The following is a 44545-nucleotide window of genomic DNA, read 5'->3' on the forward strand; positions in this document are numbered from 1 at the left end:
GGCCCGGCGGCGCGACCGGCGCGGGCCCCCGCCCGTCGCCCGCGCCCCCCACCCCCGCCCGGGCCCCCCCCGGCCCCCCCGGGCGGCCGGAGCCGCCGGCGCTCCACAGCGGAATCGACACGACCCGGTCGACGTTGGCGGGGATGTCCCAGCGGCGACGCTCGCGGCCGTCGACGGTGAGCGCCACCGCCTCCCAGCGGTACTCGGGCAGGCCGCGCACGAGCTGGTCGCACCACACGCTGACCCCGCCGAGCGCGAACGGGTAGGTGCCCTCCGACACCAGTGCCACCTTCACGACCGCGGACTCGCCGGGACGGTCACCGCGCCGCCGGCCGGCAGCGTGAGCTGTGTCGAGACCTCGGTGCCGTAGGTGGTCGAGCCGGTGCCCGAAGCCCCGCTGACCGTCAGCGCGCCGGCCAGCGGCGACGTGACCGTGACCGTGCGGGCCGCCGGGTCGTACACCGCGTCGACGTTGCCCCGGACCTCGGCGAAGTGCGAGGTGCGCAGCGTCGCGTAGGCGCTCAGCGCCGTCCAGTCCGGGTTGAGCAGCGGCACCGAGTAGTAGCCGCTGTACTTCGACATGACCTGGTCCAGCCAGTCGGTCAGCAGCGTCTTGCCGGAGCCGTAGTCGCGCAGGTTCGCGATGTGGAACGTATGCGTGTACAGCGATCCGGTGGCGAGGTGGCCCAGCGCGATCTGCGTCTCGGCGTCGAGCATCTGGGCGTAGGTGAGGTTGGCCGGCCAGTACGGGAACTTCCCGGCCGGTCCGTAGTACGAGTTGTAGAACGCGGTCTGCTCGGCCGGGGTCGTGGTGTGGTAGGCGATGTTCGTCGGCCAGTCGGGCACGATCGTGATCGTGGGTGAGAGCGGGTGGACCTTGCCGCAGTTGAAGCAGTCGGGCACGTGGCTGTGGAAGGACATGTTGCCGTGCACGTACTTCACGCCGAGGTCGCGGGCGGCGTTGAGGAACTGCTGGTTGGACGCCGCGAGCCCGTAGTCGGTCGGCGGGTCGACGTCGTTGTCCGGGTCGGGGTTGTAGACGCCGAGCCCCGAGTACTCGCCGGTCTTGAGCACCGAGTTCGGTTGCGACAGCCCGAGCCGGGTGGCGACGGTCCGGTTGGCGGAGATCTCGTTCGCGCTGGTGGCGTAGTCGGTGGTGTTCAGCTCCGGGTGCGTCAGCGTGTGGTTGATCCACCGGAACTTCGTGGACAGGCAGCGGCTGGTCGCGGTGAGCGTGGTGATGCCGCCGTTCGGGCTGCAGGTCGTGCCCGCGTTCAGGTCCGCGTCGCCGCCGTTGTAGGCCAGGTTGAGCGTGAAGCCGGACGCGAGCGGGTACGTGGTGCGCAGCGCCGTCTGCCGCAGCGAGGCGTTGTACGCGTCGTGGCCCGACATCTGGTAGCCCGGGTCGGACTCGATGTGCCCGTCGGGGAAGTAGTGGTCGGCGCTGTTGAACCAGTCGTCGACGTCGACGCTGAGGTAGTGCCGCTGCTCGCCGAGGAACAGGCCCCGGCTCGCCCACCGGAACATCCCGTACACCAGCAGGTTGGCCTGCATGAGGTACTGGTTGGACGTGAAGGTCAGCGCCAACCGCTCGCGGCCGTCGGTGGATGTGCTGCGCACGCCGAGCACGTCGCTGCCGTTGACGAGGACCGGGTCGGCGGCGCAGCCGGCGGCGACGCGGGTGCGGTACACGTAGGACTGCACGATCGGCACCCTGGCCGTCGACTTGAGGTCGTCGAAGACGCCGGTGCCGGCCGTCGTCAGCGACGCCGGCAGCGCGGTGTCGCCGACGCCGGACTCGCTGGACGCGGACAGGCAGTAGTTCTCCGGGAAGGTGCCGTAGCTGGTGTAGAGGCTGGCCTGGCGGACGGCGTAGTCCCGCTCGTAGGCCCACAGCGCGTTCCACTCGTTGCCGTCGAGGCCGCTGACGTACGTGCCGCCGCCGCTGTCGTAGAGCAGCATGCTGTTGGTGAGCAGGATGGCGTTGTACTTTCCGGCCCCGTCGGGCCGGACCAGCGACGCGGCGGTCAGCGGCTGGGTCTTGCTGAGCAGGACGTCGTACGCGGCGCCGGTGCGCTCCAGCGTCGACTTCCAGGTGTCGACGCCCCAGTCGGCGCTGTCGACGCCGATGACGAGGGCGCGGAGGCCGACCTTGGGGCTCGCCGCGGGCGCGGCGAGCGTGCTCGGGCCGGCCCCCTGCGCGGTGGCGGCGCCCGGCTTGCCCGGGCGCACGGTCATGGTGCGATTCAGGGGTACCGAGCCGCTGATCCTCGGCAGTGGTGCGCCGGGCCTGGTGATCCGTTGCTCCCCTTGCGGACCGGGCCGACCGAGGACGAGGGTGCCCTTGTGCCCGTGGGCCGGCTGGCGTTTCGGCTGCTCGGCCGAGGCCCGTTGCGCCCCGCCCAGGACGAGCAGGGCGCACACGGCGGCTGTGGACATCCGCAGCAGCAGGCGTCTGGTCGGTGTTCGTGCGGTGATCATGGAAACTCCGGTCGGTTCGGAATCCGGCGCGCTTCACGGAAGCGACGGCGCGGCGCAAAAGGGCGCACAAAGCAACCGCAGGGCAGGCGCGGACGCATACCGGCGGGATAGGACTTTGTGGACGAACCGATGTTACGAGACCGTCAGCGTGCCGGGCTCGTTCCTTTCGCATACATCCGGGTGAGTGGCCGGGTGAAACGGCGGGGCGCCGCTCCCGCGGTGGACCATGATTGACCATAGTGGACAGTCAGCGCCGCGCCCGTGCGACGCGGAGCGCGGATCGGCCCGATGCTCAGAACGGGCCGGCGGGCAGGATCGCCGAGCCGACGGAGGCGTCGCCGAGGCCGCAGAGCATGCGCCGCCGCCCGTCGGGCAGTCGCTCGAGCGAGCCGGGGAAGACCACGTCGGCGACGGCCGGGAACTTGGCCGGCCCGGGCGGGAAGTCCGCTCGCGTCGCGAGCACCTCCGGCGCGCCGGTGGCCGGCCGCGCCGGGTCGATGGTCCACCACGCCGCCGCGTACCGCTGCGTCGAGCCCTCTTCGCCGATCGCGACGTGCCCTAGCACGCCGACCGTGCCGCCCAGGTCGAACAGCTCGTTGACGCCGAGCTTCGTGTCCGGCGCGACCTGGTCGGCGAAGATGTGCGCTCCCTCGACGAGCTCACGGGTGACGGTCTCGAACGACTCGGTCACCGCGACGCTGATCCGCCCGATCCCGGCCCGGCCGCCCTGGGGCCGGCCACACACGACCACGTCGCCGTCGCGCTGCAGCAGCCGGATGTCCTTCATCCCGGGTACCGCCAGAAACGGAGCCCGCGGGTCCAGCCCCCGCACGTCCGGCGCGGCGAAGAACCGGGTGACCGGCACCGGCGGCGTGACGGCGTGGTCCAGCGTCACCACGCCGAACACGAGCCGGCGACGACCGTGCGCGTCGCGCATCCAGGCCGCGAAGGGATCCTCGGCGGCGTCGAACACGGGCGTGTCCGGGGCGGGCACCCAACGGTCGCCGGCCCGCATGAAGAACCGGACCTGCGGGTCCCACGACGCCCGGTCCCGCCAGTAGCTGTCCGGCGACTCGACACGGACGGCCAGCAGAGCGCCGCCGGGCTCCTCGATCAGGCAGGGGTTGTACGCCAGCAGCCCGTCCGTGCCGGCGAGCCGCTCGTGGCGCCCGTCGGGGCGGCCGATCCGCCGGCCGTGCGCGGAGATCAGGTCCTGATAGCTCGGTGCCGTCACCGCCACAGTCTGTCAAGAACCGCCCCCGTCCCGGCGCGTTCGGCGCAGGAAGTCCGGGCTGATTTTCCGGCAGACACGGGTTGGGACGCTCAGCGGGCGGGGGCCGGCGGCCGGTAGGAGGCGCCGTGCGGATCGGCGCAGTGGGCGTCATCGCGGCCGGTGCCGTCGGCGGTGGACGGGATCGGCTCGGCGCCGGCGTGGTCGACCTGGAGGGTGCTGTGCGTGATGTGGTACTCCCGGCGCAGCAGCGCCTCGATCGCGACCCGGACGGCATGGCAGTCGCGGCCCTCGCCGACCAGCACGTGGGCGGACATCGCCGGCTGGCCGGAGGTGATCTCCCAGACGTGCAGGTCGTGCACCTCCACGACGTCGGGCAGCCCGGCCAGCCGCGAGCCCAGCGCGGGCGGGTCGATCCCGGCCGGGGCCGCCTCCAGGAAGATCCGTCCGGAGGCGCGGACGAGCCCGACCCCGGCCTTGACCATGAGCGCGACGACCACCAGGGTCGCGATCGGGTCGGCGCGGGTGAACCCGGTCGTCACCATGACCACGCCGGCGACCGCGGTCGCGATGAACGCGAACAGGTCGTTGAGGACGTGCTGGAACGCGCCCTCCACGTTGAGGCTGGACCGGTTGGCCCGGGACATCGCCCACGCCGCGACGAGGTTGACCGCGATCCCGGCCAGCGAGGTGACCAGCACCAGTCCGCCGGCCACGGCCGGAGGGTGGATGAGCCGCCGCACTGCCTCGATGCCGAGCCACGCGGCGAGGATGAGCAACGTGAGCCCGTTGGCCTGGGCGGAGAGGATCTCGGCACGCCTCAGCCCGAAGGTGAAGCCGCCCTTGGGCGGCCGCGCCGAGAGGCGCATCGCCACCAGGGCCAGCACGATCGCCCCGGCGTCGGTGAGCATGTGCGCGGCGTCCGAGAGCAGGGCCAGGGAGCGGGCCATCAGTCCGACGACGACCTCGCCGGCCATGAACACCGTGATGAGCGCGAGGGCCAGGCTCAGCCAGCGCCGGTCCGCGTCCGCCGTGACGCCGTGGCCGTGCCCCGCATGGCCGTCGTGGTCGTGCGTCTCGTGCATGCCGGCCGATCCCTCCCACCGTCCTCCGACTCATGCGCAGTTGCGCATATGTCAGAGGATACCGCCACCCGGCACCGGCAGGGCAAGCCCTCGGCCGGCGGCAGGTGGAGGTCCGCGTCAGTGTGCGACGGCGACCGCCGCCTCGACGGCCTCCGCCGGCAGGCGCCGCGGCCGGACCACCAGCCACAGCGCCAGCCCCGCGGCGGCCATGCCGCCGAAGACCACGATCGCCATCGCGACCGCGCCCACGCCGAGCACGCCGACCAGCGGCGCGGCGACCGCGCCCAGCCCGAACTGGACTGCCCCGAGCAGGGCGGCGGCCGTGCCGGCTGCCTCGCCGTGCCGGGACAGGGCGAGGGCCGGGGCATTGGGCATGGCGAGGCCGACCGCGGCGAGCACCGTCCAGAGCGGCACCAGCACGCCGGCCAGGCCGCCCGCCCCGGTCGCCGCGAGCAGCAGCAGTACCCCGCCCGCCGCGACCCCGGCCAGCAGCGCGCCGGAGAGGATCCGCTGCGGCGTCCACCGGCGCAGCAGCCACACGTTGAGCTGGGTGGCGCCGATCAGCCCGACCGCGCCGGCCGCGAAGACCAGGGCGAACTGCTGCTCGCTCATGCCGTAACCGTCCTGGAAGACGAAGCTCGAACCGCTCACGTACGCGATGAGCGCGACCATCGCCAGACCGGCGACGACGATCAGCCCCACGTAGACCCGGTCGGTGAACAGTCGTGCGTAGTCCCGCACGGTGCCGGCCGCGCCGCCGCTACGGCGCCGATGCTGCGGCAGCGTCTCGGGCAGCGCCAGCGCGGTCGCCGCCATGATCGCCAGGCCGGCGAGGGCGAGCACCACGAACACGCCGCGCCACTGCGTCAGGCGCAGCACCAGCCCGCCGATGGTCGGGGCGAGGATCGGCGCCACCCCGACCACGAGCATCAGCCGGGAGAACAGCCGGGCCGCGGCGAGCCCGCTGAACAGGTCCCGCACGACGGCCATCGCCACCACCGAGGCGGCCGCCGCGCCGAGGCCCTGCAGCATCCGCAGCGTGCCGAGCACGGCCAGGTTGGGGGCGAACACGCAGAGCACCGACGCCACCACGTGCACGCCGATGCCGGCCAGCAGCGGCAGCCGGCGTCCCAGCGCGTCCGAGAGCGGCCCGACCACCAGCTGCCCGAGCGCGAGGCCGGCAAGGGTGCCGGTCAGGGTGAGCTGGACGGCCGCGGCCGAGGCGTGCAGATCACTGGTGATCGTCGGCAGCGATGGCAAATACATGTCGATGGTGAGCGGCCCCAGCGCGGTGAGGAAGCCGAGCAGGAGCACGAGCCGGAACCGGCGCCCGGCGGGCAGCAGATCGCCGGGGTCCACCAGATCTCCGGGGATGCTGTCGTCGGACGGGGGCGTCTTTACGGTCTCGGCCACGACCATGAACAAGCCCTCGCGGCATCGGCTTCTTCCACCGTCCCCCGATTGGTAATCTTGCTCACTCTTCCGGCACTTTCGCGGGTGCCGAGGGCGATCAGCCTGATATGGCGGAGTCGTAGGCGACGCGTGCGTCGTCGATGTCGCCGATGTGCCGCTGGGCCCACGCTGTTACCGCTGCCATTACCGGGATCAGGCTCTCGCCGAGCTGCGTGAGCCGGTACTCGACGCGCGGCGGCACTGACGCGGTCGCTGACCTGGACACCAGGCCGTCGCGTTGCAGACCGCGCAGCGTTTGGGTGAGCATCTTCTGGCTGGCGCCCGCGACCGCACGCGCCAGTTCGCCGTGCCGGCGCGGTCCGTGCGCGAGTTCTTTGAGGATCAGGCTGACCCAGCGCTCACCCATTCGGTCCAGGACGCGGTGCGTCGGGCATGCGGCCATCGACGTCAGATACGCCGAGCGTGCGCCGGCTTGACGTTCATTCGTGCTGCTGGTTGCCATCCGATCCTCCCGGCACTTCAAGGTGCGTACTGCCGTCGAGACGGCTGCCAGCTTAGCGTCGGGGCATGAGTGTGATCGGAATTCTCGGCGCCGGCAACGTTGCCCGTGCGCTGGCCCCGGCGCTGTCCGCCGCCGGCCACGAGGTCGTCGTCGGTGGCCGCGATCGTCTGGAGTCCGCGGCCGCCTCGGCGGAGATCGTCGTCAACGCGTTGCCGGGTGCGGTGTCGGTGGAGGTACTCGAGAGGTTGCGCACGGCTTTGGCCGGCAAGGTGGTCGTAGACGTCGCCAACGCCGTAGAGCAGGGGCCGGGCGGCTTCGCGTCCCGCCTGCTCTACCGGAACCTCGCGGAAGAACTGCAACACACGCTCCCCGATGCCTTCGTGGTCAAGGCGCTGAACACCGTGGGGCCGGCGTCGCTGATGGCTGACCCGGCAAGCCTGGCCGTACCGCCGTCGACCTTCCTGTGCGGCGACGACGCGGATGCCAAGAAGACGGTGGCCGGGCTGCTCACAGACCTGGGCTGGGCACCGCAGCGGATCATCGACCTGGGCGGCGTGGCGAACGCCTGGTGGCCGGAGTCCTTCGTGCTCATGGTCCGACCGCTGATCGCTGCCCTGGGACCGGTCCCGCTCGCGCTGGCGATCGCGCATTGAGGCGTCGCGAGAAGACGTCCGGCCGTTCGTGCGGGCCGGGCGCACCGGTGATCGATTCCCTGGCCCGGACTGCGTAGCCTGATGCGGTGCTCCATGTCGCCGTGCCCGACGAGGGCCTCGTCACCCAGCTCGCCGACACCGGCGCCCGGCTCAGCGTCTGGACGATCGGGCAGCCGCCGCCGGCCACCCCGTTCGACCTGCTCGTGCTGCCCTACATGATGCCGGCCGACGAGCTGCGCCGGCTGCCCGCCGGTGTCGCAGCGGTGGTGCAGAGCCAGACCCTCGGCTACGACGGGGTGGCCGACCGGCTGCCACCCGGCTTCGTGTACTGCAACGCACCCGACGTCCACGAGGCGTCGACCGCCGAGCTGGCGCTCGGGTTGATCATCGCAGTCCGCCGCGGCTTTCCGGGATTCGGCGGCGCGCAGCTGGAGCACCGCTGGGCGCACCGCCGCCAGCCCGGCCTCGCCGGCTCGCGCGTGCTGCTGCTCGGCGTCGGCGGCGTCGGCGAGCAGCTTCGGATCCGGCTGGAGCCCTTCGAGGTCGACCTGGTCCGCGTGGCCCGGACCGCACGGCGGGACGCGCACGGCCAGGTCCACGCGATCGCCGAGCTGCCCGGGCTGCTGCCCACCGCCGACGTGGTCGTGGTGGCGGTACCGCTGACGGCCGAGACCCGCGGGCTGGTCTCGGACGGCTTCCTCGCCGCGATGCAGGACGGCGCGCTGCTCGTCAACGTCGCCCGGGGGCCGGTCGCCGACACCTCGGCGCTGGTCGCTCACGCGGCGCGGGGCCGCCTGCACATGGCGCTCGACGTCACCGACCCCGAGCCGCTGCCGCCGGACCACCCGCTGTGGTCCGCACCCAACGTGCTCATCACACCGCACGTCGGCGGGCACACCGACGCCATGGCGCCGCGCATGCGCCGCGTCATCCGCACCCAGATCGAGCGCCTCTCGGCCGGTCTGCGCCCGGCAAACATCGTGGTCGAGACCTGACACGCGGGCGGCCGCCGCTCAGCGTGCGCCGTCCCGGCTACCGAGCCCGGGCCGGTACCGCCCGGTGCTTGGCGATGTAGGCGTCGAAGTCCCAGGCCGGGCGGTCTGCGGTGCCGTCGAGGAACTCCCGGGCCGCCTTTCGCCCGTTCTGGAACAGCATGTTCTGGCTCGCCGCGTCGAGCTCGAAGTCGGTGGCCCGGACGTGGCCGGTGTCGACGAAGATGGTGCGGTCCACCGCGTCCTGGCTCTCGATGTGCATGCGGTCGTAGAACCCGGTCAGCGTCTTGAGCATGGCGATGCTCATGCTCGCGATCCCGGTGATCGGGTTGACGATGCCCTGCGCGGCGTCCTGGCGGGCGGACAGCTTGATCCCCAGCGTCGGCCAGCGGGGTCGATGGCCGGGCTCGGCGTCGAAGACGTCGATGGGGTAGTTCGACAGCATGCCGCCGTCGACGAGCCACGAGTCCTGCCCGTCGGTGGTTTGCCAGTGCTCCGGTGTGTAGAAGAAGGGGATCGACATGGAGGCGCGGACCGAGTCGACGATGAACTCGTCGTCCCGGGCCCGTTCCCGGCGGTAGTGCTCGAGGTCCCAGGGCAGCCGGCGCAGGCAGCCCTGGCTGATGTCGGAGGCCATGACCACGAGCCGATACCGGCGTTGCGGTGGGAGCGGCCGATCGGGGTCGGAGTACGGCAGGTCGCCGAACGTGCGCACGCCGGCGGCGTTGAGCTGCTCCGCCAGCCACGCACGCAGGTAGTTGCCGTGGAAGATCCCCTGGTCGAACACCAGGCCGAACGCCTTGCCGACCGCGAACCGCTCGGCCCAGTCGGCGTCCTGGAAGGCGCGGTAGTCCACCTTCCGCATGATCTGGGTCAGCCTCGTCGCGGGGATGTTCGCGGCGACGAGCGAGCCGACGACCGCGCCCGCCGAGGTGCCCGCCACACGTTTGAACTCGTATCCGCGCTCCTCGAGCACGCTGATCGCCCCGACCAGGGCGATGCCCTTCACGCCGCCACCCTCGAGCACGAGATCCGCATAAGGCATCGCGAACTCCTCTCTCCGGTCCAGACCGTTGCGTACCCGCCAACGACGTCCGGAAACGCCGGCGGCTCGAAGGCCCGCTACCGATCACACGGCAGGCTCCGTCCTTCAGGGCGGAGGTGAAGCCGTGTTCGTGGTCCCGCTGTCAGGCGGGCCGGTTCTGGTCTGCCGCGACAGCGGCGTGACAGGCCGGGATCTCCTGCCTTCAGGCGGGAGAGGACGTCAAAGGTCGTAGAGCAGCCGGCCCGTCAGCGGATCCTGGCCGTAGCGGTCGCACAGTTCCGCGAGCACGTCCTCGTGCGAGACGGCGACGTTCATGACCGTGTCGTTGCCGGCGTAGTAGACGACGATCGTGCCGTCGGCGCGGCGCACCAGGCCGCAGGAGAAGACGACGTTCGGCACGTGCACGTAGTCGGTGCCGCCGACGCGGCAGTCGTCCCGCGACGGGAACAGCACCGGGATGCTGGACATGCGCACCCGGCGGGGATCGTCGAGGTCGTGCAGCGCCACGCCGAGCACGTACGGGTTGCCGTCCATCGTCGTGCGCACGCCGTGGAAGACGTTGAGCCAGCCGTGCCGGGTGCGCACCGGCGGCGCGCCCGGCCCGATCTTGTCGGAGAAGGCGCTCGGGCCCGCGCCGGTCCGCATGATCGGCTCGTCGGCGATCTCCCACGGCCCGGTGCGGTAGTCCTCCGCGTAGCCGATGCGGATCTGGGTGTACGTGCCGCCCGTGTCGCCGGGGGCGACGTCGTTGGGCCGGAACAGGCCGGCGTACCGCCCGCCGATCCGCTCCGGGAACAGCACCACGTTGCGCATGTCGCGGTCGAGGATCGGCCCGTGCCTGGTGAACGCGGTGAAGTCGTCGGTCAGCGCGAGCGACACGCGCACCCGGTTGCGGATCCCGGCGTGGTAGGCGCTGTAGGTGACGGCGAACGTGTCCCCGACGGGGTTGATCCGGGCGTCCTCGACGCCGCCGGACTCGACCTCCGCGATGTCCCGCCAGTCCAGGCCGTCGGCGTAGAGGTCACCCTTGGTGGCGGGGGACAGCACCGGTCGCGGACGGACCGCCCAGCCGGAGACGCCGTCCTCGCTCGTGGCCAGGCCGAGGACGCTGATGCCGCAGCGCAGGTGCGAGCGGAACAGCAGCACGGTCCGGTCCGCCAGCACCGCCGCGCCGGCGTTGTGCACCGTCGTCACCTGCAGGTGCGGCTCCCGCCACACCTCGTTGACCCGGTGCGCGGTCAGGATCGGGTTGGCCGGATGCCGCAGGACCGGCGTGTTGAGCGACACCATGCCCGCCGTACCGTCGCCGAACTCCACCTCGCGTGTCAACACAGCGTTTACGGTCGCATCTCGGCCGCGGCCCGCGCGGCGTTATCGGGAACTGACGAAGGTTCCGGCGGCCGGATGGGTAGCTGAGAGGTGTACGGGACGACGCATATGAGGTTCAGGAGGTGCGTCATGTCCGAAGTATCCGACTACAGGGAGATTTCCGAACACCCGGACGTCGCCGAGATGCGTCAGCGGCTCGAACGGGTGACCGCCAGCGGCCAAGCGATCATGATCGACGGACTCGTCCTGCTGGCCGGCGCGTGGCTCGCCATTTCCCCGTGGGTCGTGCATTTCAACGCCACGGCGCCGAGCGTCACGGTCAACAACCTGATCCTGGGGATCATGATCGGTGTGATCGCGCTCGGCCTGACCTGGGCGCCGGCGCGGATGTACCGGCTGAGCTGGGCGATGGTGGCCGTTGGCATCTGGGTCGTCATCGTGCCGTTCGTGACCCGGGAGGTGCATGCCGGCCTCGTCTGGACCAACTCGGTCACCGGCGCCATAACCATCCTGCTCGGCCTCGCCGCCGTTGGGATGCTGTTGTCGAGCGGCCGGGTGGGCAACAGGACGGCGATGACGCATCAGCGGTGAGCGCGACGAAACTCCTTGGCGCCTGCTTGAGGGGGTGGGCGCCACCGATGTACGCGGCTCTGATCTTCTGAGAGGCTGACCCGCCGACAGCAATCACGGGGTGTGCGCTCCCGTCGACGGTACCCACGAACCGCCGAGAACACAGACCCGCCGAAATCACAGCATGCCGTCCGGGCCGGACGGTGGTCCTCGAGCCGAAGGCCGCGATCGGCGTCGCCACGGTCTGCGGGCACACGGTCCACGGCCAGGGAAGTGGCCTCCGCCCGGACGCGCGCGCCGTCCCGGCGGCGCGGTGTGCCGGGTGGTGCCGGGCGGCCGGGTGGGAGGCGGGTGCGGAGCCGGTGCGGGTGCCCGGCGCGGCTGCTGGTGCGCCGGCCGGCGCGGCGGCGTGGCGGTGCCGTCCGGGCCGTCCAGCGCGGCGCGCAGCCGGTCGAGCGCGGTGCGCAGCAGCCGGGACACCTGTGTGGCCGAGCGGCCGACCTGTTCGCCGATCTCCTCGTACGTGCGGTTGCCGTAGAAGCGCAGGACGACGACCCGCAGCTCCCGCCGGGGCAGGCGGCGCAGCTGCGCGCGGAGGGCTTCGCGATCGTCGACCGCTGCCGTCTCGTCGGTGTCGTCGGTCAGGGTGTCGGCGAGCGTGGGTCCGTCGTCCGGGCCGGCGGGTCCGTCGAGTGACAGCATGTGCTGCTCGTGCAGCGCGCGCAGGCTGCTCGTCACGTCGGATTCGCTGCATCGCACCGCGCCGGCCGTCTCGGCGGCGGTGGGATCGCGGCGCAGGCGCTGGGTCAACCCCTCGCGGGCGTCGGCCACCCGGGCGAGGACCTCGCCGTGGCGCCGGGGTGTGCGCATCGCCCAGCGGTTGTCCCGGATGTAGCGCTTCAGCGCACCCGTGAGGGTGGAGGTGGCGTACGCGGAGAACGGCACGCCGCGCCCGGGGTCGAACCGTCCGGCGGCCTCGACGAGGGTGAGCGCCGCGACCTGGCGGATGTCCTGGGCGCGCGGATCGCGACCATACCGCGCGGCGGCCTTCTCGGCGAGCCCCAGGTGCCGCTCGACGAGGCGATTGCGCAGGGCCGTGCGCCGTGTGGCGTCCGCAAGCCGCATCGCGGCGAACGCGGCACCGCACCCGGGGTCGCCGCACCGGCACCCAGGCCCGGTCGTGACCGTGCCTGCTTGCCGTTCGCGGACCGACGGGTTCACGATCCGTGATCCTTCCTACCGCCCTACCGGCCTGGCACCCGACAATTCGACCCTACCCCTTGTTGCACTGTGCAACCGTTGCACAGCTCCTCCCGGCGCTCACCCGCGGAAACGGTCCGCCGTCGGCTCGCATCCGTTCGGCACGGTGTCGTCAAGCCGTGGGTACCGGCCGCGCCTGGCGGGCGTCCGAATGGGTCGTGCTGGCGAACCAGATCCCACCGGCCATGGCGATCGCGGCGGCTACCTGGACCGCGAGCCGCGGCCCGTCGGTGGCTATGGTCTCGTGGAACGCCGTAACCCCGATCGCGATGCCGGCGGCCGGGTCGAGGATGGTGATCGCGGTGAGCGGGACGGCGATCCGTGAGCTCTGGAAGGCGTCCTGGTTGAGGACCACCGCGCCGATCCCGACGATGACGAGCGCATAGACCTCCCCGTGGGTGAACACCGCGAGCGGGTTCACCGCGATCTGTGCGGTCAATGCCTTGAGCAGCGAGGCGGCGATGCCGTACAGCAGCCCGGTCGCGACGCCAAGCAGTGCGGCGCGGGCGCCGTCCGTGGCGAACCGCGCGGCGATCAGGCACGCCGCCAGCGCCGGCCCGGCCCAGAGCGCGACGCTCAGCCAGCCCGCGACCGACGGTGCGTCCACGCCGGGCCCGGGCTGGGCGGCGAGCAGAAACGCGGCCAGGCCGGCCCCGCCGAGGGCCACCACGGCGAAGTCCCGTCCGTGGACGCGGCGCCGGTTGAGGGCGGCCGCCAGCGGTATGGCCAGGAACAGCCCGCTCACCAGCAGCGGCTCGACCAGGACGAGCGGTCCGAAGTGCAGCGCTACCGCCTGCAGGGCGGTACCGGCGGTCTCGGGGATCCAGCCCAGCAGCCACATGGGCCGGCGCATTAGCCGGAGGAGCAACCGGGGATCGAGCGGCGTCGCGCGCTTCTCCTGGGCGGCCGCGCGCTGCTCGAGCGCGGACGCGACGGCGAAGGCCGCGGCGGCGCCGATTCCCGCGAGTACCGCGGCGACATTCACGATCCGCGACTCCGGACGTCAGCGACGGCTCGTCGGGGCCGTCGAGGCGGACGCCGCCCGTTCGCCCGCGGCGACGCCCGCGATCACCGCCGCCGGATCGGAGCCGAACAGCGCCAGGCCGGCGTCGCGCTGGCGCCGGCCCCGCTCCCCGTCGAGGAGCTCGGCCAGCGCCGGTCCGAGCTCGGCACGGTCGCGCACCAGGGTTGCCACCCCGGCCTCGGCCATGGTGGCCGCGCTGGCCTTGCCGTGCCCGGGTATAGGCCGGTACGTGAGGACCGGAAGCCCGCACGCCATGGCCTCCAGCGCGGTGAGCCCGCCGCCGTTCTCCACGAGGACATCGGCGGCCCGCAACAGCTCCGGCATGTCCGGCACCCAGCCGAAGACGTGGCCGGCGCCGCGACGACTGAGCCGGCGGTACAGCGCCCCGTTGCGCCCGCAGACCGTGACCGGCGTCGCCACGCCCGTGGCCTCGATCTCGGCCGCCGCCGCGCCCACCTCGCCGACGCCCCACGCGCCGGCGACGAGCAGCGCCAGCCGGTCGTGCGGCGGCAGGCCGAGGCGTTCGCGTGCCTCCCGCTTCGCCTGCGCCGAGGCGGGCCGGCACCGGGACGACACCAGCCGCCCGGCCACCCGTACGTCGGCGGCGCCGTACGCGACGGCCTGGGCCCCGCTGATGGCGTGCGCCGCGCAGTGCAGGTCGACGCCGGGGGCGACCCAGGTGGGGTGGACGGCGAAGTCGGTCAGGTAGGTGATCACCGGCGCGCCGAGGTGCCCGTCGCGGCGCAGCGGGCCGAGCAGTTGGCTGGCGATCGGGTAGGTCGACACGACGGCGCTTGCGTCGGCGGGCAGGGCCCGGCGCATGCGCGGCCGCACCGGGCGCAACAGGGCTCGGGTGATCGGACCCGCGCCCCGGAACCGGCAGCTGATCGCGAACAGCGCGTCGTAGATCCAGGGCAGCCGCAGCAACATGCCACGGTAGGTGCCGCGCAGCAGCCGCCCGGTCCGCCACGGGAAGACGTCGGTGACATCCAGGCAGTCGACCCGGAAGCCGCGGCCGCGCAGCCGGTCCGCCAGTTCGCGGGTGGTGCCGTCATGCCCGGCACCGACACTGGCTGAGACCACCACGACGCGGCGGCTCGGGCCGGCGCCGCCCGGGTCGACATCGGCAGGTTCATCGGCAATGGACACGCAAAGCGCTCTACCGCAGCCGCCGTCGTTGTAACCTGCGATCGGGTGGGTGGCGCAGTCCGCCGGGGACGGGGTGCTGATGCGGATCGCGGACCGGGTCGCGCTGATCACCGGCGCCTCGTCCGGTATCGGCCGGGCCACGGCACTGCGGCTGGCCGGCGCGGGCGCGCGGCTGGTCCTGCACGGGCGGGACCGGCAGCGGCTGTCGGCGCTGGCCGAGCGCACGGGCGGGTTCGCGGTGGCGGGCGATCTCGCCGAGCCGGACGGGGTGAGCCGCCTGGTGGCGGAGGCCGAGCGGCTCGCCGGCGGCGTCGACATCGTCGTCAACAACGCCGGGGTGGGCTGGGCCGGGTCGTTCGGGGCGATGGAGCCGGCCGACATCGAGCGGCTGGTCGCGGTCAACCTGGTCGCCCCGATGCGGCTCACCAGGGCGCTACTGCCGGCGATGAGCGCCCGCGGGGACGGATACGTGCTGTTCGTGACGTCGATCGCCGGCCGGCTCGGCGTGGCCGGCGAGGCGGTCTACGCGGCGACGAAGGCCGGCCTCGACGGTTTCGCCGAGAGCCTCCGGCTGGAGGTGCGCGGCTCGGGGGTGCGGGTCGGCGTGTTCGTGCCCGGCGTCGTCGAGACCGAGTTCTTCCAGCGCCGCGGGCGGCCGTACGAGCGCAGCAGCCCCCGGCCGCTGGGCGTGGACCGGGTCGCGGACCGGCTGGTCGAGACGATCACGTCCGGCGGCGCCGAGCGCTACACACCCGGCTGGCTGCGACTGCCGGTCGCGGTCCGCGGGGTCGCCCCGGGACTGTACCGGCGGCTGGCCGCCCGGTTCGGCTGACGCTATCCGGCTGCGCGGCCAGGATTGCGCAGGGCGCGCAGCGACTCCTTCAGCGACGCCATCGTCGCCAGCACGGCCGTGGGCTCGTAGCCGCAGTGGGCCATGCAGTTGGCGCACCGTGGGTCGCGGCCACGGCCGTAGCGCTCCCAGTCGGTGGTCTCGATCAGCTCCCGGTAGGTGCTGACGTATCCGTCGGCCATCAGGTAGCAGGGGCGCTGCCAGCCGAACAGCGAGTACGACGGCACGGCCCAGGCCGTACACGGGAAGTCGATCCTGCCCTCGAGGAAGTCGAGGAACAGGGGCGAGTGACTGAGGCGCCAGCGCCTTCGCCGGCCGTCGGCGAAGGCCTTGCGGAACAGTTCCCGGGTCTGCTCGACGCCGAGGAAGTGCTCCTGGTCGGGTGCCTTCTCGTAGGCGTACGCCGGGGAGAGCATCATCTCGTCGACCCGGAGCTCGTCGTTGAGGTGGTCGAGGACGTCGATGACGGTCTGCGGGGTATCGGTGTTGAAGAACGTCGTGTTGGTTGTGACGCGGAAGCCGCGCCGTTGCGCGTCGCGCACGGCGGCCACGGCCTGGTCGAACACGCCCTCCTTGCATACCGACGCGTCGTGGCGCTCCCGGAGGCCGTCGATGTGGACGGTGAATGCGAGGTACCGCGACGGCCGGAACTTGTCGATCTTCTTCGGCAGCAGCATGGCGTTGGTGCACAGGAACACGTACTTCTTGCGCTTCACCAGTTCGGCGGCGAGGGTGTCGATCTGCGGATGCATGAGCGGCTCGCCGCCGGCGATGGAGACCATCGGCGCGCCGCACTCGTCGATCGCGGCGAGTGCCTGCTCGACGGGCATACGACGCTTGAGGACGTCGGCCGGGTGGTCGATCTTGCCGCAGCCGGCGCATTTGAGGTTGCAGGCGAACAGCGGCTCCAGTTCGACCAGCAGCGGAAACTTCTCGCGGCGGCGCACCTTCTGCTCGACGAGGTATCGGCCTATTCGCAGCCGTTGCCGCAGAGGGATGCTCATAATCGTACCTCCTTGGGCAGCATGAATCGGACGTCTTCGCGCACGGCGGTGTGCTCCTCGACCGTGCGTGCACCGAGCCCGGACAGCGCCCCGACCACCTCGTCGACGAGGGCGGGCGGCGCCGAGGCACCCGCGGACACGCCGACCGTGCGGGCGCCCGCGAGCCATCGCAGGTCGATGCCGGCCGCGCCGTCGACGAGCCGCGCGGGCGTCCCCGCCCGTTCGGCGACCTCGACCAGGCGGCGGGAGTTCGACGAGTTGGCGGAGCCGACGACGATCATCGTGTCGCAGGCGGCCGCCACCTCGTGCACCGCGCGCTGCCGGTTGGTCGTGGCGTAGCAGATGTCGTCGGACGGCGGGGCGGCCAGGTCGGGGAAGCGGTCCCGCAGCACCGTGAGGATGTCGGTGACGTCGTCCACCGCCAGGGTCGTCTGGACCAGGTAGGACACCCGCCGCGGGTCGTCGACCCGCACCTGTTCGGCGTCCCGGACGTCCTGCACGAGCCGGATCCGGCCGGGTGCCTCGCCGACGACGCCGTCGGTCTCCTCGTGGCCGGCGTGCCCGATGAGCAGGATGGTGTCGCCGTGGTCGGAGAACCGGCGGGCCTCGGCGTGCACCTTCGTGACGAGCGGGCAGGTGGCGTCTATTGTGGACAGTTCTCGCGCGGCGGCGGCCGAGCGGACCGTGGGGGAGACGCCGTGGGCGGAGAACACGGCCACCGCCCCTTGCGGGATGTCCTCGACGTCGTCGACGAAGACCGCGCCCCGCGCGGAAAGATCGGCGACCACGTGCGTGTTGTGCACGATCTGCTTGCGGACGTACACCGGCGGGCCGTGCAGCTCGAGGGCGCGCTCCACGACGAGGATCGCGCGCTCCACCCCGGCGCAGAACGAGCGGGGAGCGGCGAGGACGACCCGGCGCACGGTGGTGGCGGCCGCCCACTCGTGCAGCCCGGCCGCCACGGCCGGCAGGGTCGCCAGCGCCGTGCGCATCTGGCTCAGGGTGCCCGGCTGGAAGAGCGCACCGGTGTCGGCGACGACCCGCACGCAGGCGGCGGGCCGTCCGGCCGGGCCGGCACTGCCGCCCAGCAGCCAGGCCGACTCCAGGTCCACGGTCAGCGCGCCGGTGGCCGCGAGGCGGTCACGCGTCGGCCCGTGGGCCAGCCGCTCGGTGCTGACCACCGGACCGGTCCGGACGGTGAGCCCCTGCCGGCGCAGCGCGCTCGCGACCATGGCGGCCGCGGGGAGCGTGATCGTGGCGGGCCGGGGCTCGGCGACCGACGGGTCGGCGCGGACCTCGGTGGCCACGACGACGTCGCCAGGGTTCAGGGCCGCGTCCAGCCCGCCGCCGATGCCGGCCACGGCGAGCGCGCCGGCGTCCTGCACGACGGCCCAGCCGGCGGCGCGTTCGGACCGGCTGCGCCCGGCACCGGTGTGCAGGACGGCGTCGGCCGGATCGTGCCCGCCGGCAAGCACGGCGCGGCGCAGCGCCGCCGCCTCTGTGCGCATCGGTGCGCAGAGCACCCAGTCCCCGTCCGCTCGTCGCGATGCCGGCGTCCTCATCGGTCCTCCCGCGCGGTGTCCCGCAGGATGCGGCCGAGCGCGCTGATCGGGAACACCAGCCGGTACAGGTGATAGTTGATGTAGAAGTCGCCCGGGAAGCCGGTGCCGGTGTACTGCGGTTCGTCCCAGCCGCCGTCGGGGCGCTGCGTGCGGACCAGCCACGCCAACGCCTCTCGCGCCACCGGCGTTCGATGCTCACCGGCGGCGTGCAGCGCGAGCAGGGCCCAGGCGGTCTGCGACGCGGTCGACACCCCGTGCCCGCGCAGGGCCGCGTCGGCGTAGGAGCGCAGGTCCTCGCCCCAGCCGCCGTCGCCGTTCTGGTGGCGCAGCAGCCAGTTCACGGCGCGCCGGATGATCGGGTGGTCCGCCGGGACGCCGGCGGCGACCAGGGCGGGCACGACGCAGCCGGTGCCGTACACGTGGTTGGCGCCCCACCGGCCGAACCAGGATCCGTCCGGCTCCTGCGCCCGCAGCAGCCACCGCACGCCCCGGCTGACGGCGACCGAGTCCGTCAGGCCCCGGTCGCACAGTGCCTCCACGATGTGGGCGGTGACGTCGGCGCTGGGCGGGTCGATGACCTCGCCGAAGTCGCAGAACGGCAGGTCGGCGACGAGCGCGCGGTCGTTGTCGGCGTCGAAGGCGCCCCAGCCGCCGTCGCGGGACTGCATGCCGATCAGCCAGCGGGTGGCCCGGTGCAGCGACGGGTCGTGGCGCAGCGGGGTACGCCGCAACGCGAGGAGCACCTCGGCGGTGTCGTCGGTGTCGGGGTAGCCGTCGTTGTCGAACTCGAACGCCCATCCGCCCGGCGGGACGCCCGCACGGCGGACGGCCCAGTCGCCACGAGCGGTGATCTCCTGCCCGACCAGCCAGTCCCCGGCGCGCACGAGCGCGGGATCGTCGGCCGGGAGCCCGGCGTCGGCTAGCGCCGTGACCGCGAGCGCGGTGTCCCATACCGGCGACTGGCACGCCTCCAGCCGGCGGATCGTCCCGTCGGGCGTCTCCTCCCGCACGGTGAAGCGCTCCAGCCCGTCGAGCCCGGCCCGCAGCACCGGATGCGTGAGCGGATACCCGAGCAGGTGCAGGGCGATCAGCGAGTACACCCACGGCGGCTGGATGCCGCCCCACGAACCGTCGGCCTCCTGCCGGGCCACGATCCACTCGGCGGCGCGGCGCAGCGCATGGCGGCGCAGCGGGCGGGCGGCGACGCGTTCGTAGCCGCGCGCGGCCAGGTCGAGGCGGTGCAGCCAGCCGGCACGGCGAGACAGCGGCGGCGGTGGCGCCGGCGGCAGCCCGGTGCGCAGCTCGGACAGCGAGAAACCCAGCGAACGCACGGGCCGCGTCGCCCGCACGATCGCCAGCGGCACGATGGTCTGCCTCGCCCAGCACGCGAAGTCGTACACGTTGAACGGCATCCAGGCGGGCAGCAGCACGAGCTCGGGCGGGATGGCGGGCAGGCGCTGCCACGGCCATTCGCCGAACAGCGCGAGCCAGATCCGGGTGAACACCCGGCTGCGCTCGATGCCGCCGCAGCCCCGGACGAACCTCGCGGCCGCCGCCATGTGCGGCGCGTCGGGGGCGTCGCCGGCCAGGCGCAGGGCCGCGTACGCCTCGATGGTGGTGGACAGGTCGCCCGGCCCGCCATGATACGTCGCCCAGGTGCCGTCGTCGCGCTGCCGCGAGCGGATCCAGCGGGCCGTCTGCGCGGTCAGCGGTTCGTCCGAGATGCCGAGGAACCGGCGCAGCAGCAGGTCCTCGGCCTCCATCGTCACGTTGGTCTCCAGCTCGCCCTTCCACCAGCCGGCCGCGTCCTGCAGCTCGAGCAGCCGTGCCGTCGCCCGGTCCAGGCCGGCCCGGGCCCGGTCGAGGATCCCGTCGGCGTCGGTCGTCGGCGCGAGCAGTCGCGTCATCAGTGATCACGTCCCGTCACGAGGCGGGCGAGGTCGAACAGGTCGTCGTACACGCCCGCGGGCAGCTCGAGCGCGGCGAGCTCGTCGAGGGCCCGGGTCAGATGACGATCGGCCTCGCCCCGGACCCAGTCCCGCGACCCGGACTCCTCCAGAAGCCGGCCGGCGACCACGAGGTCGGCCTCGTCCCGTTCGCCCGCGGACGCGTACAGCGCCCGGAACGCCTCGCCGGCGGCGGTGCCCGAGGTGAGCGCGTGCACGATCGGCACGGACTTCTTGCGCGCCCGTAGATCGGAGCCCACCGGCTTGCCGGTGCGCCCGGGCTCGCCCCAGATGCCCAGCTGGTCGTCGACGAGCTGGAAGCTCATCCCGAGGTGCTCGCCGAAGCGCGACAGGCCCCGGGTCACGGCCGCGGGGGCGCCGCACAGCAGCGCTCCCAGCGCGCAGGCGCAGGACATCAGCGCCGCGGTCTTGTCGGCGCTCATCGCGAGGCACTCGTCGAGGCTGACGTCATCGCGGCGCTCGAAGTCCAGGTCGGCGGCCTGCCCGGCGATGAGCCGGTGCACGTCCGTGGACAGTCGCCGGGCCGCCTTGGCGCCGCCCGGCCGGGACTCGTCGGCGAGCGCGTCATGGGCCAGCAGCATCAGGGCGTCGCCGGCGAGGATCGCGGCGGCCGGGCCGAAGACCGCCCAGGCGGTGGGGCGGTGCCGGCGCAGCGCGTCCTGGTCCATGACGTCGTCGTGCAGCAACGAGAAGTTGTGGGCGAGCTCGACGGCGACGGCGGCGGCGACACCCCGTTCGGGTGGTTGCCCGCAGGCGCGGGCCGACAGCAGGGCCAGGGCCGGGCGGATGCCCTTGCCGCCGCCGGCGGTCGGTGCGCCGTCTGCGTCGCAGTAGCCCAGGTGATAGGCGGCGACCCGCCGGTTGCGCGGGTCGAGGCGGCCGAGGAGGTCTCGGATCCGGGGCGCGACGAGCGTCGGTACCTGATCGAGGCAGGCGACGGGTGCGATGGTCAACGTGTGCCCTCCAGGTTTCGGGTCGGGGATGCCGGCAGACCTCGCAAGTGGGCGAGCACGACGTCGGCGGCGCGGTGACCGCTGCGGACGGCGCCCTCCATCGTGTCCGGCCACCCCGTGTCGGTCCACGCGCCGGCCAGCACGAGGCCGGGCAGGCGGGTCGCCGCACCGGGTCGCAGCCTGCGGGTACCGGGAGCCTGCCGGAACGTGGCATGCGGCTCACGGGTGACGAAGGCCTCCAGCAGGGCCGCGGACCGAGCCGCGGGGAACAGCTCGGCGATGGCGGCGGCGTGCGTGCGGACCAGCCGCCTGGCGGGAATCGCGATGGCGTCGTCCGCGGCGGAGACGGAACTCACCAGGTACTGCCCGTCGCGCATGGAAGGCGGGGTGCGGTCGAAGATCCATTGCACGGGCGAGTCGACCGCGGCGGCGAACGGCAGCCGGGTGACGGTCGAGTCGTATCGCAGGTGCACGTTGACGATCGGGGCGCTGTCCAGCAGGTGCCAGCTGTCCCGGCCGTCGCACGCCGCGGCCGGCACCAGCCGCGGGGCGGCCGGATGCGGGACGGCCAGGACGACCGCGTCTGCGGCGAGCTCCTCCCGGGCCGAGCGACCGCCGGCGCCGCCGACCGTGACCCGGAAACCGGAGGTGTCCGGGTGGACCCGCTCGACCCTGCTCCCGGTGGCCACCCGCACGCCGAGCCGCGTCAGCAGCCGGAGGGCGGCACGGCCGTGCAGATCGGACAGCGGTACCAGCGGACGCCCGATGTCACCGGCGTCGGCCCGCTCCAGCAGCCCGGTGCGGAAGACCCGCGCCGCGAGGGCGAGCGACGCGCGCTGCGCCGGCGCGTTCAACGCGGCAACGGTGATCAGATCCCACAGCCGTCGCACGGCCCGCGGGCCCTGGCCGTGGGCGGCAAGCCAGTCGCCGAAGGCGCGCCGGTCGTTGGCGGGGTCGTCGGGGTCCACGCCGCGCAGCACGTTGGCGGCGCCGATCGCGCGCAGCCGCTCGCGGACGCTCAGCAGCGGATACCGCGCCAGCGCCGGAAGCAGGTGGGCCGGGGCGGGCAGCCGGCGGGCACGCCGCAGGACGTGCGGCGGGCGCCCGGGACGCAGTACCGGCACCGAGAAGCGCGGTTGCAGCTGCGTCAGGCCGCCGGTGCCGAGCCGGTCGAGCAGGGCCCGGTAGCGCTCATAGCAACGCAGGAACACGTGCTGCCCGGTGTCCACGACGAGGTTGCCGTGCTCGAACGAGTACGTCGCCCCGCCGAGCTCGCTACGCCGCTCCAGCAGCGCCACCCGAGCCCCGGCATCGACGAGGCTGATCGCGGCGGCGATGCCGGCGAGCCCACCGCCGACGACGCACACGTCGTAGCCGGCGCCGGGCGCCGTCACGCCGTCCGCCTGACGAGTGCGCGCGCGGCGACCGTCGCCTTCTCCGACGACGGCAGGGAGATCCGCGTCCGCGTGACGGCCATCGGGTCACGCACGATGCGGGCCAGCAGCCGGTGGTAGATGCCGGCCATGGCGGCGGTGCAGGCGGCGCTGCGCGCATCCAGCATCGGCAGCAGCCGCAGGCCGGTCTCGTACCACCCCTCGGCGCGCTCGGCCTCGAAGCGTACGAGGGCGGCGAAGCGGTCCGACGGGTCGGCGAAGCCGTCGCCGTCGAACTCCAGGTTGCAGCCGAAGCGGTCGAGATCGTCCTTGGGCAGGTACACCCGTCCGTTGCCGCGATCCTCCCGCAGGTCACGCAGGATGTTGGTCATCTGCAGCGCGATACCCAGCGCGTCGGCCCGTTCGGCGGCCAGTCCCGGCGCGCCGGTGCCGAACACGCCCAGCGACAGGCGCCCGACCGAGCCGGCCACGCAGCGGCAGTACCACAGCAGGTCGTCGAACGTGGCATAGGTGGTGCCACGCACGTCGGCGGCGCAGCCGTCGATCAGCTCCTCGAACGCCTCCAGCGGGATGGGCAGCCGGCCCGCGGCGTCGTGCAACGCCAGCAGCACCGGGTCGTCGGGGGCGGTGCCCGGCAGCCGGCGCAGCGACTCGCGGACCTCGTCGAGCCGGGCCAACTTCTCGTCGGGGGGCAAGCCACCGTCGCCGATGTCGTCGATCCGGCGGGCGGTGGCGTACACCGCGGACAGCGCGCGCCGTTTGTCCCTCGGCAGCAGCCTGATGCCGTAGGAGAAGTTGCGCGCCTCCCGCCGGGTGATCTCCTCGCACCGCCGGTATGCCGCGTCGACGGTGATGGCAGCGCTCACCCGACGCTCCTGACCATCAAAGCCAGCCAGGACGTCGCGATGTCCCGCCTGCGGGGGCGTGGCGGCCCGGGCAGCGGGTCGTAGCCGCTGCGCTGCAGCGCCCTCAGCGTCGCATATCCACCGGCCAGATACCCGGCGACCGCCGCGCGCGCCCAGCCGTGCAGCGCCGCGATCAGCGGTGCCCCGCCGTCCAGCCGGTCCCGCGCGCGGCCGGCCTCGAAGCGCACGAGCGCGCGCAGCGCGCCGCTCGCGGTCGCCGCGGCCAGGTCACTGTCGCGCACCCCGAACCGGTCGAGGTCGGCCCCGGGCAGGTAGACGCGGCCGCGGCGGTGGTCCTCGGCGACGTCCTGGAGGTGCTCGATGATCTGCAGCGCGGTACAGATGCGGTCCGACAGCGCGATCCGCGTCGGGTCGGCCTGACCGAACACGTGCAGGACGAGCTCGCCGACGGGATCGGCCGACAGTGAGCAGTAGCCCACGAGCTCCTCGAAGGTGGTGTAGCGGGTGACGATCTGGTCGACGCGGTTGGCCTCGATCAGGCGCAGCAGCGGCCCGGCGGGAAGCCGGCACGCCGCCACCGTGGGCGCGAGCGCGCACAGCACCGGATGCTCGATCCGGTGCCCGTCGAAGAGCCGGTGGACCTCCGCCTCGAAGGCGTCCAGCCGCGCCGTCCGGTCGGCCGCCGTCGCTCCCGGCAGCGGCTCGTCGCCCAGGTCGTCGACGAACCGGGCGTAGCGGTACAGCGCGTGCAGGTGCCGGCGGGTGGTTCTGGGAAGGATCCGCAATGCCACCGGGAAGTTCTCGTCGCCGGCGCGCTTCTGCGCGCGTACGCCCGCACCGGCCGCCATCGCCGACTCCGTCGTCACCATGGGGGCGCCGCTACCCCGGATCGTGCGCTCGTAACAGGGTGATCGGCGTCGCGGCGGGCCGGTCACGGCAGGTGGTCGCTGATCCGGGCGAGGCGCAGCCCCTGCCGCTCGCAGTCGCCGGCGATCCCCGTCAGCGCGCCGAGGGCCGACCGCCAGGCGCCGGGGGCCGCCGCGCAGTCGCTGTCGTGCAGCAGCAGGGTGGCGCCGCCGCGGATGCCCCCGGACCGCAGCTGCGCGAGCACCGTGTCCGGGGTGGCGCCGGCCTCCCAGTCGCGCCCCCACGCGCTCCAGAGCACCGGGCGCAGGCCGAGCCTGGCCGCGGCGAGCAGGCTTCCCGCGGAGAGGATGCCGTACGGGGGACGGAACCAGATGGGCGGGACCCCGCAGGTGGCGAGGAGCAGATCGGCCGTCCGTGCCAGCTCGTCGTGGACGAGGGCGGGCCTCATGCGCAGATGATCGCGGTGCGTCCAGCCGTGCACGCCGATCTCGTGCCCGTCCTCGCGGATGCGCCGCAGCAGGTCGGGTGCCCTCGCCGCCATGCCACCGAGCACGAAGAAGGTCGCGGGGACGCGCAGCCGCGCGAGCGCTCGCAGGAAGGCCGGCGTGGAGCCGGGATCCGGGCCGTCGTCCAGGGTGAGGGCGACCGTGCCCGGCCGCCCGACGCCGCTGAGCGCCCGCAGGTGCCGGCGGACCGGGGCCAGCGCCGTCAGCGCGGGGCCCGCGTGCAGGCCGACGACGGCCGCGGACAGGCCCGTGGCCAGCAGCCAATTCCTCACGTCGCTGCGTTCCCCGGCCTGCGGCACCAAAACCAGGGGACCGTAGCGGATTCCGGTGGCTCACGCCGGCAGCGCCGATACGCTCGGGCGACATGACCAGCCTCACGAACCGCCGGCCCGGGCTCGCCCGCGGCGTCCGTCTCGAGTGGGACCCGGTGCGGGCCGGGCATGCGCTGTTGTACCCGGAGGGCGTGTTGCTGCTCGATCCGGTCGCGGCGGACGTGGTGCGGGCGTGCGACGGCCGGCGCGACCTGGCCGGCATCGTCGAGCTGCTGGCGCGGGAGTACGCGGGCGTCGACGCCGGCGATGTCGAGCGGCTGCTGGCCGACCTGAGCGACAGGAGGCTGCTGACCGACGGCCGCACCGGATCGGCCGGACCCGCCGAACGTTCTGGTGAAGTCCAGGCGGGCGCCGCCGGGGCAACCGGCTGGCCGGGCGAGCATCCGCGCCCGACCGGGCTGCTCGCCGAGCTGACCTACCGGTGCCCGCTGCAGTGCGCGTACTGCTCGAATCCGGTGGAGCTCGCGGCGTACCGCGACGAGCTCGGCACGGCGCAGTGGTGCGACGTGCTGGATCAGGCGCGCGCCGCGGGCGTCCTGCAGGTGCACCTCTCCGGCGGCGAGCCGCTGCTGCGCCGGGATCTGCCGGAGCTCGTCGGGCACGCGAGCCGGCTCGGCATGTACACCAACCTCGTCACCAGCGGCATCCCGCTGGACGCCGACCGCCTGGCGGCGCTGCTGGCGGCGGGCCTCGACCACCTGCAGCTGTCGGTTCAGGACGCGCGGCGGGCCGAGGCCGACCGGGTCGCCGGCGGCCGGTTCCACGACCGCAAGCTCGCCGCGGCCGGGCTGATCCGCGCGTCGGGGATCCCGTTGACGGTCAACGTGGTCCTGCACGCCGGCAACGTGGCCAGGCTGGAGGAGATCGCCGAGCTGGCGGTGGCGCTCGGCGCCGACCGGCTGGAGCTCGCCCACACGCAGTTCTACGGCTGGGGGCTGCGCAACCGGGCGGCGCTCATGCCGACCCGGGCCCAGGTGGACGCCGCGGCCGAGGCGGCCGCCGAGGTGCACCGCCGCCACGGCGAGCGGGTCGAGATCGTGTACGTGCGGCCCGACTACCACACCGGCACGCCGAAGCCGTGCATGCAGGGCTGGGGCGCCCGGCAGCTCGTCGTGACACCCAACGGCGACGCGCTGCCGTGCCTCGCCGCCGGGCAGCTGCCGGGCCTGGAGGTGCCGTCGGTCCGCACCGCCCCGCTCGCCGCGATCTGGCGGGACTCGGCGATGTTCAACGCCTTCCGCGGTACCGCATGGATGCCCGAGCCGTGCCGTGGCTGCGCCCTGCGCGACATCGACTTCGGCGGCTGCCGCTGCCAGGCCTTCCAGCTCACCGGCGACGCGTCGGCGACCGACCCGGCCTGCCGCTGGTCCCCGCACCACGACACGGTCGTCGCCGCCATCGCCGGCGGGAGTCGCCCAGCACCGATCCCGCGGCGAGCGCGGTGAGGATCCGTCCCGATGGCGATGTGCACGGCCCCGATCGCCTGCGGGCCAACGGATCCATGGACCGCCGGGGCCGCTGATCCGAGGCCGTGACGGTCACCCTCGGGTGATAGGTTCCTGAGCCAGCCGCTGGTCGAAGCGGCGAGCCCGCTCGGCGGGTCATGCGGGAACACGAGGTAGCCGCAGCCGGAGTGCGTGGGAGTCACCCGCACGTTTCCTGGTCGGCGACCGAAGCCGAAGGAGATCATGAGAAAACCAGCTGTTAAAGTCGGGGTAGTGTGCACCGCACTGATCGCGGTTCTGTTCGCGGCCACGCATCATTCGGGCCGGTCGGCCAAGCCGGTGCAGTCGGCATCGTCCCCGCGCGACGGGGTCGGCCTGCACGTCAGCGGCAGGGACATCGTCGAGGCCAACGGCAACAGCTTCGTCATGCGCGGCGTCAGTCACGGCTACGCCTGGCACAAGGACCGGAGCGCGGCGTTCGCCGACGTCAAGAAGCTGGGTGCCAACTCCCTGCGCGTGGTGCTGACGGCCGACGTCGGGGCCGGCGAGGTGGCCGACATCATCTCGAAGTGCAAGCAGAACCGGCTCATCTGTGTCCTCGAGTACCACGACACCACGGGGTACGGCGACAGCGGCGGCGGCAACAGCACGCTGGACCACGCCGCCGACTACTGGGTCGGGCTGACGGACGTGCTTGCCGGCCAGGAGAACTTCGTCGTCGTCAACATCGGCAATGAGCCGTACGGCAACACCGGCGCCTCGGGCTGGGGCGGCGCGACGAGCGCGGCGATCAGGAAGCTGCGCACCGCCGGCCTGCGCCATCTGATCATGGTCGACGGGCCGAACTGGGGACAGGACTGGTCGGGCATCATGCGCCGCGACGCCGCGTCGGTGTTCGACAGCGACCCGCAGCGCAATACCGTCTTCTCCGTCCACATGTACGGCGTGTACGACACCGCCGCGAAGGTCACCGACTACTACGACGCCTTCCAGAGCATCGGGCTGCCGCTGGTGGTCGGCGAGTTCGGCTGGAAGCACTCCGACGGTGGCGTGGCCGAGGACACCATCATCAACGAGGCACAGTCCCGCGGGATCGGATACCTGGGCTGGTCGTGGAGCGGCAACAGCGGCGGCGTCGAGTACCTCGACCTGGCCGACCGCTTCGACCCCGCCCGGCTGACCTCATGGGGCCGGCGCCTCTTCCACGGCGCGAACGGCATCGCGGAGACCTCGAAGGAGGCCACCGTCTACGCTGACCCAGGCCGCGTTCATGACGGTTCATGAGGGTTTCATGATGGCTTCGCGATGACGAGGAACTTGTTCTCGGCGCGCCGGGCGAACCTCACGAACCCGCGCAGCCCGGGGAGGCTCTCCATCAGCCCGAAGAACGGGATCAGCAGGATCACGGCCACGGACTCCCACCACTTACGCCGGTCGTCGCTGGACACTCCGGCATTGACCCGCAGGCCCTCCCAGTACATCCAGATCGTGTAGGCCATGTTCAGCGCCCAGATCGGGATGATGACGAGCGTCACCGGAGACGTGTTGGGATCGGCGAGCAGAATGGCGATCAGCAGAACGACCCCGACGTTCTGGATCGGGCCGAGGACCCACGCCATCACCGAATATCCGAGCAGCACCCGGTTTCGCAGCTGCAGCGACCGGTTGAAGATCAGGGCCGCCAGGCCCCAGGACCACCGCTCGCGCTGCCGGAAGAAGTCGCCGAGGGTGGCGGGTGATGCGCCGTAGCACCGCCCGCCGAACCAGGCGCTGCGGCCCCGGTGGCGAGCACTGAAGATGAGTGCGAACTGGGCGTCCTCGACCAGGCTCTGCGGGCCGAAGTCCCAGCCGATGGTCGCCTCGATCGAGGCCCGCACGAGCAGGAGCTCACCGTGCACGCCGGCGCGCGGTGTGCCACTGCCGGTCCAGGCCGAGAAGCGCCCCACGTCCTCGGCCGGCCGGACGGCGTCCGCCAGCCAGATGAGCCGGTTTACGGCGTATTCACGCGGGTACGTCAGAATGCCCTGAGCCAGGTGCTTTGCGTCGCGGCCGGCCAGAAACTGCTCCTCGATGAACCGGGCCATGGCCAGGGCGGTGTCGGGGCCCACGCCGGTGTCGTCGTCCATGTGCAGCACCCACACGTCGTCGCGGGCCTCGTGTTCGCGGATCCGCAGTTCGTGCGCGTAGTGACTGGCGCGCGCCTTGAACCTCGTCCCGTTGGCGGTGCGGTACCCCCCCGGTACGGTGACGAGCCGTACCAGCTCGCTCCCGTCGGCGAGGTCGGCGATCACCTCCCTCGCCTCGCAGCCCTCGTCGATGACGATGTCGATCCTGAGCCTGGGAAAACACCTGGGCAGATGGGCGATGTAGGACCGCACCGAGCGCTCGAGCGCGGGGTAGGTGTCGTACCGGCCGATGGTGGGGACGACGACGATCAGGAAGTCGTCGGTTCTCGTCAGCCCGCGGCCGGACCAGCGGGCCTCCGACTCGCGTAGTGCCTTGCGCGTGCGTCTTATGCCCACGATGCCGGTGAGCGTGGTGAAGATGGGCCACGACCACAGTACCGTCAGCGGCCAGCCGAGCAGGCCGGCGATCGGGTCGGCGGACCAGAAGTCGAATGCCACGATGAGCAGATAGGAGAGGATCAGCGGCCAGTACGACGGTCTCCAGCGGGTGAGCCGGCGGTGCAGCTCACCCGCCTGCTGCGGGTCGTACACGGTCGGCGCGACCCGGAAATGCCCCGCGCTCAGCGCCTCCCGCCCCCCGGGCAAGGCGTCCCGATCAAGCCGGGCGTCCCCATCCGGAGGGACGGGTTCGGGTCCTCCCACGTCCGTTTCCCCCTGCGTGCTCGTGGTTGTCGCCGGGCTACGTGAAGCTACCCGTGGACAGAGCGGCCAATCCGGAGTCGGCCGCCGAGCACGTCACCCGCGCTGTGAACGCCGGCCGCCTTCGTCCGGCCCGACGATGATGCGAACGGGTTCGGCGTACGCGATGTGTCCATAGGCGCAGATCTTGGGTTGGGCCCAGAACTCACCGGGTGGCGTCGCCGCCGGGACGGCGATGGGGAACTCGACGCTCTCCGTGGACCCGGGTGCGATCGCGAAGCCGCGGGTCTGTCCGCTCGTCAGCGACCAGACGTGGTGCGGGGTGATGAGCTGGACGTACCCGTGCAGCGGGGTGCGAAGGGCGTGGGTCACCGCTACGCGGACGCTGCTTCGTGCCCCGGGGGTGAGGGTGAGCTCCTGGGCCTCGCTGCGGGCGCGCAGCAGCGGCTCGGGCTCAGGCCGGCCCACCGGCACGATGAGCACGTCCTCCAGGTCCTGACCCTGATGGTTGATGCTCGCCGCCACCGCGTACCAGCCGGGTGCGGCCGTGCCTGGAACCGTGACGGTGACGGGCACGCTGCGGTGGCCCCCCGCGGTGACGGTCACGGGTTTCGACCGCGGTGTCGCGATCCACCCCTCAGGCGCCCTGACGACCAGATTCCCGGCGTAGCCGGCGTCGGGGTCGTCGCAGACGATCTGAGCGCGCAGCCGCACGCCGGCGGCGGTGCCGTCGGTTCGCGTCCCGTCGTCGTCCGGCCGGAGGGTGAGGGTGACGGGCAGGTTGCCCATGGGCGCGGGGCCACAGTTGTGCAGCCAGTAGCGGGTGAACACGGGCTGCAGCGGTTCGGTGCTCGCCGTGAGCACCGTCCCGCCCCGCTCGGCGCGAGCCGGTGACAGGGCGAGCGACGTGATCCTGAAGCCCTCGACGTCGACGTACGCCTGCCGGCCGTCGTGCTCGAGGGCGGCGCCCGGGCGGTCGAGCAGGTCGGCGGCCGCGGCCGAGAGGATACCGCCGGCGAGGCGGATCGCAACGCGGCCGGCGTGGCCGTGGGGTTCGTAGCCGCGGACGATGAGGCTGTCGCACGCGTCGGCGGGTGCCGTGGAGCCGGCGGCGAGAGGTTCCCCCCGGGGCTTGACCGCGGTGACGACGAAGCTCTCCGCGGGCTCGACGCCGAGCAGGGATCCGGCCACCGGGAGCGGCCCGCCGGTGGCCGGCGCGACGGTCGCGGCGAGCGGATGGTTGACGGACTCCCCGGCGGCGGTGAACCCGGCGGTGCGCCATCCACCGGGGCCGCTCACCAGGTGGTACTCGAAACGCCTGCTGGTGTGGTGCTGGAAGCTCCGCCCGCCCGGCGCGCTGAGCTCCGCGAAATTGATCGCGGTACCGGTGGGCCAGCCGGTGCACGCGCGGGCCAGCGACATGTTCAGCGTGCCGTCGGGCTCGACCGCGAAACCGGGGGTGCCGCGGTTGAGCAGCGCGACGGCGTAGTCGTCGACGGCTCCTTCGTCGTGGTGCAGCGCGAGCGGCTGCGTGACGTGCAGGTGCGCGTCGCGGACGTCGTCGAGGAACTCGGCGAGGGCCCGCTGCTCGGCCTGCGCGTCGCTGCCGGCGATCAGCAGTACGGGCAGGTCCCGGATCGAGCGGACGTCGGCGCCCGGTCGCCACACCTCGCCGATCGGCCGCTCGGCCGGAATCCAGAGGCGGGCCGTGCCGGTGGCCGCGAGTTGAGCGGCCAGCTCGGCGGCGAACGGCGCCGGCGCCCGGTCGAGCAGCTCGGCGACGAATGCGTTGCGCCGCGGGCCGCCGACCGCGACGCGGCAGTCGGGGAGGTTGGAGTCGGTGTCCAGCGCGCCGTAACGGTTTCCCGTCGCGGTGGTCACGGTGGCGGTGACACCCGCCCTTGCCAGTCCGACGGCGAGCCGCCGGGTCGAGGGCACGCCCTGATCGCCGTCGGGGACGACGATCTCGGCGATCGACACCGCTCGGGAGCGCTCGGCGCGCTCTTGTGGATCGTGCAGGTGGACGGTCAGCGCCGCCGCGAGGCCGAACCATCGGTGCGCCGTGTTGTCCAGGGTCCGGGGGTGCTCCGCCGCGTCGGCGTCGAGCAGGGCGTAGCCGCGGCCGATCACGGCGGCCGCGGTCTCGCTGACGGGCATGCCGCCGGGAACGTGGCAGGGCACCCGCACCCGCAGCAGCCGGTCGGTGGCGGCGAACCCGTCGATGCTCGTGGCGAAGTCGATCCGGTCGATGCCGTGCCACACGGTGGTGTGCTGCGTGTATCGGCATCCGTCGATTTCCGCCGTCGCCGTGATGCGTTCGCCGATGGGGCAGCGTTCGACCGTGACGGCGGCCGCGGTGTCCGCGCCGCGCCAGACGACGGCGTGGGGGAGCAGGTGCCACGGACCCTCGCCGAACTCCGGGTGGTCGCGGTGCTCGGCGAAGCAGACCAGCTCGTTGCCCATCCGGCCCGGCGGGAGGATGTCCCGGCCGGAGGCGAGGTCGGTGATCTCGGTCAGTGCGCCGCCCCGCTCGGGATCCGCGCGAAGCCGGTAGCGGTCGTTGGCGATGCTCGTCGCCTCGACGGGCCGCCACGCGGACGCGGACGGCTCCGCGGCTCCGGGCAGCAGGCGGAAGGTCCGGTAGCCCATCGACGGCACATCGCGCGCGACCCACCGCAGCAGCGCCCGGCCCGGCTGCCCGTCGGAGGCGGGCGCGAGGGCCTCGGTGAGGTACGGGACTCCGACCCCGCCGTCGTCGACGAGCGTGACGCCTGCGGCCGGGTCGAGCTCGATCTCCAGGCCGACGGTGTCCGTCCGGGTGTGCGACAGCGGGTTGAACACGACGACCGCGGTGCCCTCCCCGCGGGTGTCGACGTGCCGGGCCAGGTGCCGGCGTGCCGACCGGTCGACCTCGGCCGCCAGGTCGTGTGCCTCGCGCCAGCCCGCGATCAGGTCGAGGTAGACCTGGTCGGACTGGGTGCCGGTGACCGCGTCGTGGTGCGCGCCGAACAGCAGCAGCCGCCAGGCCTTGTCGACGGCCGCGGCGGGGTAGGCGGCGCCGTGCAGGGTGGCGAGGGTGGCCCACTTCTCGGCGTCCAGCAGCAGCGTCTCCGCCAGGCGGTGGGCCTGCTTGGTGTCGATCGCGGTGACGTCCTTGCCGGTGTAGATCGGGTTCATGTCGCGCGTCTGCGGCGTGGCGCGCACGCCCCGCGCGGCGAGCTCGTCCCGCACGGCGGCGAAGAAGTCGCGCGGCAGCCCGTATCGGAGCCGCACGTGCGGGTATCGCTCGTCCCAGGCCGCGCGCAGCTCGGTGACCCACCGCATCGGCGCGCTGAAGTCGCTGCCCATCGGGATCATGACGTTGCGGGTCGCGGCGGCCGGCCGGAGCTCGGTGAACAGCTCGTGCAGCTCGGCCGCCGCGGTCCGCGGGTCCTGTGCGGCGTCGAGGCTGAAGCCGGCCGAGTAGTGCCCGGCCATGTAGTGGGTGAGCAGGCCGTCCCCGCCGGGCGACACCCACTCGAACTCGGTGGGAAACTGGGTCGGCGCGAACGGCTTGCGGTGTTCGCGGATGTTCCAGCTCGTCAGCATGGGCCCCCACTGGTGGTAGGGGCCCCGGGCGAAGGCGATCGAGGTCAGCCCGGCGCCGGACATCACCTGCGCGAACTGCGGATCGTGGCCGAACACGTCGAGCTGCCAGGCCGTGGCCGGGACGCCTCCGATGACGTGCCGCTGAAACCCGACGCCGTGGACGGCGTTGCGGATCGTCGTCTCGATGCCGGTGAGGTTGGTGTTGGGTTCGTTGTAGGTGCCGCCGACCAGCTCCAGGCGGCCGTCCGCGATCAGTCGCCGGATGAGCTCGCGATCCTCGGGATACGTGTCCCAGTACGGCTTGAGGTAGTCGACCTCGGCGAGGACCACGCTGTACCGCGGATCCTCGCGGATCTTCGCCAGGTGCGCCTTGACGAGGCTGAACGCGCTGTGGCCGGGCCACGCGAAGCGCGCCGCGCCCGCGTCGGGGACTTCTGGTTGGTCCCAGGTCTGGGTGTACGCGGACTGCGTGTTCCACCACACCGGGTCGTAATGGAAGTGCGGGATGAGCCAGACGGTCCAGTTCACGCCTTGACCGCCCCCTGCATGATCCCGCCGATGATCTGCTTGCCGAGGAGGGCGAAGACCAGCAGCACCGGCGCCGTGCTGAGCAGGGTTCCAGCGAGCACCAGCGAGTAGTCCATGTAGTAGCCGCCAGCCAGTGTGGACAGTGCGACCTGGGTGGTGGGGTTGCTCTGGCCCAGGGCCAGCAGCGGCCAGAAGAAGTCGTTCCAGGAGTTCATGAAGGTGAACAGCGCCAGCACCGCGGCGACGGGCCGGGCCGCCGGCAGCACGACGTGCCAGTACAGCCGGTGTGTGGAGCATCCGTCCATCCGGCCGGCCTCCAGCAACGCGTTGGGCAGCGCTTCGGACAGGTACTGGCGCATCAGGAAGACGCCGAACGCGGACGTGGCCGCCGGGACGATCACCGCCTGCAGGTGCCCGGTCCAGCCCAGCCACTGCGACATCATGATGTACAGCGGGATGATGCCCAGCTGCGCGGGCACCATCATCGTCACGAGGAGGAACCCGAGGAGGGCGTTGCGGCCACGGAAGCGCAGCTTCGCGAAGGCGAAGCCGGCCAGCGTGCTGGTGAACACCACGGAGACCGTGACCACGGTCGCGACGATGATCGAGTTGAGCAGGGCGAGGCCGAAGTTCGCCTGCGTGTACGCCTGCTGCAGGTTGGCCCACAGGTGACTTCCGGGCAGCAGCCTGGGCGGCCAGCTTCCCGCCGCGGAGTTGTCGTTGGACGCCGCGACCAAGGACCAGTACAGCGGGAACGCCGACACGGCGGCGATGAGTCCCAGCAGCACATAGGTCCTCTTCCCGGCGCGGCGCTGTCCCGGCGACGCGGACCTGCCGCGGTTGCGGCGCTGGCCGAGGGACTCGCGGGGAATGGCACGGGAGACCGGGATGAAGGTCATGTGGAGCTCCGGATGCGTCGGGACAGCAGGTAGTTCGCGCCGACCGCCAGCACGATGATCATGAACATGGCCCAGGAGACCGTGGCCGCGTAGGAGTACTTGCCGTGGGTCCAGAACTGTTCGTAGACGTACATGGCCAGGGTCTGGAACTGGCGGGAGTCGCCGCCGGTCGGGCTCAGCCCCGGGTTGAACATGAGCGGCTCAGTGAACAGCTGGATGGTGCCGATGGTCGACAGGATGACGCTGAAGATGATGGTCGGCCGCAGCGCCGGGACGGTGATGCTCCGGAACTTCTGGAACTGCCCGGCGCCGTCGAGGTCCGCCGCCTCGTAGAGGTCGTCCGGCACCGCCTGCAGCGCGGCGAGGTAGATCAGGGCGTTGTACCCCGTCCACCGCCAGGTCAGGATGACGGCCAGCGCCACCCATGATTGCCAGGTGCCCGCCTGCCAGTCGACCTTGCCCAGGCCGACCAGGCTGAGCACCCAGTTGATCAGGCCGAGGTCCCGCCCGAACAGCTGCGCGAAGATCAGTCCCACGGCGGCGACCGAGGTGATGTTGGGCAGCAGGACACCCATCCGCAGCAGCGTGCGGGCGCGCATCTTGCGGTTCAGCAGATGGGCGAACCACATCGCGAGCAGCAGTTGCGGCACCGTGCCCAGCACGCCGATCGCGGCGGTGTTGAGCAGCGCGTTCCAGAAGTAGTCGTCATTGATGAGCCGCGCGAAGTTGCCCAGCCCCACGAAGGTGCCCTCGCTGCCGGGTATGTCGCGGTTCCACTGGGTGAGGGCCATCCAGCCGGTGTAGAGGAGCGGGAACACCCCGAACGCCGCGAACATCAGGAAGAACGGTGCGATGTAGAGATACGGCGTACCGCTCACGTCGAACTTGTGGCGCAGGCGAGACCGCCGCTCCGCTGCCGCCGGTGTGGTCTTGCGCCGCCCGGGCAACACCGACGAGGGTGCGAAGACTGCCATCAGGCTCGTTGTTCCTTTCTGGATCTTTCGCTGCTCGGCCGGCCATCCACTTCGACGCGGGGCCTACGGCTCGGTGGCATTCGCGACGTCCTTCAGCACCTGCCGCCACGCCTGCGAGGGCCCCTGCTTGCCCTTGTCGACCCGGGTGATCCCCAGGCCGATCAGCGGTCCGATGTCGCCGTCCTTGGGGCCCTGGTACTGCGGCCGCAGGGTCTTCGCCGCCTCAGTGAAGATCCGGCCGGTGGGTGCGTTGTTGAAGAACGCGTTGGTGTTGCCGAGCACGGCCGGGTCGTCGTAGAGCGCGGCCTGGCTGGGCAGGTGACCCTGGGTGCGGAAGATCCAGCTCGCCTGCTCGGGCGCGGTCAGAAACCTGGCGAGCTCGGCGGCCTCCTTACGGTGCTTGCTCTGCTTGGGCACGGTCAGGAACGAGCCGCCCCAGTTGCCGCTGCCGCCGGGGACCGTGGCGATGTCCCACTTGCCGCTGGTCTGCGGCGCGTTCTGCCTGATCGTTTCGGTCATCCACGCCGGGCAGGCCACGGTCGCGAACGATCCCCGCTGGAAGCCGGCGTTCCACTGCTGGCTGAACGTCGCCAGCTTCGCCGACTGGCCGGCCTGCACGGCCTCGACCGCGAGGTCGAACGCCTGCTTGACGGCGGGATTGTCCGCCACCACCACGTTGTTGCCGCGGTCGGTGTAGCCGACCGGCGCCTGGTTGATGATGGCGTTGAAGACGTTGGAGCCCGAGTCGAACCAGGCCACATCCTTCGGGGCCTTGGCCATGAAGCGCTTGCCGGTCGCGATGTAGGACTGCCAGTCGGGCCACAACGCGGCCACCCGGTCGCGCTCGGTCGGCAGGCCGGCCTGCTCGAAGAGATCCCGGCGGTAGCACATCGCCAGGCCGCCGATGTCGGCGCCCAGGCCCATCAGCCGGCCATCGGCCCCCGTCGCCTGCTGCGACTTCCATGCCAGCCACTGGTCCGGGTCGGCGCCGTAGTCCCTGAAGTCGACGAACTTGTCGGCCATGACCTTGAACTGCGCCATGTAGCCGCCGTCGATGGCCTCGATGTCGCCGGTTCCCGATCCCCCCAGCAGGTGCGCCTGCAGGTTCTTGTGGTGGTCGTCGTACGAGACGATGTGCTCGACGATCTTGATCCCGGGATGGCTCTGCTCGAACTTCGTGTACAGGTCGCGATATCCCAGGTCGCCGAAGATCTCGACCACGAGCCGTTTCTCGCCCGGCGTGGCGGAACCGCACGCGCCTACCGCCGAGCCGACGAGCGCCAGGCAGCCCAGCAGCAGCGCTGTCAACGCCTTGGGCCTGCGGGTGAGCATCAGGTCTCCTTGAGGGTGTTCGGTGCCCGATGGACGTGGGGACGTGTCCTGGTTGCTGGGAAGATCGGCCGAGGTGCCAGGGCGTGGCCGCGCGACGAGCGTGCCGCCGAATCCGTGGTCGCCCAAGAGACCGTCGTCGTCCCGGTGGACCGGGCACGGACGCGATGCCGCAGCGGAGGCGTCACCAGGACGTACGGCTCCGTGCAATGCGGTCAAGCGCAGTGCACCCGGCCTCCGCGGCAGTCGTCGAATCGCCGCCCCGCAGATGACTCGCGTCTGGGGGCCGTTCTCGACTGGCGAAAACTCTAGATTGCGGCTTCGATCCTGTAAAGCCCGAATTCTAGAGAATGTCTGAGTTATCCGCTAATCAGCTATCCGCGGATCAAGGGGAAGTCCCGGCCGCTCCCAGCGAAAGCGCGCGGCCTGGCCGTCTGCTGCGATGCGCGGCGACCATGACGGTCGGTGAGGTCCGGCGCGCAAGCCCGCTTCCGGCGGCCGAGGTGGCTGAATGCTGATCACCCGCCGCGCGCGGGTCAGCGGTCGATGAGGTGCTGGATGGCCGTGCCGTATCGGCGGATGACCTCGTCCGGGGCCGCGTCGGTGGCGGGGGTGTTGAAGATCCGTGTGTTGGCGGCGAGTCCGGTCAGCGCGGCGACGACCAGCTCCGCCCGGAGTCGCGCGTCGGCGTCGCCGCCGAGGCGCTCGCCCAGGGGGTCGAGGAAGCCGGCGATGAACTGTTGACGCACGCTGTCCGGGTCGGGGGCGGAGAGCCGCAGGTTCAGCGCCCGGGCGAGCGGCTCGATGGCTTCGCGGCGGCACCGGGTGAGCAGCTCCTCGACGAGGCGTGCGCCCAGCTCGGACCTGGGCACGTCGGGCAGCGGCAGCGGGGTGATCCGCGCGGAGCGCAGGAACAGTTCTCGTTTGCTGCCGCCGCACTTCATGACCATGGCGGGGGACAGGTCGGCCCGCGCGGCGATGTCACGGATGGTGACCTGGTCATAGCCGCGTTCGGCGAAGAGTTCGGTGGCGGCGGCGAGGATGGCCTGCCGGGAGGAGCCGGGCGCCGGCGCGTCCGCGGGGTCCGGCTCGGTGGCCGGCGCGACCGGTGCCGCGTGGTGGCTCATCGAACGCCCCTCCTGTCACGTCGCCTCGGTGGTCTCTCGTCGCACCGCGGCGGGAAACGCCGATTCGTCGTCACGGCTGGTCCGCAGTCGCACGTCGACCACGCGCTCGGCGCCCCAGATCGTCACGACCCGCGTCTCGGTCGTCGCCCAAGGCGTGACCACGGTGAGGACGTATCGCCCGCTCGACGGTAGCGGCATCTCGTACCGCCCGTCCACAGTGGTCCGACCCGCCTTCACCACCTCACCGCTCAACCGGGTCAGCGCCACGGTCGCGCCGCCGATCGGGCCGTGGGCGTCACTGACCTGGCCGGCCAGGGTGAGCCGGTCGTGCAGGACGATGCGCTCGATGTCCTGCCCGGCGTGCAGGGAGGCGAGCCGCGACTGCGGCGCCCAGCCGTCGGCGGCCGTGATGATGAGGTACCGGCCGGCGCCGGGGATCGCGAGCGAGAAGGACCCGGAGGAGTCGACCTGGCTCCAGTCGATCGGCTGACCAGACGGTGTGAGCAGGGTGATCACCGCGGTCCGGACGGCGTTGCCGTCGCGGCCGACCACACGGCCGCGCACGACGGCTTCGGGTACGCCCACCGCCGCGGCCGGCTGGTCGGCCACCCGCTCTCCCATCCGGAACAGCGGCAGGGTGAGCAGCCCGGCCACGAGCGACGCCGCCGCCGCGATCCAGAACATGGTGGTGAACGCATCGAAGCTGGGCAACGCCACGCCGTCGGCGCGGCTCACCGTGACGGTGATGATCGCGGCCAGGGTGGCGCTCGCCGTCGACGTGCCGACGGAGCGCAGCAGCGAGTTGAGCCCGTTCGCGGACGCGGTCTCGGTCGTGGGGACGGCGCGCATGATCAGGCTGGGCATCGCGGCGAACGTCATCGACGTGCCGACGGCGACCAGCATCGAGCCGGCGACGATCTGCCAGAGCTCATAGCTGAACCAGACGCGGGCCACGTATGCGGCACCCATGGCCCAGGCACCGGCCAGCAGCGTCGTCTGCGGGCCGAACCGCCGAGTGATCGCCGCCGCCACCGGCGCCATCGCGCCGAAGGCGAGCGAACTCGGCGCCATCCACATCCCGGTGTGCAGAATGTCCAGGCCCAGCCCGTATCCGGTCTCCGTCGGCTGCTGCAGCAGCTGGGTCGTGCCGAGCATGTTGGAGAACATCGCGAAGCCGGTCAGGACCGAGGCGGTGTTGACCAGGAGCACCGCCGGTCGCGCGGCGACCCGCACGTCGACGAGCGGGCTGCGCACGCGCAGCTCGACGGGCACCCACGCCGCCAGCAGGAGCAGGCCCAGCACGATCAGCCCGGCGGTCCGGTAGGACAGCCAGCCCCAGTGGGCGCCCTTGGACAGGGCGAGGAGCAGGGCCGTCACCGCGGCCGAGAGCATCACGGCTCCCGTGTAGTCGAACGCCCCAGGGGTGCGTACAGGCGACTCCGGCACGACCAGCGCCACCGCCACGAACAGCGCCGCGCCCACGGCGGCGCTGACCCAGAACACCGAGTGCCAGTCGAAGTGCTCGACGATCAGGCCGGACAGCGGCAGCCCGGCCCCGGCGCCGATGGCGAGGGTCGCGCTCATCACGGACACGCCGAGCGCGAGCCGCTCCTGTGGGAGCTCGTCGCGCATGATGGCGATCCCGATCGGGACGAGCGCCACGCCGACGCCCTGCAGGGCGCGGCCGGCAATGATGAGCGGCAGGGCCTGGCTGAACGCGCCGAGCACCGAACCGGCGATCAGTACGGCCAGGGTCACCAGCATCATGCGCTTCTTGCCGAACATGTCGGCGAGGCGCGACAGCGTTGGGGTCGCGACCGCCCCGGCCAACAGCGTCGCGGTCACCAGCCAGGACGCGTTGTCGACGGACGTGTGCAGCAGCCGCGGGAAGTCCGGTAGCACCGGCAGCACCAGCGTCTGCTGCAGCGACACGGCGATGCCGCACGTCGCCAGAGTGGCGACGACGACGGTGCTGCGGGTCTTCCCGGCCGTGTCGCTGCCCAGGTTGGGAATGGGCCGATCCACAACACTCCTCACACCGCAACCGGGGTGAACAGCTGTTCACCCCGAGCTGAGTCAATCATCGGCATCCGGTGGCTGGCTAGCCCCCGCGGAAGGGAGTTCCACCACAAAACGGGTGGCCGGTCCCGGCGCCCGACCTGCGTGTCCCCCCGGCCTCATCGCTGTGCGCTGCCGCTCGGCCGACCGGATCGTGGGACATGACATGTGGCCACGAGAGCAAGATCCTCGACCCTTCTTGACCAAGCGCTTGACCGGGCGGTGCGCGCATTCGTAGTGTCTTGAACAAGCGCTTGCTGGGTTGCGCAGTCAAAGGAGACTGAACTTGATCGTCCCTAGAACCGGTTTTGTCTTGAAAGCCCTGCTGGCGGCGGCCCTCTCGGTGAGCCTGGCCGCCTGTGCCGACGCCGCGAAGACCCCCGCAGGCGGCGAGTCCGGTGGGGCGATCAACCCCGACGCGATCCTCCGGGTCGCGCTCCCGTCGCCGATCCGGACGTTCGACCCCGCGCTGGTCGCCAGCTACGGCGAGAACGGTTACCTCGCCCTGACGTACGACCGGCTCACGATGCTCGACAAGAACGACAACCTGATCGCGGGCCTGGCGACCAAGTGGGAGTTCTCCGCCGACGGCTCGAGCCTGACCCTCACCCTGCGGGAGGGCGTCTCCTTCAACGACGGCACGCCGTTCAACGCCGCCGCGGTCAAGGCCAACATCGAGCGCAGCAAGACCTTCGAGAAGAGCACGCTCAAGTCCGCGTTCGCCGACATCACCGCCGTGACGGCGGTCGACGACACCCACGTGCGGTTCACGCTCCGCGCCGGCGGTGGCGTCCAGCTCCTGTCCACGTTCACGACCAACGCCGGCATGATGATCAGCCCCAAGGCGATCGCCGACCCGTCGTACGATCTGGCCAACAACCCCGGCGACGCGACCACCGGCCCGTACGTCGTCACGCAGTTCACGCCCAACGAGGGCTTCAAGATGAAGAAGGCCCCGCGCACCTACTGGGACCCGGCCGCCGGGCGCCTGGGCGGCGTCGAGGTCAGCTTCATCCAGGACGGTACGACCCGCGTGCGCGGCGTGCAGACCGGTCAGCTCGACTTGAGTACCGCGAACTCGCCGGCCGACATCGTCACCGTGCAGAAGCTCGCCGACCAGGGCCAGCTCAACATCGCGAAGACCCGGTACCGGAACATCCTCGGCGTCTACCTCCGGGCCAACCAGGGCGACCTGGCCAAGCCCGAGGTGCGGCAGGCGGTCGCGCACGCGATCGACCCGAACGCGGTCAAGGCGCTGTTCTCCGGCTACTGCACGCCGACGCAGCAGCTCTACCCCGACTCCACCCCGTGGGCGATCCCGAACTACCGGTACCCGTACGCCCACAACGTGGAGAAGGCGAAGGAGCTGGTGTCGCAGGCCGGCGGCGCGAAGGTCACGGTGACCTTCCCCGCGGGCAGCAACGTCGAGCAGTCGGCCAACGTCGTGCAGGCGGCGCTGTCGGCCGCCGGGATTCAGGCCAGCCTCAACCCGGTGCCGACCAGCGAGAACGAGCCGCGGTTCATCAAGGGTGACTTCGAGCTCATGGTGGCCAACTCGTTCAGCCCGAAGGTGGACCCGGCCGAGACCTTCAACACGTACTTCTCACCGAGCGGCACGTACAAGCTCGCCGTCGAACCGCAGGCCACCCAGCTCGCGAAGGACGCGACCGCGGCCGCCAGCCCGACACTGAGCGAGGACAAGCGCGCGCCGCTGTACCAGGACCTCACCAAGACGATCATGGAGCAGGCCTGGTTCATCCCGATCTGCAACATGACGCAGAGCGCCATCGCCAACTCCAAGGTCGTCGGCTACGACAACATCCCCTGGATGAGCATCGGCATCACCGATCTCCGTTACGTGGCGATGGTCCGCTGATGGCTCCGGAGCAACGGTCGCGGACCGTGGCCGATCTGTTGCTGCTGCGCAGCGGCGACAGCCGGCCCGGTCTGCGGACCTTCGACCGCACGTGGAGCTGGGACGAGGTGGTGCGAGCCAGCGCGGCGCGCGCCGCGCTCGCCCAGCGCCTGCGCCGGCCCGGCCCCTTCCACATCGGCGTGCTGCTGAACAACGTCCCTGAGTTCGCGTTCTGGCTGGGGGCGGCGGGGCTGGCCGGCGCCACGATCGTCGGCATCAACTCGACCAAGCGCGGGGAATACCTGGAGCAGGAGGTCGCGCACACCGACTGCCAGCTCATCGTCACCGACACGGCCGGCCTGGAGCTGCTGCGCGGGCTCGACGTCGGGGTCGCGCCCGAGCGGTATCTGCTCGTCGACACCCCGCAGTACGCCGAACTTGTCGCCGCGGAGAGTGACGTCCCGGCGGTCGCCCCGGAGGTCGGCCCGGCCACCCAGATGCTGCTGCTGTTCACGTCGGGCACCACCGGGGCGTCGAAGGCGGCGATCTGCTCGCAGAGCAGACTGGTCGGACTCGGGTACATGAACCGGAACCGGTTCGACCTCGGCCCCGACGACGTCTGCTACTGCTGCATGCCGATGTTCCACGGCAACGCCATCATGGCGCTGTGGGCGCCGGCGCTCGTCGCGGGGGCGTGCATCGCGCTGACCCCGCGCTTCTCCGCCTCGCGGTTCCTACCCGAGGTCCGCGCGTACGGGGCGACCTTCTTCACGTACGTCGGGAAGGCCATCGGCTACCTCCTGGCCATCCCGGCGCGCGACGACGACGGGGACAACCCGCTGGTGCACGCCTTCGGCACCGAAGCCTCGCCGGCGGACCGACAGGAGTTCCTGCGCCGCTTCGGCTGCCGGCTCATCGAGGGCTTCGGGTCCAGCGAGGCCGGCGGCTTCGTCCTGCCGAGCCCGGACACTCCGCCCAACGCGCTCGGCCGCCCCACCGGCCCGAACGTCGTGGTGGTGGACCCCGAGACGCGGCAGGTCTGCCCGCCCGCGGTGCTCGACGCGCACGGGCGGGTGACCAACGCGCAGGAGTCCGTGGGCGCGATCGTCGACCTGAACGGCGAGGCCAAGTTCGAGGGCTACTACAAGAACCCGGAGGCCAACGCCGAGAAGATCCGGCACGGGTGGTACTGGACCGGCGATCTCGGCTACGTGGACGGCGCCGGGTTCATGTACTTCGCTGGGCGCGAGGGCGACTGGATACGCGTGGACGGGGAGAACATCTCCGCGCTGCACGTCGAGCGGGTGCTGCAGCGGCATCCGGCGGTGGTCGCGGCGAGCGTGTTCGCGGTGGCCGACCCCCGGTCGGGCGACCAGGTGATGGCGGCGGTCGAGGTGTCCCCGGACACGACCTTCGACGACCTGCGGCTCACCGAGTTCCTCGCCGCGCAGGACGACCTCGGGACGAAGGACCTCCCGCGATACGTCCGATTCTCGTACGGCCTGCCCACCACCGGGTCCGGGAAGATCCGCAAGAAGGACGTGAAGGTCGAGGGCTGGCGCTGCGCGGACCCCGTCTACTGGTGGGCCGGGCGCACGGAGCCCGCCTACACGCCGATGACCGACGACGACAAACGGTCGCTGCGCGAGGAGTTCCAGACCAATGGGCGCCTTCGCTTCCTGCCGTTGTGAGGAGTTACCGACGTGGACCTGCATGAGACACCCGCTCAGCTCGAGCTACGGCGCGAGCTGCGGGACTACTTCTCGTCCTTCGCGTCGCCGCAGGAGCGGCGCCGGCTCAGTGAGGAGGGCGCCGGCGGCGACCGGTTCCGCGAGGTGGTCAGCCGGCTGGGCAAGGACGGCTGGCTCGGCATCGGCTGGCCCGAGGAGTACGGCGGCCAGGGCCGCTCGTTCGAGGACCAGTACGTCTTCTTCGACGAGCTGCACCGGGCCGGGCTGCCGTTCCCGTTCGTCACGGTCAACACCGTGGGCCCGACACTCATCGAGTTCGGCACCGAGGAGCAGAAGCGGCGGTACCTGCCGCAGATCGTTGCCGGCGAGGTCGTCTTCGCCATCGGCTACACCGAGCCCGGCGCCGGCACCGACCTGGCTTCGCTGACCACCCGGGCGGTGGTCGACGGCGACAGCCTGGTGATCAACGGCAGTAAGATCTTCACGACCGGCGGGAATACCGCCGACTACGTTTGGCTGGCCTGCCGGACCAACCCGGACGCCGCGAAGCACAAGGGCATCTCCATCGTCATCGTGCCCACCTCGGACCCCGGGTTCTCCTGGACGCCGATCCGCACCGTCGGCGGCATGTCGGTCACCGCGACGTACTACTCCGACATCCGGGTCCCGCTGGGCAACGTCGTCGGCGAGCTCGACGGCGGCTGGGCGCTCATCACCACCCAGCTCAACCACGAGCGGGTCGGCCTCGCCGCGCAGAACGGCCGTATGCAGCGGCTCTGGGAGGACACGGTGGCCTGGGCGCGGGCGTCGGGTGCGGCACAGCGCCCATGGGTGCGCGATGAGCTGGCCCGGCTGCACGCGAAGCTCGAGGCCATGCGGTTGCTCAACTGGCGGATGACCTGCGCGGTGGCCGACGGCACGTTGAGCGGCCCGGAGGCGGGCGCGGTCAAGACGTACGGGTCGGAGGCGCAGATCGACGTCGAGCGCACGCTGAGCGCCATCGTCGGCGCGGCCGGGCGCATCCGCCCGGGCGGGGCGGGCGCGGTCCTCGAAGGCGAGCTCGAGCACTCCTCGCGCACCGGGCTCGTCTACACCTTCGGCGGAGGGGTCAACGAGGTCCTGCGGGACATGATCGCCGTCAAGGGCCTCGGACTGCCGCGGCGAGGCCGATCGTGACCGGTCCGGAGCGAA

General features: G+C 72.1%; 35 protein-coding genes and 1 pseudogene. 9 read left to right on the forward strand and 27 right to left on the reverse strand.

Going from position 1 to position 44545, the window contains the following annotated elements:
* The 6 genes from ABT297_RS08950 to ABT297_RS08975 all read right to left on the reverse strand — a co-directional run.
* Window positions 1-280, reverse strand: a 280-nt coding sequence (locus ABT297_RS08950) for a DUF3492 domain-containing protein (protein ID WP_350546442.1), incomplete at its 3' end; no start/stop codon positions are given.
* An 11-nt stretch (window positions 281-291) separates the two neighbouring features.
* Window positions 292-2481 carry an Agd3-related carbohydrate deacetylase gene (locus tag ABT297_RS08955; protein ID WP_350546445.1) on the reverse strand — a complete coding sequence of 730 codons (2190 nt, stop codon included), beginning with the start codon at window positions 2479-2481 and terminating at the stop codon, window positions 292-294.
* A gap of 292 nt (window positions 2482-2773) precedes the next feature.
* Entirely contained in the window at window positions 2774-3715 is a 942-nt protein-coding gene (locus tag ABT297_RS08960; protein ID WP_350546447.1) for a DUF1861 family protein, read from the reverse strand.
* An 89-nt stretch (window positions 3716-3804) separates the two neighbouring features.
* Entirely contained in the window at window positions 3805-4797 is a 993-nt protein-coding gene (locus ABT297_RS08965; RefSeq protein WP_350546450.1) for a cation diffusion facilitator family transporter, read from the reverse strand.
* Window positions 4798-4914: 117 nt separating this feature from the next.
* Complete coding sequence (locus ABT297_RS08970; RefSeq protein WP_350546453.1) at window positions 4915-6210, reverse strand: multidrug effflux MFS transporter; 1296 nt, start codon at window positions 6208-6210, stop codon at window positions 4915-4917.
* A 97-nt stretch (window positions 6211-6307) separates the two neighbouring features.
* Window positions 6308-6712 carry a winged helix-turn-helix transcriptional regulator gene (locus ABT297_RS08975; RefSeq protein WP_350546456.1) on the reverse strand — a complete coding sequence of 135 codons (405 nt, stop codon included), beginning with the start codon at window positions 6710-6712 and terminating at the stop codon, window positions 6308-6310.
* A 65-nt stretch (window positions 6713-6777) separates the two neighbouring features.
* On the opposite strand from ABT297_RS08975, the gene ABT297_RS08980 reads away from it, so the two are divergent.
* Window positions 6778-7365 (forward strand): NADPH-dependent F420 reductase, encoded by a 588-nt coding sequence (locus ABT297_RS08980; RefSeq protein ID WP_350546459.1) that lies wholly within the window; start codon window positions 6778-6780, stop codon window positions 7363-7365.
* A gap of 86 nt (window positions 7366-7451) precedes the next feature.
* The gene (locus ABT297_RS08985; RefSeq protein ID WP_350546461.1) at window positions 7452-8360 is read left to right on the forward strand and encodes a 2-hydroxyacid dehydrogenase; all 909 of its coding nucleotides are present in this window, start codon (window positions 7452-7454) and stop codon (window positions 8358-8360) included.
* A 37-nt stretch (window positions 8361-8397) separates the two neighbouring features.
* Here the strand turns inward: ABT297_RS08985 and ABT297_RS08990 are convergent, their stop codons facing one another.
* Entirely contained in the window at window positions 8398-9402 is a 1005-nt protein-coding gene (locus tag ABT297_RS08990; RefSeq protein ID WP_350546464.1) for a patatin-like phospholipase family protein, read from the reverse strand.
* A gap of 219 nt (window positions 9403-9621) precedes the next feature.
* Window positions 9622-10734: a glycoside hydrolase family 130 protein gene (locus tag ABT297_RS08995; RefSeq protein WP_350546466.1), complete on the reverse strand. Its 1113-nt coding sequence runs from the start codon at window positions 10732-10734 to the stop codon at window positions 9622-9624.
* Between the two features lie 87 nt (window positions 10735-10821).
* On the opposite strand from ABT297_RS08995, the gene ABT297_RS09000 reads away from it, so the two are divergent.
* Entirely contained in the window at window positions 10822-11322 is a 501-nt protein-coding gene (locus tag ABT297_RS09000; protein ID WP_350546469.1) for an SPW repeat protein, read from the forward strand.
* Window positions 11323-11478: 156 nt separating this feature from the next.
* Here the strand turns inward: ABT297_RS09000 and ABT297_RS09005 are convergent, their stop codons facing one another.
* The 3 genes from ABT297_RS09005 to ABT297_RS09015 form a co-directional block, all read right to left on the reverse strand.
* Window positions 11479-12426: a sigma-70 family RNA polymerase sigma factor gene (locus ABT297_RS09005; RefSeq protein ID WP_350546471.1), complete on the reverse strand. Its 948-nt coding sequence runs from the start codon at window positions 12424-12426 to the stop codon at window positions 11479-11481.
* Window positions 12427-12673: 247 nt separating this feature from the next.
* Window positions 12674-13546 carry a DMT family transporter gene (locus ABT297_RS09010; RefSeq protein ID WP_350546474.1) on the reverse strand — a complete coding sequence of 291 codons (873 nt, stop codon included), beginning with the start codon at window positions 13544-13546 and terminating at the stop codon, window positions 12674-12676.
* 18 nt (window positions 13547-13564) lie between these two features.
* Window positions 13565-14734: a glycosyltransferase gene (locus tag ABT297_RS09015; RefSeq protein ID WP_350546476.1), complete on the reverse strand. Its 1170-nt coding sequence runs from the start codon at window positions 14732-14734 to the stop codon at window positions 13565-13567.
* 49 nt (window positions 14735-14783) lie between these two features.
* Between ABT297_RS09015 and ABT297_RS09020 the strand changes: the two genes are divergently transcribed.
* Window positions 14784-15566, forward strand: coding sequence for an SDR family NAD(P)-dependent oxidoreductase (locus tag ABT297_RS09020; protein ID WP_350546480.1), 783 nt, complete (start codon window positions 14784-14786; stop codon window positions 15564-15566).
* A 2-nt stretch (window positions 15567-15568) separates the two neighbouring features.
* Here the strand turns inward: ABT297_RS09020 and hpnH are convergent, their stop codons facing one another.
* From hpnH to ABT297_RS09060, 9 genes and pseudogenes are all read right to left on the reverse strand, one after another.
* Window positions 15569-16588, reverse strand: a complete 1020-nt coding sequence (gene hpnH, locus ABT297_RS09025) for an adenosyl-hopene transferase HpnH (protein ID WP_350546483.1) — start codon at window positions 16586-16588, stop codon at window positions 15569-15571.
* The gene (locus tag ABT297_RS09030) at window positions 16585-17580 is read right to left on the reverse strand and encodes a 4-hydroxy-3-methylbut-2-enyl diphosphate reductase (protein WP_502885543.1); all 996 of its coding nucleotides are present in this window, start codon (window positions 17578-17580) and stop codon (window positions 16585-16587) included. Before ABT297_RS09030 ends, hpnH begins: the two co-directional genes overlap by 4 nt.
* A gap of 36 nt (window positions 17581-17616) precedes the next feature.
* A pseudogene (locus ABT297_RS43125) lies at window positions 17617-18150 on the reverse strand (phosphorylase family protein); the annotation flags it as partial.
* Entirely contained in the window at window positions 18147-20057 is a 1911-nt protein-coding gene (gene shc, locus ABT297_RS09035) for a squalene--hopene cyclase (protein ID WP_350546489.1), read from the reverse strand. The gene shc and the pseudogene ABT297_RS43125, both read right to left, overlap by 4 nt.
* Entirely contained in the window at window positions 20057-21070 is a 1014-nt protein-coding gene (locus ABT297_RS09040; protein ID WP_350546491.1) for a polyprenyl synthetase family protein, read from the reverse strand. The genes shc and ABT297_RS09040 overlap by 1 nt, the downstream gene beginning before the upstream one ends.
* The gene (hpnE, locus tag ABT297_RS09045; RefSeq protein ID WP_350546494.1) at window positions 21067-22464 is read right to left on the reverse strand and encodes a hydroxysqualene dehydroxylase HpnE; all 1398 of its coding nucleotides are present in this window, start codon (window positions 22462-22464) and stop codon (window positions 21067-21069) included. The genes ABT297_RS09040 and hpnE overlap by 4 nt, the downstream gene beginning before the upstream one ends.
* Window positions 22461-23330 carry a presqualene diphosphate synthase HpnD gene (gene hpnD / locus ABT297_RS09050; RefSeq protein ID WP_350546497.1) on the reverse strand — a complete coding sequence of 290 codons (870 nt, stop codon included), beginning with the start codon at window positions 23328-23330 and terminating at the stop codon, window positions 22461-22463. Before hpnD ends, hpnE begins: the two co-directional genes overlap by 4 nt.
* Window positions 23327-24199, reverse strand: a complete 873-nt coding sequence (gene hpnC / locus ABT297_RS09055; protein ID WP_350546500.1) for a squalene synthase HpnC — start codon at window positions 24197-24199, stop codon at window positions 23327-23329. Before hpnC ends, hpnD begins: the two co-directional genes overlap by 4 nt.
* A gap of 62 nt (window positions 24200-24261) precedes the next feature.
* Complete coding sequence (locus tag ABT297_RS09060; protein WP_350546503.1) at window positions 24262-24975, reverse strand: polysaccharide deacetylase family protein; 714 nt, start codon at window positions 24973-24975, stop codon at window positions 24262-24264.
* Window positions 24976-25067: 92 nt separating this feature from the next.
* On the opposite strand from ABT297_RS09060, the gene pqqE reads away from it, so the two are divergent.
* Window positions 25068-26480 (forward strand): pyrroloquinoline quinone biosynthesis protein PqqE, encoded by a 1413-nt coding sequence (gene pqqE / locus ABT297_RS09065; protein WP_350546506.1) that lies wholly within the window; start codon window positions 25068-25070, stop codon window positions 26478-26480.
* A gap of 273 nt (window positions 26481-26753) precedes the next feature.
* Complete coding sequence (locus ABT297_RS09070) at window positions 26754-27764, forward strand: glycoside hydrolase family 5 protein (RefSeq protein WP_350546509.1); 1011 nt, start codon at window positions 26754-26756, stop codon at window positions 27762-27764.
* Window positions 27765-27769: 5 nt separating this feature from the next.
* Here the strand turns inward: ABT297_RS09070 and ABT297_RS09075 are convergent, their stop codons facing one another.
* The 7 genes from ABT297_RS09075 to ABT297_RS09105 form a co-directional block, all read right to left on the reverse strand.
* Entirely contained in the window at window positions 27770-29251 is a 1482-nt protein-coding gene (locus tag ABT297_RS09075; RefSeq protein ID WP_350546511.1) for a glycosyltransferase family 2 protein, read from the reverse strand.
* 150 nt (window positions 29252-29401) lie between these two features.
* Window positions 29402-33421, reverse strand: coding sequence for a glycoside hydrolase family 38 N-terminal domain-containing protein (locus tag ABT297_RS09080; protein WP_350546514.1), 4020 nt, complete (start codon window positions 33419-33421; stop codon window positions 29402-29404).
* A complete protein-coding gene (locus tag ABT297_RS09085) occupies window positions 33418-34320 on the reverse strand; it encodes a carbohydrate ABC transporter permease (RefSeq protein WP_350546516.1) in 903 nt (300 codons plus the stop codon). Before ABT297_RS09085 ends, ABT297_RS09080 begins: the two co-directional genes overlap by 4 nt.
* On the reverse strand, window positions 34317-35294 hold the full coding sequence (locus tag ABT297_RS09090; RefSeq protein WP_350546518.1) for a carbohydrate ABC transporter permease: 978 nt from the start codon (window positions 35292-35294) through the stop codon (window positions 34317-34319). Before ABT297_RS09090 ends, ABT297_RS09085 begins: the two co-directional genes overlap by 4 nt.
* Before the next feature lie 63 nt (window positions 35295-35357).
* Window positions 35358-36626: an ABC transporter substrate-binding protein gene (locus ABT297_RS09095; RefSeq protein ID WP_350546520.1), complete on the reverse strand. Its 1269-nt coding sequence runs from the start codon at window positions 36624-36626 to the stop codon at window positions 35358-35360.
* A gap of 533 nt (window positions 36627-37159) precedes the next feature.
* Window positions 37160-37750, reverse strand: a complete 591-nt coding sequence (locus tag ABT297_RS09100; RefSeq protein ID WP_350546523.1) for a TetR/AcrR family transcriptional regulator — start codon at window positions 37748-37750, stop codon at window positions 37160-37162.
* Between the two features lie 15 nt (window positions 37751-37765).
* Entirely contained in the window at window positions 37766-39775 is a 2010-nt protein-coding gene (locus ABT297_RS09105; protein ID WP_350546526.1) for an MFS transporter, read from the reverse strand.
* A 346-nt stretch (window positions 39776-40121) separates the two neighbouring features.
* On the opposite strand from ABT297_RS09105, the gene ABT297_RS09110 reads away from it, so the two are divergent.
* Genes ABT297_RS09110 through ABT297_RS09120 form a run of 3 tightly spaced genes read left to right on the forward strand, consistent with a single transcriptional unit; the run spans window position 40122 to window position 44530 of the window.
* On the forward strand, window positions 40122-41684 hold the full coding sequence (locus ABT297_RS09110; protein WP_350546529.1) for an ABC transporter substrate-binding protein: 1563 nt from the start codon (window positions 40122-40124) through the stop codon (window positions 41682-41684).
* Window positions 41685-41710: 26 nt separating this feature from the next.
* Window positions 41711-43354, forward strand: a complete 1644-nt coding sequence (casI, locus tag ABT297_RS09115; RefSeq protein ID WP_350546531.1) for a steroid-22-oyl-CoA synthetase — start codon at window positions 41711-41713, stop codon at window positions 43352-43354.
* Between the two features lie 12 nt (window positions 43355-43366).
* The gene (locus ABT297_RS09120; RefSeq protein ID WP_350546534.1) at window positions 43367-44530 is read left to right on the forward strand and encodes an acyl-CoA dehydrogenase family protein; all 1164 of its coding nucleotides are present in this window, start codon (window positions 43367-43369) and stop codon (window positions 44528-44530) included.
* The last annotated feature ends 15 nt before the right edge of the window (window positions 44531-44545 follow it).

The sequence above is a fragment of the Dactylosporangium sp. NPDC000555 genome (assembly GCF_040300025.1).
GTDB lineage: Bacteria > Actinomycetota > Actinomycetes > Mycobacteriales > Micromonosporaceae > Dactylosporangium.

Coding starts and splice junctions, on each gene's coding strand:
- hpnH (WP_350546483.1), bottom strand. CDS start 16,588: ATGAGCATCCCTCTGCGGCAACGGCTGCGAATAGGCCGATACCTCGTC.
- ABT297_RS09100 (WP_350546523.1), bottom strand. CDS start 37,750: ATGAGCCACCACGCGGCACCGGTCGCGCCGGCCACCGAGCCGGACCCC.
- ABT297_RS09005 (WP_350546471.1), bottom strand. CDS start 12,426: ATGCGGCTTGCGGACGCCACACGGCGCACGGCCCTGCGCAATCGCCTC.
- ABT297_RS09090 (WP_350546518.1), bottom strand. CDS start 35,294: ATGGCAGTCTTCGCACCCTCGTCGGTGTTGCCCGGGCGGCGCAAGACC.
- ABT297_RS08955 (WP_350546445.1), bottom strand. CDS start 2,481: ATGATCACCGCACGAACACCGACCAGACGCCTGCTGCTGCGGATGTCC.
- ABT297_RS08990 (WP_350546464.1), bottom strand. CDS start 9,402: ATGCCTTATGCGGATCTCGTGCTCGAGGGTGGCGGCGTGAAGGGCATC.
- shc (WP_350546489.1), bottom strand. CDS start 20,057: ATGACGCGACTGCTCGCGCCGACGACCGACGCCGACGGGATCCTCGAC.
- hpnC (WP_350546500.1), bottom strand. CDS start 24,199: ATGGTGACGACGGAGTCGGCGATGGCGGCCGGTGCGGGCGTACGCGCG.
- ABT297_RS08965 (WP_350546450.1), bottom strand. CDS start 4,797: ATGCACGAGACGCACGACCACGACGGCCATGCGGGGCACGGCCACGGC.
- ABT297_RS09030 (WP_502885543.1), bottom strand. CDS start 17,580: ATGCGCACGGCGCTGGCGACCCTGCCGGCCGTGGCGGCCGGGCTGCAC.
- ABT297_RS08975 (WP_350546456.1), bottom strand. CDS start 6,712: ATGGCAACCAGCAGCACGAATGAACGTCAAGCCGGCGCACGCTCGGCG.
- ABT297_RS09095 (WP_350546520.1), bottom strand. CDS start 36,626: ATGCTCACCCGCAGGCCCAAGGCGTTGACAGCGCTGCTGCTGGGCTGC.
- ABT297_RS08980 (WP_350546459.1), top strand. CDS start 6,778: ATGAGTGTGATCGGAATTCTCGGCGCCGGCAACGTTGCCCGTGCGCTG.
- ABT297_RS09085 (WP_350546516.1), bottom strand. CDS start 34,320: ATGACCTTCATCCCGGTCTCCCGTGCCATTCCCCGCGAGTCCCTCGGC.
- pqqE (WP_350546506.1), top strand. CDS start 25,068: ATGACCAGCCTCACGAACCGCCGGCCCGGGCTCGCCCGCGGCGTCCGT.